We start from the raw sequence: 55,755 nt of genomic DNA, 5'->3' as shown, positions 1-55,755 counted from the left end.
GGCGTCGGCCGCGTGGTCGCCCCACAGTCCGTCGGGCAGCAGCCGCTCGCGTGCCAGGGCGAGCCGCTCGGGGCAGAGATGCTCGACGCCGGTGACCGAGGCGCCGCGCGTGGCCGCCATCAGGAGAGCGAGCCCGGAGCCGCAGCCGAGACCCAGCAGCCGGGTACCGGCGCCTACTTCGAGTCGTTCGTGGACCGCGTCGTAGAGCGGTACGAGCATCCGCTCCTGAATCTCCGCCCAGTCACGCGCGCGTAGCTGGGCATCCGTCGCCCGGGGGGTGCTGGTACCCGGGTGGGTCAGGTGCCGTTGCGCGAGCGTAGGTGTCATGAAGAGCGCCCCAATCGCCGAGAGAGCCGAGAGTGTCGACGGTGACTTGGTGTGCCGGTGTGCCGATGTGTTGGTGTTGTTCCGGACTGCCCGCCCCCGTGCGGTGCGCCCGCACTCCCCCCGTATGCCAGACAACCCCCCATCCGCGCCCGCGTCCAGAGGGCGAATGCAAAGCTTGAGTGCGCCCCGCCGAGCCCCGGGCCGGGGAAATGAACTCCCTTTCGGCGCAGCCCCGGACGTACCATGCGCGCCATGGCAAAGGCACCCGTTCTCACGCCCCAGGCGGACGACTTTCCGCGCTGGTACCAGGACCTGATCACCAAGGCCGAGCTGGCCGACAACGGCCCGGTGCGCGGCACCATGGTCATCCGACCGTACGGCTACGGCCTGTGGGAGCGGATGCAGCAGGAGATGGACGCCCGCATCAAGGCGGCCGGCGCGCAGAACGCCTACTTCCCGCTCTTCATCCCACAGTCGTATCTGACCAAGGAAGCCCAGCACGTCGAGGGCTTCGCGCCCGAGCTCGCGGTCGTCACGCACGGCGGGGGCAAGGAGCTCGAAGAGCCGGTGGTGGTCCGCCCCACCTCCGAGACGATCATCAATGCCTCCTTCGCGAAGTGGGTGCAGAGCTACCGGGACCTGCCCCTGCTCATCAACCAGTGGGCGAACGTGGTGCGCTGGGAGATGCGGCCGCGGGTCTTCCTGCGCACGACGGAGTTCCTGTGGCAGGAGGGTCACACCGCGCACGCCACGTACGAGGAGGCGCGTGACTATGCCGCGCACATCCACGAGAAGGTGTACGCCGACTTCATGGTGAACGTCCTCGGGATCGACGTGGTCCTCGGCCGCAAGACCCCGAAGGAGCGCTTCGCCGGAGCCGTCAACACCCTGACCCTGGAAGGGATGATGGGCGACGGCAAGGCGCTCCAGATGGGCACGAGCCACGAGCTCGGCACCAACTTCGCCAAGGCCTTCGGGACCCAGTACCTCTCCAAGGACGGCAAGCAGGAGCTCGTCTGGCAGACGTCCTGGGGTTCCTCGACGCGCATGGTCGGTGGCCTGATCATGTCGCACGGCGACGACAGCGGTCTGCGCGTCCCGCCCCGGCTGGCGCCGGTTCAAGCCGTTGTCCTCGCGATCAAGGGCGATGACGCGGTTCTGGCCAAGGTCCATGAGCTCGGCGACCGCCTGAAGGCCGCGGGAATCCGCGTCCAGGTCGACGACCGTACGGACACCCCCTTCGGGCGGCGCGCGGTCGACTGGGAACTCAAGGGCGTTCCGGTACGGATCGAGGTCGGCCCCCGCGACCTGGAGAACGGCACGGCGATGCTGGTACGCCGCATCCCGGGCGGAAAGGAGCCGGTCGCGCTCGACGCGCTGGCCGCTCTGCTGCCCGGGCTCCTGGAGGAAGACCAGGCCCAGCTCCTGCGGGAGTCGCGGGAGCGCCGTGAGTCCCGTACCTCGGAGGTCGCGACGATCACGGAGGCGGCCGAGGTCGCCGCGGCCGGCGGCTGGGCCCGCATCCCGTGGGCGACGCTCGGCGAGGCGGGCGAGGCGAAGCTCGCGGAGAACGCGGTGACCGTACGGTGTCTGGTCGCCGAGGACGGCTCGGTCCCGCAGTCCGACGACGAACCGGGCGCGGTCGCGCTCGTGGCGCGTGCCTACTGATGCGGAACCTCCGCATCTAAAGAGGCGGAAAAGCCTCTTGCGTACCGCGTGACAACTGCCGCCCCGGCGTGTGTGCTTGCTCTACGCGCCGGGGCGTACACGCCGCTACGTACCCACTTAGTACGAGGTATGCGGCTAATCCGCAGATCAGCGCACCCGCCCTCGTCCCGCCGTATGAGCGGCAACTGACTGGTACGGGCAAATTATTTGGGATGCCCCGGAATAGGAACACCGAGGCACCTTGGCTCGTTATCACGACGTGAGCACGACACCACCTGTTCTCGCCGCAGAGCTGGCGCAGGCGTGGGCCGAGATTCAACGGTTCCACCCCGAGCTGCCCGATCTTGCCGCGCCCGAATCCCTGATCGGGGAGTCCTCGTCCGCCTGTGGCGCCGAGCTCTCCTTCGAGCGTCTGCTGCACGAGGCCGTGCACGGTATCGCCGCGGCCCGTGGCATCCGTGACACCTCCCGCGCGGGGCGCTACCACAATCGCCGCTTCCTCTCGATCGCCGAGGAGATGGGGCTCGACCACCCGGCCGAGCCGCATGCGAGCAGCGGTTTCTCACTGGTCACGCTGAATCCGGAGGCCAGAAAGCGCTACCGGCCGACGATCGAGCGGCTGCAGCGCGCCCTCAAGGCGCACACGGCGGCGACCTCGGCGGACACGGCCCGCTCCTTCCGCGGTCCGGCCGCACGGCACGGCTCGTCGGGCGGTGGTGTCCGGGTCAAGGCGGTCTGCGACTGCGGCCGCAATGTCCGCGTCGTGCCCTCGGTCCTGGCCCAGGCCCCGATCGTCTGCGGCGGCTGCGGCAAGCCGTTCCGTATCCCGGAGGCGGTGGTGGTGGCGGGCTGAGCCCCGCCCGCCGTGGTCGAGGGCCCGCCCGGGACGGGGCCCCGGCCACGTATGGCACAATGGCTAGCTGTACTCGACAGCCGCACAGGAACCCTCTCGCCTCCGGCTGACGCGTCCATCGGGCACCCGAGTACCGCAACCCCACGTGGCATCTCATGTGCCCAACCACGTCATAGACCAGGAGACACCACTCCCGTGGCAGTCAAGATCAAGCTGAAGCGTCTCGGCAAGATTCGCCAGCCCCACTACCGCATCGTCGTCGCCGACTCCCGTACCCGCCGTGACGGCCGGGCCATCGAGGAGATCGGGCTGTACCACCCGACGTACAACCCCTCGCGCATCGAGGTCGACTCGGAGCGTGCCCAGTACTGGCTGTCCGTCGGCGCCCAGCCGACCGAGCCGGTCATGGCCATCCTGAAGCTCACCGGTGACTGGCAGAAGCACAAGGGCCTGCCGGCCCCGGCGCCGCTGCTGCAGCCGGAGACGAAGGAAGACAAGCGCGCCTCCTTCGACGCGTTCGCGAAGAGCATCGAGGGTGACGACGCCAAGGGCGAGGCCATCACGCCGAAGGCGAAGAAGGCCGACAAGAAGGCGGACGAGGCCGAGGCCTCCTCCACCGAGTCGACCGAGGCCTGAGCATGCTCGAGGAGGCTCTCGAGCACCTCGTGAAGGGCATCGTCGACAACCCCGACGACGTGCAGGTCGCTTCCAAGAACCTGCGCCGCGGTCGCGTGCTCGAGGTCCGGGTCCACCCCGACGACCTCGGCAAGGTGATCGGTCGTAACGGCCGCACCGCGCGCGCCCTGCGGACCGTCGTGGGTGCCATCGGCGGCCGCGGTGTCCGCGTCGACCTCGTCGACGTCGACCAGGTTCGCTGAACCACAGCAGTACCGGCACGGGCCGGGGAGGGCTTCGGCCCGCCCCGGCCCGTCGTCGTACGTCAGGACGCGTGCGTACGTCGTGAAGGAAGATGTACGTACGTCGTGAAGCAACAGGAGACACAGTGCAGCTCGTAGTCGGACGGATCGGCCGCGCCCACGGCATCAAGGGCGAGGTCACCGTAGAGGTGCGCACGGACGAGCCGGAGCTCAGGCTCGGCCCCGGCGCCGTACTGACCACCGACCCGGCCTCCACGGGACCGCTGACCATCGCGGCCGGCCGTGTGCACAGCGGGCGTCTCATGCTGCGGTTCGAGGGCGTGAGCGACCGCACCGGCGCCGAGGCGCTGCGCAACACCCTGCTCATCGCGGACGTCGACCCCGAGGAACTGCCCGAGGGCGAGGACGAGTACTACGACCACCAGCTCATGGACCTGGACGTGGTGCTCGCCGACGGCACCGAGATCGGCCGGATCACCGAGATCTCGCACCTCGCCTCGCAGGACCTGTTCATCGTGGAGCGCGAGGACGGCACGGAGGTCATGATCCCGTTCGTCGGGGAGATCGTGACCGAGATCGACCTCGAGAAGCAGCGGGCCGTGATCGATCCGCCGCCCGGACTGATCGACGACCGCGCCGAGGTCGCCTCCTCCCGCGAAGACGCCGAGGTCGCCTCCTCCCGCGAAGACGAGGACGGCGACGCCTGATGCGGCTCGACGTCGTCACGATCTTCCCGGAGTACCTGGAACCCCTGAACGTCTCGCTCGTCGGCAAGGCCCGCGCCCGCGGACAGCTCGATGTGCACGTTCATGACCTGCGGCAATGGACATACGACCGGCACAACACGGTCGACGACACCCCCTACGGCGGCGGCCCCGGCATGGTCATGAAGACCGAGCCCTGGGGCGACTGCCTCGACGAGCTGCTCGCCGACGGCTACGAGGCGGGCGTCGGCGCCCCCGCGCTGGTCGTGCCCACGCCCAGCGGCCGGCCCTTCACCCAGGAGCTCGCCGTCGAGCTCTCCGAGCGGCCCTGGCTGGTCTTCACGCCGGCCCGCTACGAGGGCATCGACCGGCGCGTGATGGACGAGTACGCGACGCGTATGCCCGTATACGAGGTGTCGATCGGCGATTACGTCCTGGCGGGCGGAGAAGCCGCCGTCCTGGTGATCACCGAGGCCGTGGCCCGGCTTCTGCCCGGCGTCCTCGGCAACGCCGAATCCCACCGTGACGACTCCTTCGCGCCCGGCGCCATGGCCAATCTGCTCGAAGGCCCCGTGTACACCAAGCCGCCCGAGTGGCGTGGACACGGGATCCCGGATGTACTGCTCAGCGGCCACCACGGCAAGATCGCCCGCTGGCGCAGGGACGAGGCGCTGCGGCGTACGACCGCCAACAGGCCCGATCTGATTGAGCGTTGCGACGCCGCCGTATTCGACAAGAAGGACCGGGAGATGCTCTCGATCCTCGGCTGGGAGCCGGAGCCCGGCGGCCGGTTTTGGCGTAAACGCGAGGCCGTGGAAGAATAGGTCGCTGCTGTACGTCCAGCGTGCGCCCCTGCCACAGGGGGACATGACGCCCGTCCGGCGAACCAGCTCCGAAACTCATCTCTACCTTGCCCGTCGATGACCTGTGGCATCGGCGAAGAAAGCAGACATCATGTCGAACCTGCTCGACTCCGTGAACGCCGCTTCCCTGCGCAGCGACGTCCCGGACTTCCGCCCCGGCGACACCGTCAACGTCCACGTGCGCGTGATCGAGGGCAACCGCTCCCGTATCCAGCAGTTCAAGGGCATCGTCATCCGCCGCCAGGGCTCGGGCATCAGCGAGACCTTCACGGTCCGCAAGGTCTCCTTCTCCGTCGGCGTCGAGCGCACCTTCCCGGTGCACTCGCCGATCTTCGAGAAGATCGAGCTCGTCACCCGCGGTGACGTCCGTCGCGCCAAGCTCTACTACCTGCGTGAGCTGCGCGGCAAGGCTGCCAAGATCAAGGAGAAGCGCGACAACTGATCGCGCGCGGGCCTTTCGGGCTCGTACGGTACGGGCCCCCGGGCTCGTACGGATCCTCGGATCCAGCGTCCAAAGGCGGCCGGATAGGCTCTGGCCCCGATGGACACCGAAGCACGAAGCACGGAGCGCGACCGCTCTTCCATACCCACAGGGGCACAGGAAGAGGGGTCGCGCTCCGCGCGTTTGCGGCCCGGCGAACTGCTGAGCACCGGGCTGCGCCGGTTCGTTGCCGGGCTGGTGGTGATCGTGGTGGTGCTGCTCCTGGTCAGCCACTTCGTGATGCAGCCGTTCCTGATCCCCAGCGGCTCCATGGAGCCCACGCTGCGCGACGGTGACCGCGTCCTGGTCAACAAACTCGCGTACCGTTTCGGGTCCGAGCCGCGCCGCGGGGACGTCGTCGTGTTCGACGGCAGCGGCTACTTCGGGAACTCCGACTACATCAAACGCGTAGGAGGAGTGGGCGGTGACCACATCGTCTGCTGTGACGAGAAGGGGAGGATCGAGGTGAACGGCGAGCCGGTCGACGAGAGCTATCTCCAGCCGGGTGACGCCCCCTCGAGCGTTCCCTTCGACGTGGTGGTGCCCGAGGGCACGCTTTTCCTGCTCGGCGACCACCGCAGCGACTCCAGCGACTCCCGTGACCACCTCGGCTCGCCGGGCGGCGGTTTCCTGCCGGTCGAGCAGGTCATCGGGCGTGCGGAGTGGGTCGGCTGGCCGGTCGGGCGGTGGGCCGACATCGGCGGGGCCGATGCGCTCGCCAGGGTTCCCGAGGGTGCGGGGAATGCGCTGGCCAGGGTTCCCGAGGGTCCGGGGAGCGCTTTGGGGGCCGGCGCAGCGAAGGCTCCCCATGGGTAGCCGCGGCCGCCCGCGCGCCCATCACCGGGCCGACACCCGGCTGCCCACCGGCACCCGGCCGACCAGCGGACCGGTGCTGCCGGGGCGGGCCGACCGGCGCAAACTCGCGCGGAAGGTCAAGCGCCGGCGCAGGCGCTCCGCGGTCAAGGAGATACCCCTCCTCATAGGTGTGGCCGTCCTGATCGCGCTCGTGCTCAAGACCTTCCTGGTGCAGGCCTTCGTCATCCCCTCCGGCTCCATGGAGCAGACCATCAAGGTCGGGGACCGGGTGCTCGTCGACAAGCTCACCCCGTGGTTCGGCTCGAAGCCCGAGCGCGGCGATGTCGTGGTGTTCAAGGACCCCGGCGGCTGGCTGACCAAGGAGCAGATCGAGCCCAAGGACGACCCCGTGGTCGTCAAGCAGGTCAAACAGGGTCTGACCTTCATCGGGCTGCTGCCTTCCGACAACGAGCAGGACCTGATCAAACGGGTCGTCGGCGTCGGCGGGGACCGCGTCAGATGCTGCGGCAAGGACGGCCGCGTCACGGTCAACGGAGTGGCCGTCGACGAGCCGTATCTCAATCCCGGCGACAAGCCCTCGAACCAGACCTTCGACGTACGGGTCCCCGAAGGACGGCTGTTCGTCCTCGGCGACCACCGGTCCGACTCGGCGGACTCGCGCTCCCATATCGACGAGGGCAAGGGCGGCACGATCTCCCAGGACGAGGTCGTGGGCCGGGCCGTGGTGATCGCCTGGCCGGTGGGCAACTGGCGGGGCCTCGAGGAGCGCGGCGCGTACGCTTCCGTGCCCGATGCGGACAGCACGCGTGGCGGGTCGACCGCGGCCACAGGGCTGTCGCATAGGGTGGCCCGGGACGATTTCAGCGCGGCGACTTTGCCGCCGACCCCTGCGGAACTCCCGCTCGTTATGGGAGTGGTAGGCCTTCGCCGTCTGTGGCGCGGGCAGCGGTACGGAACGAGGAGTGGATGTGGGGGATTTGGCCGTCGGCGCACGATCCGGACACGACGAACCCGAGGATGAACGCGAAGTGATCAGCGGCAGTGGTCCGGCCGGTGCAGATGACGCCCATGACCCCGAGTCCCCCGTGCAGGATGCGGATCGGTCCGGTGAAGCCGAAGACGGCGAGTCCGGTGCCTCCGGTGCCAAGAAGCAGCGCTCCTTCTGGAAGGAGCTGCCGCTGCTCATCGGTATCGCCCTGCTGCTCGCGCTGCTGATCAAGACCTTCCTGGTGCAGGCGTTCTCGATCCCCTCGGACTCGATGCAGAACACGCTGCAGCAGGGCGACCGCGTCCTGGTCGACAAGCTCACGCCGTGGTTCGGCTCCGAGCCCGAGCGCGGCGAGGTCGTCGTCTTCCACGACCCGGGCAACTGGCTCGCGGGCGAGCCCACCCCCACGCCCAATGCCCTCCAGAAAGCCCTCAGCTTCATCGGACTGATGCCGTCCGCCGAGGAGAAGGACCTGATCAAGCGGGTCGTCGGCGTCGGCGGGGACACCGTGGAGTGCAAAGGCACGGGCCCGCTCCTGGTCAACGGCCAGGCGCTCAACGAGCCGTATGTCTTCCCGGGCAACACCGCGTGCTCCGACGACCCCGACGGCGGCCAGTTCAAGGTCAAGGTGCCCGAGGGCAAGCTCTGGGTGATGGGCGACCACCGGCAGAACTCGATGGACTCCCGCTACCACCAGGACGACCCGGGCGGCGGCTTCGTGCCGGTCGACAATGTCGTGGGCCGCGCTTTCGTGATCGCCTGGCCGCCCACCCGCTGGTCCACGCTGCCGGTGCCGGACACCTTCGACCAGCCGGGTCTGGCCGCCGCGATGTCCGCCGCACCAGGTGCGCTGGGTCTTGCGGGTGCGGTGCCGTTCGTGGTGTGGAGTCGGCGGAAGGCCCTGCGCGCGCAGGCCTGATTCCGAGTGGACGCAGGCCCGCGCCCGTGGCGGTGCGGGCCTGATCCTGTGGAGGCTTCCGGGCGGTACCGGGCGAGGGTTTCTGGCGGCGGTACCGCCGGGTAGGGTGCCGTCCCAGATCACCGATCTTTCCGGCGTACGTGCAGGAGTGAGTGCGTTCGGGATCGGATTCTCCGAGGTGGGGACGGGCCGGGATGAACAGAGCACGCAGTATGGACCAGGGCGGGAGCCGACTGGGCAGCACCCTTTCGGGCATTGCCGTGGCACTCGGCTGTGTGCTGTTCCTCGGCGGGTTCGCCTGGGGTGCGCTCGTCTACCAGCCGTACACCGTGCCGACCAATTCCATGGCGCCGACCATCCAGGGCGGGCAGCGCGTGCTGGCCCAGCGGATCGACGGTGACGAGGTCAAGCGGGGCGACGTCGTGGTCTTCAAGGAGAAGGACTGGGGCGATCTGCCCATGGTCAAGCGGGTCGTGGCGGTCGGCGGGGACAAGATCGCCTGCTGTGACGCCAAGGGCCGGATGACCGTCAACGGCGAGCCGATCGAAGAACCGTATCTGCCGACCAGCGCGCGGGACGCGGGCACCAACTTCCCGCCGACGACCGTGCCGAAGGGCCGTATCTTCCTGCTCGGCGACGACCGCAGCATTTCCCTCGACTCCAGCGCCCATCTCGAGGACGCGGGCAACGGGGCGGTGCCGCTCTCCGGGGTCGACGCCCGGGTCGAGGCGATCGCCTGGCCGATGGAGGGCATGCTGCCCGAGCCCACCGGCTTCAAGGACCTGCCCGGCGGGATCTCCGAGCCCGGTCCGCTGCGGCTGCTGATCTCCGCCGTGATCGGTGGCGCGGTGCTCGTCCTGGGCGGTGCGGCCTACGGGCCGATCGCCAAGCGGACCGGCCGGCGCGGGAAGCGGCCGGCGGCGCGGAGGGAGCCGGCGGGTGTCCGGTGACCGCGCTCCCGGGCCTGACGGCTCGGTGGGACTGAGGCGGGTCGCACGCGTCGTACTCCTGGATCCGCGGGACCGGATTCTGCTGCTGCACGGGCATGAGCCGGATCATCCCGAGGACGACTGGTGGTTCACGCCGGGCGGTGGGCTCGAGGGCGAGGAGACCCGCGAGGAGGCCGCGCTGCGGGAGCTGGCGGAGGAGACCGGGATCACGGACGTCGCACTCGGTCCTGTGCTGTGGAAGCGGGTCTGCTCCTCCCCGTTCGCCGGACAGCGCTGGGACCAGGACGAGTGGTACTTCCTGGCCCGTACGACGCACGAAGCCGCCGCCGACGTCGTGGCCGCGACCGCTCTGCCCGGTCTGACCGAGCTTGAGCGACGAAGCGTTGCGGGATTGCGGTGGTGGACGTGCGGGGAACTCCTCGCCGCGCATGAGACGGTGTACCCGACCAAGCTCGCCGGGCTGCTGAGCGCACTGCTCGACGAGGGTCCCCCCGGCGCTCCCGTGGTCCTCGATACGGAAATCGTCTAGAGGCGGGCGGGGCTGGCGCACAATAGGGGGACGCACGGCTGAAGGGGAACATGCCATGAGCGCCGAGGACCTCGAGAAGTACGAGACCGAGATGGAGCTGAAGCTCTACCGGGAGTACCGCGATGTCGTCGGTCTGTTCAAATATGTGATTGAGACCGAGCGGCGCTTCTATCTCACCAACGACTACGAGATGCAGGTGCACTCGGTACAGGGTGAGGTCTTCTTCGAGGTGTCCATGGCGGATGCCTGGGTGTGGGACATGTACCGGCCGGCTCGCTTCGTGAAGCAGGTGCGGGTGCTCACATTCAAGGACGTGAACATCGAGGAGCTCAACAAGAGCGATCTCGAGCTGCCGGGCGGCTGAGTTCCCTCGCGCGGGTGAGTGAGTTTTCCACAACCCGCCGGTTATCCACCAAGATCAACAACTCTCGCGGGACTGCGTCACCTTCGACTTCGGAGATTCGACTTCGGAGGTGACGCCCCATGAGCGCACGCAGCGCACTGGGCAAGTACGGAGAGAACCTGGCGGCACGTCGGCTGACCGACGCCGGGCTGAACATTCTGGCGCGCAACTGGCGGGCGGGCCGCGGCGGCGAGATCGACATCGTCGCGATGGACCGTGACGCGCTGGTCATCTGCGAGGTCAAGACCCGAAGAGCCGGGCCACCGGGTGCGCACGGGCCCTTTCAGCACCCCATGGACGCGATCACGCCCGCGAAGGCGCAGCGGCTGCGCACCCTCGCCGAGAACTGGGTGCGCCGCCATGGCGGACCTCCGCCGGGCGGGGTGCGGATCGATCTGGTGGGCGTGATGCTGCCGCCGCGCGGCGCTCCGGTGGTCGAGCATGTGCGGGGGGTGGCCTGATGGCCTTTGCCCGTACGTGTGCGGTGACCCTGGTCGGCGTCGAGGGCGTCGTCGTGGAGGTGCAGGCCGATCTGGAGCCGGGGGTGGCGGCGTTCACGCTGGTGGGGCTGCCCGACAAGAGCCTCACCGAGAGCCGCGACCGGGTGCGCTCGGCGGTGGTCAACTCCGGGGGCGACTGGCCGCAGAAGAAGCTCACGGTGGGGCTCAGCCCTGCCGCGGTGCCCAAGTCGGGCAGCGGGTTCGATCTCGCGGTGGCGTGTGCGGTGCTCGGGGCGGCCGAGCGGATCGATCCCCGTGAGCTCACCGATGTGGTGATGATCGGGGAGCTGGGGCTCGACGGCCGGGTCAGACCCGTGCCCGGTGTGCTGCCCGCCGTGCTCGCGGCCGCCGAGGCGGGCTTCAAGAAGGTGATCGTGCCCGAAGTGACGGCGGCGGAGGCCAAGCTGGTGCCCGGGATCTCGGTGCTCGGCGTACGGACGCTGCGGCAGGTCGTCGCCGTACTCAACGACGAGTCAGTGCCCCATGAGGAGCAGGACGACGAAGGACGCCCGGACGCCTCGCTCGCCGGGCTGCATGTGCCGGGAGCGGGGATCGGCACCGGGCTGTCGGGGGTCGGCGAGCATGAGCGGCCGCTGGATCTGGCCGATGTGGTCGGTCAGTTGTCGGCGCGTACGGCGATCGAGGTGGCGGCGGCGGGCGGGCACCATCTGTTCCTGTCCGGACCTCCCGGTGCGGGCAAGACCATGCTGGCCGAACGGCTGCCCGCGATCATGCCGCCGCTGACCCGCGCGGATGCCCTGGAGGTGACGGCGGTCCACTCGGTGGCCGGGATGCTGCCGCCGGGGCGGCCGCTGGTCGACATGCCGCCGTACTGCGCGCCGCACCACTCGGCGACCATGCAGTCCTTGATCGGAGGCGGGAACGGGCTGCCCAGACCGGGAGCCGTGTCCCTGGCGCATCGAGGTGTTCTGTTCATGGACGAGGCACCCGAGTTCAGCCCGAAAGCGCTGGATTCGCTGCGCCAGCCGCTCGAGTCCGGGCATGTGATCGTGGCCCGGGCGGCGGGGGTGGTGCGGCTGCCGGCGCGGTTCCAGATGGTCCTTGCCGCGAACCCTTGTCCATGCGGGCAGTTCACCGTGATGGGGGATCTGTGCGAGTGCCTGCCCACGATGGTGCGGCGCTATCAGGCCCGGCTGTCCGGGCCGTTGCTCGACCGGGTCGACATCAAGGTCGAGGTGGACCGTGTCACCCGCAGGGAGCTCGCCGGACAGTTCGCCGGCGGGGAGCCTACGTCGACGGTCGCGGACCGGGTGCGGGCGGCGCGTGAGCGCACGCTGGCCAGGCTCGACGGGACGCCGTGGCGGACCAACGCCGAGGTGCCGGGGCATGAGTTGCGTACGCGGTGGCGAGCCGCGCCGGGAGCGATGGTGGGCGCCGAGCGGGATCTCGAACATGGACTGCTGACGGCCCGTGGACTCGACCGGGTGCTGCGGGTGGCCTGGACGATCGCCGACCTGGCGGGGCACGCGCGCCCCGACGCGGCGGATGTCGACCTCGCGCTGCAGTTGCGGACCGGGATCTCGCGTGGGGTGCCGATGGTGATCGAGGCGGGCGCATGACGGAGGAGGGGGTGCCGCCTGCCTTTGGGGGACCGGGCGTTGAGGGGGAGTGGGTTGGTGGGGAGCGTGGGGTCCGTGAAGGGGCGCGGGCTGGTTGGGACGCCGGAGTGACTGAGGGGGAGTCGGAGGCTTGGGAGGGCGTGATGCGTGAGGGGGAGTCGGGTGGTCGGGAGGGCGTGATGTGCGAGGGGGAGCCGGGTGGTCGGGAAGTCGGGGTGCGTGAGGGGGAACGGTTGGCTCGTGTTGCCCTGGCGCGGACGTTCGAACCAGGGGACGAGAGCGGTGGGCGGTGGCTGCGTGCCTACGGCGCCAGGGGGACCGTCGAGCGGATCGCGGCCGGAGACGAGACGCTCGGTGGGGTGAAACCGGCACGGCTCGCGGGGCTCAGGGAACGGCTGCTCGCCGCGCGGCCCGAGCGGGATCTGGAAGCGGCGACGGCCTGCGGGGCGCGGTTCGTGGTGCCCGGGGATGCCGAATGGCCGCTGCAGCTGGACGACTTGGGGGACTCGCGGCCGATCGGACTCTGGGTCAAGGGGCAGTCCTCGCTGCGGATATGGGCGCTGCGGTCGGTCGCCGTCGTCGGGTCACGGGCCTGTACGCCCTACGGTGCGCACATGGCCCAGACACTGGGGGCGGGACTTGCCGAGCGCGGGTGGGTCGTGGTGTCGGGGGGTGCGTTCGGGATCGACGGAGCCGCGCATCGCGGTGCGCTGTGCGAGGGCGGTGCCACGGTCGCCGTGCTCGCCTGCGGCGTGGACCAGGTGTATCCGGCAGGCCACAAGCAGCTCTTCGCCCGGATTGCCGAACAAGGCCTCCTGCTCAGCGAGTTGTCGCCCGGCTCGCACCCGACGCGCTACCGGTTCATCCAGCGCAACCGCGTCATCGCCGCGCTGACCAGGGGCACCGTCGTCGTCGAGGCCGCGCTGCGCAGCGGGGCTCTGGTGACCGTTCGGCGTGCCCAGCGGCTGGGCCGGCACATCATGGGCGTGCCGGGACCGGTGACCAGCGGGCTCTCCGCCGGGGTGCACCAACTGCTGCGCGGCGAGGGCGTGCTGGTCGCGGACGCCGCCGACATCGTCGAACTGGTCGGAGAGATGGGCGAGCTGGCTCCCGAACGCCGCGGTCCGGTCGTGGCGCGCGATCTGCTCGCACCGCTCGCGGCCAGGGTTCTCGAGGCCTTGCCCGCGCGCGGTACCGCCACGGCCAAGGACATCGCGCGCAGCGCACAGACCGGTGTGGACGCGGCGGTCGGCAGGCTGTACGAGCTGCAGTCCCTGGGGTTCGTCGAACGACACGGCGAGGGCTGGCAGTTGACACGCCAGGCCGTCAACCCGGTCTGTGCCGGGCGAAAGGAGGACTGACACGGGAGGTTGAGCCGTCCGGTGGATCGGCCGTGACCTAGGCGGATCCTGGGATTCGGGCCTTTCGGGCGATCGCGGACGGCGCCGTGAACGTCAGCGGGCGACGCGTATTCGAGCCCATACGAGCAGGGGTGATCCCCTGCCCTTCGCACACTGCGACACTCCAGTCACGCTACGCTCACAAGACTTCCGACTTCGACAAGGCCAACTCAGCTTCACTTCACGGCTCCACAGAACGGCAACAAGGCGACGAATGCCCCAGCACACCTCCGGGTCTGACCGCGCGGCAGTTCCCCCAGCCGCCCGCGGCAGCGTGCGGCCACCCGCACCCGCGTCGCTCGACGAGCTGTGGCGGTCGTACAAGACAACGGGCGACGGAAGGCTGCGCGAGCAGTTGATCCTGCACTACTCACCCCTGGTGAAGTATGTGGCGGGCCGGGTGAGCGTCGGGCTGCCGCCCAATGTGGAGCAGGCGGACTTCGTGTCCTCCGGGGTGTTCGGTCTGATCGACGCGATCGAGAAGTTCGACATCGAGCGCGAGATCAAGTTCGAGACGTATGCGATCACGCGGATCCGGGGCGCGATGATCGATGAACTCCGGGCGCTGGACTGGATTCCGCGCTCGGTGCGGCAGAAGGCGCGCAATGTCGAGCGCGCCTACACCACGTTGGAGGCGCAGCTGCGGCGTACGCCGTCGGAGACCGAGGTGGCGGCCGAGATGGGCATCGCCGTCGAGGAACTGCACGCGGTCTTCAGCCAGTTGTCGCTGGCGAACGTGGTGGCGCTCGAGGAACTGCTGCACGTGGGCGGCGAAGGCGACCGCCTCAGCCTGATGGACACGCTCGAGGACACCGCGGCCGACAATCCGGTCGAGGTCGCCGAGGACCGCGAGCTGCGGCGGCTGCTCGCGCGGTCGATCAACACGCTGCCCGAGCGGGAGAAGACCGTCGTCACGCTCTACTACTACGAGGGTCTGACGCTCGCGGAGATCGGCAATGTGCTGGGTGTCACGGAGAGCAGGGTCAGCCAGATCCATACGAAGTCGGTGCTGCAGTTGCGCGCGAAGCTGGCGAGTTTCGGTCGCTGAATCGGTACTGCCGGGCCGAGCCCTGCTGTGTGGTGTGGTGCGGACCGTGTCGGGCCGGGGGTGCGGACCGTGTCGGGCCGGTGGTGCGGACCCGGGCCTGGCCGGTCCGTCCGAACCGATTCGTCCGAACAGGTCCGTCCGAACAGGTCCGTGCCGGTGCTCGCGGGTGCGGTGGGGGCGTGCAGGGGACGTGTGTGCTCCCCAGGGAGTGGCGTGGCTCCGTAGAGTGGCAACCGTGCCAAGGATTCGAGCGGCCTCTGTGGCCGAGCACCGGTCGATGCAGCGTGGCGCTCTTCTCGACGCCGCGCGCTCATTGCTGTCCGAGGGCGGTACGGAGGCGCTGACCTTCCCCGCGCTCGCCGAGCGGACTGGCCTGGCCAGGTCGTCGGTCTACGAGTACTTCCGTTCGCGCGCCGCGGTCGTCGAGGAGCTGTGCGAGGTCGACTTCCCGGTGTGGGCCGCCGAGGTCGAGTCGGCGATGGAGGCGGCCTCGACGCCCGAGGGCAAGGTCGAGGCGTATGTGCGCTCTCAGCTCGCGCTGGTGGGGGATCAGCGGCACCGCGCCGTGGTCGCCATCTCGTCGAGCGAGCTCGACGCCGGGGCGCGGGAGAAGATCCGGGCTGCGCACGGTGGGCTTGTGGCGATGATCGTCGAGGCGCTTGCGGCGTTGGGGCAGGAGGAGCCTCGGATGGCGGCGATGCTGCTGCAGGGTGTGGTGGACGCGGCGGTGCGGCGGATCGAGGGCGGGGCGGTGGGGGATCAGTCCGCGATCACGGATGCGGCTGTGGGGATGGCGTTGCGGGGCGTTTGCGGCTGAGGGCTCTGCAATGGGGCGTTTGCGGTTGAGGGCTCTTGGCGGGGCCGGGTTGAGGCGGCGGTGTGCCAGACCAGCAGCCAGCGCAAGCACCGCGGCCTGCACCGTGTCCGTCGGGCCCGCCATCGTTGCCGCCCCGACCGGCATCGGCTCTGATCCAGCCCCCGGTTCCGGTACGTCGAAGACAGGGAGCAGGCGGGACGGCCCCCGGCGCAGCATCCACGGGGGCAGCAGGCCGAGCGGGTCGAGGTAGGTCTCACCGCGGAGCAGGCCCCAGTGCAGGCAGGCACCAGGGCAGTGGAACGGGCCGTCCTCCAGGACGGCGACCACCTCGCCCGCGCTCACCTCGTCGCCCTCGTCCACGACCGCGCGTACCGGCTCATACGTCGTACGCAGCGGAGGGTCGCCCGAGCCGGTCAGCTCGATGGACAGCACGCCCCGTCCCGCGACCCGGCCCGAGAAGGACACCGTGCCGCCAGCCGCCGCCCGCACAGCAGTGCCAGGGGCGCCCGCGAGGCCGACGCCCGGGTGGCCGGCCCCGTACGCCGCCGCGGGCGGATCCCAGCCACGTACGACCGGGGGCCGGTCGCCGACGGGCCAGGCGCGGTCGCCGTCCGGCGCCGGAGCGGGAGCCGGGAGGTCCACGGCAGCCCAAGCCGTAGTCCCAGGTCCCAGCAGGACCCCCGCGACAGCTGCGAACAGCACGGTCACGGCTGCGAGCAGCACGGTCACGACGCTCGCCCGCGGCCTCCGCAATCGTCCGGCCGCCCTCCGGATCAGGTTCTCGTTCATGCCCGGCACGGTCCCAGAACCCCCGGAATCAAGCGGATCTTGGCCGTGAACTGTGGATAACCGGCCGCTTGTGGACAGCGGCGTCACCCGGTGCCTTCCGGGTCCCGTACACTTCATGTGGCGATCCGGGTCACCGGGTCGACTTCGCACGCCCCGACTCCGCCGCTTTCGCAGCCGTCGGAGTCAGCGCCCCATCGGTCCCGTACCTCATCGGTATGCGGCAGGGGTGCGCGAGGGCGTCAGGCACATAACCGAGAAAACACAAGGAGTACGGCCATGGCCGTCGTCACGATGCGGGAGCTGCTGGAAAGCGGCGTCCACTTCGGTCACCAGACCCGTCGTTGGAACCCGAAGATGAAGCGCTTCATCTTCACGGAGCGCAACGGCATCTACATCATCGACCTTCTCCAGTCGCTGTCGTACATCGACCGCGCCTACGAGTTCGTCAAGGAGACCGTCGCCCACGGCGGTACGGTCATGTTCGTCGGCACGAAGAAGCAGGCGCAGGAGGCCATCGCCGAGCAGGCCACCCGCGTCGGCATGCCCTACGTCAACCAGCGCTGGCTGGGCGGCATGCTCACCAACTTCTCGACCGTCTACAAGCGTCTGCAGCGCCTCAAGGAGCTCGAGCAGATCGACTTCGACGACGTCGCCGCGTCGGGTCTCACCAAGAAGGAGCTTCTCGTGCTCTCGCGCGAGAAGGCCAAGCTGGAGAAGACCCTCGGTGGTATCCGCGAGATGTCCAAGGTGCCCAGCGCCGTCTGGATCGTGGACACCAAGAAGGAGCACATCGCTGTCGGCGAGGCCCGGAAGCTCAACATCCCGGTCGTCGCGATCCTCGACACGAACTGTGACCCCGACGAGGTCGACTACAAGATCCCGGGCAACGACGACGCGATCCGCTCCGTCACCTTGCTCACCCGCGTGATCGCCGACGCCGTCGCCGAGGGCCTCATCGCCCGCTCCGGTGCCGGCAAGGGCGCCGAGGGTGACAAGGCCGCGGGCGAGCCGCTCGCCGCGTGGGAGCGCGACCTCCTCGAGGGCGAGAAGAAGGCCGACGAGGCTCCGGCCGCTGCTGAGGCCGAGGCCGAGAAGCCGGCCGAGGCTGCTGCTGAGGCCCCCGCCGCCGAGGCTCCGGCCGCTGAGGCCCCCGCCGCCGAGGCCCCGGCCGCCGAGGCCGAGCAGGCCTGACGCCGCACGGTTCCAGGTTCGGTAAGTGACGGCGGGGGCCCCAGGGCCCCCGCCGTTCACCCGTAGACCTTCGTCCAAAGACTTCGAGAAAGATTCACTGAATCATGGCGAACTACACCGCCGCCGACGTCAAGAAGCTCCGTGAGCTCACCGGTGTCGGCATGATGGACTGCAAGAAGGCGCTCGACGAGGCCGACGGCGACGTCGACAAGGCCGTCGAGGCGCTCCGTATCAAGGGCCAGAAGGGCGTCGCCAAGCGCGAGGGCCGCTCTGCCGAGAACGGCGCGGTCGTCTCCGTCATCGCCGACGACAACACCTCCGGTGTCATCGTCGAGCTGAAGTGCGAGACGGACTTCGTCGCCAAGGGCGACAAGTTCCAGGCCGTCGCCAACACGATCGCCGAGCACGTCGCCAAGACCTCCCCGGCCGACATCGAGGCGCTGCTCGCGTCCGAGATCGAGGCCGGCAAGACCGTGCAGGCGTACGTCGACGAGGCCAACGCCCAGCTCGGCGAGAAGATCGTCCTGGACCGCTTCGCGCAGTACAACGACGGCTTCGTCTACGCCTACATGCACCGCACGATGCCCGACCTGCCGCCGCAGATCGGTGTTCTCGTCGAGCTCGACAAGGCCGACGCCGCGACCGCCAAGGGCATTGCGCAGCACATCGCCGCCTTCGCGCCGAAGTACCTCACCCGTGAGGACGTTCCGGCCGAGGTCGTCGAGTCCGAGCGCCGCGTCGCCGAGGAGACCACCCGCGCCGAGGGCAAGCCGGAGGCCGCGCTCCCGAAGATCGTCGAGGGTCGCGTCAACGGCTTCTTCAAGGACGCCACCCTTCTTGGACAGCCGTACGCGCTCGACAACAAGAAGTCCGTCGAGAAGGTCCTGGCCGAGGCCGGTGTCTCCCTGAAGCGCTTCTCGCGCATCAAGGTCGGCATCTGAGTCCGTACCGCGACCGACGGTAGACCCCGATAGGGTCGACGCCAGTCGCCCGCCCACGCCTCGTGCGGGCGTGCGGACGACTGTAGATCTGACGAGGAGGCCATTGCCGCGCAGGGATTCAACACCCCCCGGCAATGGCCTTCTTGTATGTGCACCATGGAATGTGCACCACGGCACCACTAGGGAGAAATTCCATGTCCCATGCCGATGACGGCAAGAAGTCCGGCCGCTTTCTGCTGAAGCTCTCCGGCGAGGCGTTCGCCGGCGGGGGCGGCCTCGGCGTCGACCCCGACGTGGTGCACGCCATCGCCCGCGAGATCGCCGCGGTCGTCCGCGACGGCTTCGAGATCGCGGTCGTCATCGGCGGCGGCAACTTCTTCCGCGGCGCCGAACTGCAGCAGCGCGGTATGGACCGGGCCCGCTCCGACTACATGGGCATGCTCGGCACCGTCATGAACTGCCTTGCCCTGCAGGACTTCCTGGAGAAGGAAGGCATCGACTCCCGCGTCCAGACCGCCATCACCATGGGCCAGGTCGCGGAGCCGTACATCCCGCTGCGCGCCGTGCGTCACCTGGAGAAGGGCCGTGTGGTCATCTTCGGTGCCGGTATGGGCATGCCGTACTTCTCCACCGACACCACCGCCGCACAGCGCGCCCTCGAGATCGACGCCGAGGCCATGCTGATGGGCAAGAACGGTGTCGACGGGGTCTATGACTCCGACCCCAACAAGAACCCCGACGCGGTCAAGTTCGACGCTCTCGAATACGGCGAGGTCATCACGCGTGACCTCAAGGTCGCCGACATGACCGCGATCACCCTGTGCCGGGACAACAAGCTGCCGATTCTTGTCTTCGAGCTCATTACGGCGGGCAATATCGCTCGCGCGGTCAAGGGTGAGAAGATCGGCACGCTCGTGAGCGACCAGGGCACTCGGAGCTGACCTCCTTGGTTCCGGGCCGGTCCCCGCGTACGTAGCGGGGATGGACAAAGCCCTGCCGGTCGGACACCGTGCAGGAAAGAGACGGACTTAGCCGGCCGCCCCGTGCATGCCGGGCCACTCAAGACACGCAGGAGCAAGTGGTGATCGAAGAGACCCTCCTCGAGGCCGAGGAGAAGATGGAGAAGGCCGTCCTGGTCGCCAAGGACGACTTCGCCGCGATCCGCACCGGGCGTGCGCACCCGGCGATGTTCAACAAGATCGTGGCCGACTACTACGGCGCCCTCACGCCCATCAACCAGCTGGCGTCGTTCTCGGTGCCGGAGCCGCGGATGGCCGTGGTGACCCCGTTCGACAAGAGCGCACTGCGCAACATCGAGCAGGCGATCCGCGACTCGGACCTCGGCGTCAACCCGAGCAACGACGGCAATATCATCCGGGTGGTGTTCCCCGAGCTCACCGAGGAGCGCCGCCGCGAGTTCATCAAGGTCGCCAAGAGCAAGGCCGAGGACTCGAAGGTCTCGATCCGCGCCGTGCGCCGCAAGGCCATGGACACCATCCACAAGGCCGTCAAGGACGGCGAGGTCGGCGAGGACGAGGGCCGTCGCGCCGAGAAGGAGCTCGACGACACCACCTCCAAGTACGTCGCACAGGTGGACGAGCTGCTCAAGCACAAGGAAGCCGAGCTGCTCGAGGTCTGATGAACGACTCTTCCTGGGGGGCTCCGCCGCAGGCCGGCTATTGGGGACCGCCCGAGATGGGCCCTGTCCAGGGGCGCCCGGAGGCGGGTCCTGCCTACGATGAGCCGGAAGTCCAGCAGACCCGGCCCATGCCTGTCGTACCGGATGTCACTGATGTGCAGACGGCTGCCGGCGCGGACCAGGACCAGTACGGAACGGGGGCCACTCGGCTGAGCGGCCCCCTGTTCCGCGACGAGATGCCACAGGAGCCCATGCCCAGCGCCGCCCCCTCGCCCTCGGGTGAGCCTTCCGAGCCGCCGCGGCACGCGGCGCCGCAGGCCGGGGACCAGGGCGCGCAGCGGGCCTGGGACCAGGGCGGGCCGCAAGCCGGGGTTCCTTCGGCACCGGTCGCGCCCGCTGCCGCGCCCAAGCAGAAGAAGCGGGCCGGCCGGGATCTGCGGGCGGCCATAGGGGTCGGTGTCGGGCTCGGCGCGGTGATCATCGCGTCGCTCTTCATCGTCAAAGCGGTCTTCATCGGCGTGATAGCGATCGCCGTCGTGGTCGGTCTGTGGGAGCTCACGGCACGGCTGCAGGAGCGCAAGCAGATCAAGGCCCCGCTGGTGCCGCTCGCGGTCGGCGGTGCGGCCATGGTCGTCGCCGGCTATGTCCGCGGGGCCGAAGGCGCCTGGGTCGCGATGGCCCTGACCGCGCTCGCGGTCCTGGTCTGGCGGATGACCGAGCCGCCCGAGGGCTATCTCAAGGACGTCACGGCCGGGGTGTTCGCGGCGTTCTACGTGCCGTTCCTCGCGACCTTCGTCGCCCTGATGCTCACGGCGGACGACGGTCCGCAGCGCGTGCTGACCTTCCTGCTCCTCACCGTGGTCAGCGATACCGGTGCGTACGCGGTCGGCTGGCGCTTCGGCAAGCACAAGCTCGCGCCGCGCATCAGCCCCGGCAAGACCCGTGAGGGGCTGCTCGGTGCGGTCTCGTTCGCGATGGTCGCGGGTGCGCTGTGCATGCAGTTCCTGATCGACGACGGGACCTGGTGGCAGGGTCTGCTGCTCGGTCTCGCGGTCGCGGCGAGCGCGACGCTCGGTGACCTCGGCGAGTCGATGATCAAGCGCGATCTCGGCATCAAGGACATGGGCACGCTGCTTCCGGGCCACGGCGGGATCATGGACCGGCTGGACTCGCTGCTGCCGACCGCTCCGGTGGTCTGGCTGCTGTTCGTCGTCTTTGTCGGCACCGGCTGACCTGAGTTTTCTTACGAAGAGGGGCTTGTCCACAGGGTGGCGAGCCCCTTTTCGTATGCCTGGGTGCATGGGGACACCGTGCCCAAGCCCGGAGGGAGTACCGGCTCCGTCACTGCCTGGTGACGGATGCAGGATGGGACGGGGGGTCGGTCGGTATGCGGTGGGTGTTCCGGTGGATCGTCAGGGGCTCGGGCGAGACGAGGTCGCTCGACGTGTACGACGTCGCGTTCTTGGCGGGTGGGACCCAGTACGTGGTGGACAGCGCGGTCATCGCGCTGAACCGGCGTGGGCTGCTCGTGGTGCGATCTGCCCAGGTGCGTTCCGTGGCCGGGGAGCAACCTCTGCATCCGGTCGAGCGCGCTCTCGTCGCCTTCTGCCGGCGCCCGACGAATATCGACATCGTGCGAGCCGTCCTGCAACGCTCGCCGGAGGCCGAGAAGATCGGCCGTGAGCTGGCCACGTGGGGTCTGGTGGAAGGCGCGGAGCGCCAGGTGACCCGTGCTGGCCCCGAAGGCACACGGGCGGCAATCGGCGCTACGACGACCCCGGCTCCGGCCCGGATACGCATGCCGGTGGCGGTCACAGCGGCGGGGGCGGGGGCGGTGAGTGAGGTCCCACTGAGTGAACGGCCCCGTGTGCCACGGTGGGCTGCGGCCCTACAATCGAACACATGTCCGATACTGTGGTCTTCTCGCCTTGCGCTGCTGCGCCCCCGATAGTCGTGCACCCGCCGCTGGGTACGGGAGGTCGGCGTGTGACCGTGCGCGGACAGATTCTCGGCCTCGCGTACTCCGACGCGGATGTGATCGAGTTCCTGCGCCGCGCCGGGCTCCCTGAAGCCGAACAGCTCCTCGATGATGAGGCGTGGGTGACATGGCTCGGCGGGAGGGCGCATCACTACGGCGCGGCGTGAAAGCTCGGCGGACGTCCAAGGGTGACCTGCAACGAGCGAGGGGTGACCGGTGCCGAAACGCTCGGCGGCAGGTGGTGGCGATCCATCTGCGACACTTGGAGCACCATGCCCAAGCCCGGAGAACTCACTTTCGTCGCCCCCCGCGGAGCCAAGAAGCCGCCGCGGCACCTTGCCGATCTCTCGCCCGCCGAGCGCAAGGAGGCCGTGGCCGCGGTCGGCGAGAAGCCGTTTCGCGCCAAGCAGCTCTCGCAGCACTACTTCGCGCGGTACGCCCATGACCCCGAGCAGTGGACGGACATTCCGGCCGCCGCGCGCGGGAAGCTCCAGGAGGCGCTGCTGCCGGACCTGATGTCCGTCGTGCGGCATATCTCCTGCGATGACGACACCACCCGCAAGACCCTGTGGAAGCTGCACGACGGGACGCTCGTCGAGTCCGTCCTGATGCGCTATCCCGACCGGGTCACCATGTGCATCTCGTCCCAGGCCGGGTGCGGGATGAACTGCCCGTTCTGCGCGACCGGGCAGGCCGGTCTCGACCGGAACCTGTCGACCGCCGAGATCGTGCACCAGATCGTCGACGGCATGCGCGCACTGCGCGACGGTGAGGTGCCGGGCGGTCCCGCGCGGCTGTCCAACATCGTCTTCATGGGCATGGGCGAGCCGCTCGCCAACTACAACCGCGTGGTCGGCGCCATCCGTCGCCTCACGGACCCGGAGCCCGACGGGCTCGGCCTCAGCCAGCGCGGCATCACCGTCTCCACGGTGGGCCTCGTCCCGGCGATGCTGCGCCTCGCCGACGAGGGCTTCAAGTGCCGTCTCGCCGTCTCGCTGCACGCACCGGACGACGAGCTGCGCGACACCCTCGTACCGGTCAATACGCGGTGGAAGGTGCGGGAGGTGCTCGATGCCGCGTGGGAGTACGCGGAGAAGTCCGGGCGGCGGATCTCGATCGAGTACGCGCTGATCCGGGACATCAACGACCAGGCCTGGCGCGGTGACCGGCTCGGCCGGCTGCTGAAGGGCAAGCGGGTGCATGTCAATCTCATTCCGCTGAACCCGACGCCGGGCTCCAAGTGGACCGCCTCGCGGCCCGAGGACGAGAAGGCCTTCGTCGAGGCGATCGCCGCGCATGGTGTACCGGTCACCGTCCGGGACACCCGGGGGCAGGAGATCGACGGCGCCTGTGGTCAGCTGGCGGCGTCCGAGCGCTGACGCCCGTCCGAGCGCTGACGCCCGTACGGGCGCTGAGGCGCCCACTACGCGCCGACGCTCGTACAGACGTCCGGCCGCCACCAGGTAGCCTGGCCGAAAACATCTGCATATTCCGACAGGGGAGCGCCACAGCGCTGAGAGTGCGGACGCCTGCATCATGCGAGACAGGCCGCCGCAGACCCTCTGAACCTTGCCCGGGTCATTCCGGGTAGGAAGTTCGGTCACCACTCGAGCTGTTGCGCCCTGCCCGGAAACCCATGAGCGGTTTCCGGACAGGGCCGCGTCTCTTCCTGGTCACTTCCAGGAGGAATCAGTGAGCAACACCCGCACCATCACGATCACCGCCGTGGCCACCGGCCTCGGCATGGTCGCCCTCGCCGCCTGCGGCTCCGGCTCCGGCGGGTCCGGGAGCGGCACGGACGGCGGCTCCAAGACCGTCACGCTCGTCAGCCACGACTCCTTCAACGCGTCCAAGGACGTGCTCGCCGCGTTCGAGAAGGAGTCCGGCTACAAGGTCCAGGTCCTCAAGAGCGGCGACGCCGGTTCGGCCGTCAACAAGGCCGTGCTCTCCAAGGGCAACCCGCAGGGCGATGTCTTCTTCGGCGTGGACAACACGCTGCTCTCGCGCGCTCTCGACAACGGCATCTTCCAGTCGTACGAGGCCAAGGGCCTGGCCGGTGTCCCTGCCGCGCTGCAGCTCGACAAGGGGGAGCACCGGGTGACGCCGGTCGACACCGGTGACATCTGCGTCAACTACGACAAGGCCTACTTCGAGCAGAAGAAGCTGGCCCCGCCGCAGTCCTTCGACGATCTGATCAAGCCCGAGTACAAGGATCTTCTCGTCACCGAGAACGCCGCCACTTCCTCGCCCGGTCTCGGCTTCCTGCTCGGCACGGCCGCCCAGTACGGCGACGACGGCTGGGAGGGCTACTGGTCGAAGCTGAAGGACAACGGCGTCAAGGTCGTCGACAGCTGGGAGCAGGCGTACAACGAGGAGTTCTCGGGTTCGGCCGGCGGCAAGAAGGCCAAGGCCGACCGGCCGCTCGTCGTCTCGTACGCATCGAGCCCGCCGGTCGAGGTCCTGTACGCCGAGCCGCAGCCGAAGGAAGCGCCGACCGGGGTCTCCACCGGGACCTGCTTCCAGCAGACCGAGTTCGCGGGGCTCCTGGACGGTGCGAAGAACGAGAAGGGCGGCAAGGCGCTCATCGACTTCCTGATCTCGAAGAAGTTCCAGGAGGACATGCCGCTGCAGATGTTCGTCAACCCGGTGATCGAGGACGCCAAGCTGCCCGAGCTGTTCACGGAGCACGGCGCGAAGGTCGACGACCCGAAGACCATGGACCCCAAGAAGATCGCGGACAACCGTGAGGACTGGGTCAAGTCGTGGCAGTCGCTGGTCGTCAAGTAGGCCCCCGCGTACGGGATGTGAAGGGCGGCGCGGTCCGGTTCGGTCTGATGGCCGTGCCGGTCGCGTTCTTCGCGCTGTTCTTCGCCTACCCGGTCGCGGCGATCGTCGGGCGTGGTCTGAAGGCCGACGGGGCCTGGCAGTTCGGCCGGTTCGGTGAGGTGCTCGGCGATCCGGGGATCCAGCACGTCCTGTGGTTCACGACCTGGCAGGCGCTCGCCTCGACCGCGCTCACGCTGCTGATCGCGCTGCCGGGCGCGTATGTCTTCGCGCGCTTCGACTTCCCGGGCAAGCAGGTCCTGCGGGCGGTCGTCACCGTGCCGTTCGTGCTGCCCACGGTCGTCGCCGGGTCGGCCTTCCTCGCCCTGCTCGGGCGCGGCGGGCTGCTCGACGAGGCCTGGGGCGTACGGCTCGACACCACGGTGTGGGCGATCCTGCTCGCGCATGTCTTCTTCAATTACGCCGTCGTCGTACGGACGGTCGGCGGCCTGTGGTCGCAGCTGGATCCGCGCCAGGAGGAGGCTGCCCGCATGCTGGGCGCCTCACGGTTCGCCGCCTGGCGGACCGTGACGCTGCCGGCGCTCGGGCCCGCGGTGGCGGCGGCCGCGCTGATGGTGTTCCTGTTCACCTTCAGCTCGTTCGGGGTGGTGCTGATCCTGGGCGGGCCCGCCTTCTCGACGCTCGAGGTCGAGATCTACCGGCAGACCGCCCAGCTGCTTGCCCTCGACACCGCCGCGGTCCTGACGATGGTCCAGTTCGTCGCGGTCTGCGGGATCCTCGCCGTGCACGCGTGGACGGTGCGGCGCCGCGAGGCCACGCTCAAGCTGGTCGATCCGGCGCGCACCGCCCGCAGGCCGCGGGGAGCGGGCCAGTGGGCCCTGCTCGCCGGGGTGCTCGCGACCGTGGCGCTGCTGATCGTGCTGCCGCTCGGCGTGCTCGTGCAGCGCTCCTTCGCCACCGCCGAAGGCTTCGGGTTCGGCTACTTCCGGGCGCTGACCTCGGCGGACGGCGGGGCCTTCCTCGTACCGCCGATCGACGCCGTGTGGAATTCCCTCGAGTACGCGGTCGTCGCCACCGCGATCGCCGTCCTGGTCGGCGGGCTCGCGGCCGTGGCGCTGACGCGGCGCGCGGGTCGTTTCGTACGGGGCTTCGACGCGCTGCTCATGCTGCCGCTTGGCGTCTCGGCGGTGACCGTCGGGTTCGGGTTCCTGATCACGCTGGACAAGCCGCCGCTCGACCTGCGGGCCTCCTGGATCCTCGTACCGCTGGCGCAGGCGCTGGTCGGAGTGCCCTTCGTCGTACGCACGATGCTGCCCGTCCTCCGGGCGGTGGACGGGCGGCTGCGCGAGGCCGCGGCGGTGCTCGGGGCCTCACCGTGGCGGGTGTGGCGCGAGGTCGATCTGCCCATGGTGCGCCGGGCTCTGCTGATCGCGGCCGGGTTCGCCTTCGCCGTATCGCTCGGTGAGTTCGGGGCGACGGTCTTCATCGCGCGGCCCGACAACCCGACCCTCCCGGTCGCCGTGGCCACGCTGCTCGGCCGGGCCGGTGAGCTCAACTACGGGCAGGCGATGGCCCTTTCGACGCTGCTGATGCTGGTGTGCGCCGTGTCGCTGCTGCTGCTCGAACGGATTCGTACGGACAGGACCGGGGAGTTCTGATGGCCCTACATGACGGAACCCTGCTCGCCCTCGAAGGCGCCGGTGTCCGCTTCGGCGGGCACGCGGCTCTCGACGCCGTGGACCTGGAGGTCGCCGAGCACGAGATCGTCTGTGTGCTCGGGCCCAGCGGCAGCGGCAAGTCGACGCTGCTCAGGGTGGTCGCCGGGCTGCAGGACCTCGACTCCGGGCGGGTGCTGCTCGGCGGACGCGACCAGCGCGGGGTGCCCGCGCACCAGCGGGGCGTGGGCCTGATGTTCCAGGACCACCAGCTGTTCCCGCAGCGGGACGTCGGCGGGAACGTGGCCTTCGGGCCCCGGATGCACGGCGCGTCCCAGGCCGAACGGGCCGCCCGCGTGGCCGAGTTGCTCGACCTCGTCGGACTGCCGGGCGCGGCCCGGCGCGCGGTCGGCTCGCTCTCCGGCGGCGAGCAGCAGCGCGTGGCGCTCGCCCGTGCGCTCGCGCCCCGGCCCCGGCTCCTGATGCTGGACGAACCGCTCGGCCAGCTGGACCGCTCCCTCAGGGAGCGCCTTGTCGTCGAACTCCGAGAGCTGTTCGGCGAGTTGGGTACCACCGTGCTCGCCGTCACCCACGACCAGGGCGAGGCCTTCGCGCTCGCGGACCGGGTCGTGGTGATGCGCGACGGGCGGATCGCCCAGTCCGGAGCGCCGCTCGATGTGTGGCAGCGGCCCGCGGACGCCTTCGTGGCGCGCTTCCTCGGCTTCGACAACGTGGTCGAAGCGACTGTCACGGGCGAGGCGGCCGACACCGTATGGGGCAAGGTCCCGGTGCCCGCGGACACTCCGCCCGGTCCGTGCGAGCTGCTGATCAGGCCCGCGGGCGTACGCCTGGTGCCCGCCGCCGAGGCGCAGTTGACGTGCGCGGTCGCCGCCCGCACCTTCCGTGGCACGCACGTGGCCCTGCACCTCAAGCCGTCGGACGCGCCCCGCCTCGAAGCGGCCTGCGCGCTGCGGGACGCGCCGGAGCCGGGGAGCGAGGTCGGGGTGGCCTTCGACGCCGGGGAGATCGTGGTGCTCGGCGGCTGACTTCCCGCGCGCTTCGTACGCGGGGGCAACCTTCCCCGCCCCTGCGGCAACCACAGGGCGGACCGTGCCGCCCGGCACGGGCACCCCCACCTCACGGAGTGCAAGCGCGTATGAGAGAGCCCCGCAGCAGGGCCCGGCCCCGCGGGCGCAGACCCGTCGTGGGGGCGGGCGCCCCGCTCGCGGTGGCCGCCGCGGGCGCCCTCGCGTACGGCGGCGGCCTGTTCGGCATCGACGGCGCCGGCAAGGCGTCCGCCGCGGCCGCCGCCCCGGCCTGGGCCGACGACACCGCCGACGGCTTCGCGTCCGTCAACTCCCAGGGGCAGAACGGCACATACGGTGGCCGTGACGGCAAGACCGTCACCGTGAAGACGCTCGCCGACCTGGAGAAGTACGCCACGGCCTCCGAGCCGTATGTCATCGTCGTCGCCTCGGCGATCAAGATGGACCCCGTCGGCAAGGAGATCAAGGTCGCCTCCGACAAGACGATCGTGGGCGCCGGCACCTCCGGCGAGATCGTCGGCGGCGGCTTCTTCCTCGGCCAGGGCGTGCACAACGTCATCATCAGGAACCTGACGATCCGCGACTCCTACCAGGGCGTCTGGAACGACAAGGAGCACGACTTCGACGCCGTCCAGATGGACGGTGCGCACCATGTCTGGATCGACCACAACGATCTGCGGCACATGGCGGACGGCCTGATCGACGTCCGCAAGGACTCCACGAACATCACCGTCTCCTGGAACAAACTCGCCGACAACAACAAGACCTTCGGCATCGGCTGGACCGAGAACGTCGTCACCGACATCACGATCCACCACAACTGGATCCGCGAGACCGAGCAGCGCAACCCCTCGACGGACAACGCCGCCCACGCGCACCTGTACAACAACTGGCTGCAGGACGAGCCCGGCACCGGCATCACGTCCTCGTACGGGAACTACTCGCGCGGCAGGACCAAGATGGTCCTGGAGAACAGCTACTTCCAGGGCGTCAACAACCCCGTCACCAAGGACGCCACGGCCGCGGTCGTGCAGCGCGGCAGCGTCTTCTCGGGGACGAGCGGGCGCAATGAGAGCGGCGGCACGGCCTTCGACCCGAAGAAGTTCTACGCGTACACCCTGGACGAGGCCGCGCGGGTGCCGGCCCTGCTCAAGTCGGGCGCGGGGCCGAGGAGTTCGATCGGTACTGCGGCGGACGCGCCGGTGGTGAAGGCTGCCACCACCCTGACCGTCGCCAAGAGCGGCGCCCAGTACAAGACCGTCCAGGCCGCCGTGAACGCCGTCCCGGCGAACAACCCCGCGCGCGTGGTCATCAAGGTCGCCCCCGGCACATATCGCGAGACCGTTACCGTCCCCGCGGACAAGCCGCACGTGACGATCGTCGGCACCGGACCGAGCCGCAAGGACACGGTCATCGTCGAGGGGCACGCCGCCGGGATGACCAAGCCGGACGGCTCGACGTACGGGACGCCCGGCAGCGCCACGGTCAGCGTCAAGGCCGACGACACCCAGCTGCGCAACCTCAGTGTCACCAACGACTTCGACGAGGGCGCCAACCAGCACATCTCCGGGCACCAGGCGGTCGCCCTGCTGACCATGGCCGACAAGGTCTTCCTCGACTCCCTGATCGTGAGCGGCGACCAGGACACCCTGGAGATGGAGACCGCCGCCAAGGGCAGGCTCGGCCGGGTCTACGTCAAGAACTCCTACGTCGTCGGCAACGTGGACTTCGTCTTCGGACGCGCCACCGCCGTACTCGACAAGTCCGTGATCCAGCTCAAGAAGCGCTGGAACGGCCAGTCCGCGGGCTATGTCACCGCGCCGAGCACGGAGTCGAACCGCAAGGGCATCCTCATCGTCAGCTCGAACATCACCGGCGATGTGTCCGACCGGACCTTCCACCTCGGCCGCAACTGGCACCCGGGCGGCGACACCACCGTCGACCCGCAGGCCACCGTTCGCAACTCCACACTCAGTGCCGCGATACGGACCGCGCCGTGGACGGACATGGGCGGATTCCCGTGGAAGCAGGACCGGTTCGCCGAGTACCGGAACAGCGGCCCCGGCGCCGGCGCGGCGAGCGCGGACCGGCCGCAGCTGACCGACGCCCAGGCCACGGGCCAGGAGATCGGTGACTGGCTGGGCGACTGGACGCCGACTGCGCAGTAGACGCGCGAGCGGTCGTACGGGGAGCTCAAGGCCCGTCGTACGACCGCTCGGTGGGCCTCGTCAGCCGGTCATGCCCTGGGCGGTGAGCTGCTGCAGGGCCTCTGCCGCTTCCTCGACCGAGTCGACGAGAGCGATCCGCGACGCCATCGAGCGCTCCCGCGCGAGGGCCTGGAGCAGGGGCCAGGCGGGCAGTTTCTCGGTCCAGTGGGAGCGGCCGACCAGGACCATTGGGGTCGGTTCGCCGCGGGACTCGTAGTAGTTGGGCGTCGCGTTGTCGAAGATCTCCTGGACCGTGCCGGCCGCGCCGGGCAGGTAGATCACGCCCGCGTTGGAGCGCGCGAGCAGTCCGTCCTCGCGGGTGGCGTTGGCGAAGTACTTCGCGAGATGGGCGGCGAAGGCGTTCGGCGGCTCGTGTCCGTAGAACCAGGTGGGGATGCCGACCGAGGCGCCACCCGCGGGCCAGCGCTCGCGCACGGCGAAGGCGGCCTGGGCCCAGTCGGTGATCGACGGGGTGAACGAGGGGGCCTTGGCGAGGAGTTCGAGCGCCTCGTCGAGCATCGCGTCGTCCTGCGCGCAGGCGTACGCACCGAGGTTCGCCGCCTCCATCGCGCCGGGGCCGCCGCCGGTGGCGACCGTGAATCCGGCCCGCGCGAGTGTCCGGCCCAGTCGGGAGGCGCCCGCGTACTCCTCGGTGCCGCGGGCCATCGCGTGGCCGCCCATCACACCCACCACCCGGGCGCCGACGAGGAGTTCGTCCAAGGCGTCCGAGATGGAGTCGTCGTGGACCGCGCGCAGCATCGACGCGAACACGTCGCCGTCGGCCTTGGTCTCCTGGAACCACTGGTACGCGCGGGCGTCGGGCGTCGCCTCGTACGAGGAGGCCAGACCCGCGAACAGCTCCTGCGGCGTGTAGAGATGCCCGCGGTACGGGTCGAACGGGAGGCCCGGAACCGGCGGGAACACCAGGGCGCCGGTCGCCCGCACCTTGGCGGCCGCGTCCGGTTCCATCGGGCAGCCGAGGAAGACGGCGCCCTCGGTGTCCGCGGTGAGCAGCGCGAAGGTGCGTTCCGTCAGATCCACGGCCTGGATGCGGTGGTGGGCGAGCGAGCCCCGGGCCAGGACCGCGTCGAACTCCTCGAGGGTCTCGATCTCGCGGTCGGTCGTGGGCGGTGGGGGTGTGTGGTGGTCGGGCACGTTCGCCAGCTTACGGGCGGCCCGTCCCGGCGTCGGGTTCTTGCCCGGGCGCCCTCCTCTTTCGCCTGTGGCTCAGGTCACAGGTGCTTCCCTGTCAGGAATCGGGGCGCTGTCCCGCTCTATCCGCGAAGACCGACCGAACCGACGGGAGCACCCCATGAAGCACCGCATCGTCGTCCTCGGCGCCGGCTACGCCGGGGCCTACGTGGCCGGGAACCTGGCCCGCAGGCTGTCCCCGGCGGACACCGAGATCACCGTGGTCAACGCCGTGCCGGACTTCGTCCAGCGGCTGCGGCTGAACCAACTGGCGGCCGGTCACGACGTCCAGGCCCCGCCGCTCACCGACGTCTTCGCGGGTACGGGGATCCGGCTGCGTGTGGGCAGGGTGACCGCCGTCCACCCCGAGCGCCGGGTCGTCACCGTGGCCGACGCGGACGGCGGCGGCGACCTCGGCTACGACACGCTGGTGTACGCGCTCGGCAGCCAGGTCGCCGGCCACGGTGTCCCCGGTGTGGCCGAGCACGCCTTCGACGTCGCGGGCCGTCCTTCGGCGCTGCGTCTGCGCGAGCGCCTGGACGGTCTGGGCGAAGGCGGCAGGGTGCTGGTCGTGGGCGACGGGTTGACCGGGATCGAGACCGCCACCGAGATCGCGGAGACCCGGCCCGGCCTGTCCGTGGCGCTTGTCGCCCGCGGAGAGCTGGGCGCCCGGCTTTCTCCGGGAGCCCGGGGCCACCTGCGCCAGGCCTGCGAGCGGCTGGGTGTCACCGTTGTGGAGCACACCGCCGTCGAGGCCGTCGAAGCGAACCGGGCGCTGTGCGCCGACGGCACCGCCCTGATGTCCGACGCGACCGTGTGGACGGCCGGGTTCGCGGTCAGCTCCCTGGCGGCCGCGGCCGGTCTCGAGGTCACCGAGAACGGCCGGATCCTCGTCGACCGCACCATGCGGTCCGTCTCGCACCCGGAGATCTACGCCGTCGGCGACAGTGTGCATGCCCTCGGCGACAACGGCCTGCCCCTGCCGATGTCCTGCGGGTCGGCCGGCTACACCGGCCGGCAGGCCATCGAGGCGATCGTGGGACGTCTGACCGGCGGGAAGATCGCGAAGGTCAAGCTGGTCTACCTGTACAACGCCATCAGCCTGGGGCGGCGGGACGGGATCTGGCAGTCGGTCGACGGGGAAGCGCGGGCCAAGCCGAAGTACACGGGCGGCCGGAGGGCCGCGCGGATCAAGTCGCTCATCGAAAAGGGATCGCTCTGGGGCACCTCGCACCCGACGTTCGGCCTGCCCAGGCGCAAGCGCCGCCTGGCCGCGGCGCACGCTGGGTCGGCCGAGGCTTCCGCGGCGCAGGCCGGGTCGGCCGAGGCTTCCGCCGTGCGGGCGGGGTCCGCCGAGGCTTCCCCCGTGCAGGCCGGGCTCGCCGTGAAGTCCGCCGAGTTTTCGACCGACGCCACCGACCAGCAGTCCGCCGCCTAGGGTGATCTCCGTGGACAGCACGACCACCGACCACTTCGACACCGACAGGTTCGAGGCCAGCCGCGGCCGGCTGGCCTCGCTGGTCTACCGGATGCTCGGCTCGGCCACCGATGCCGAGGACGTCGTACAAGACGCGTTCCTGCACTGGCAGGCCGCCGACCGCCAGCGGATCAGGGTGCCCGAGGCCTGGCTCACCAAGGTGGTCACCAACCTGTGCCTCGACCGGCTCCGCTCGGCGCAGGCCCGCCGCGAACGCACCGCCGGCGCCTGGCTGCCCGAGCCCCTCCTCGACGGTGACCCGATGCTCGGCCCGGCCGACACCTTCGAGCAGCGCGAATCGGTCTCGCTCGCCGTGCTGACCCTGATGGAGCGCCTGTCACCCCCGGAACGGGCCGTCTATCTCCTGCGCGAGGCGTTCTCGCACAGCCATGCCGAGATCGCCGAGATCCTCGACATCACCGAGTCCGCGAGCCAGCAGCACCTCCACCGCGCCCGTGGCCGTGTCACCGCAGCGCGCCGCCGCGGCCGTGCGGAGGTCGACCCCACGTCGGCCCGCAGGGTCGTCGAGGAGTTCATCCTCGCCGCGACCTCCGGCCGGACCGAGCGCCTGGTGGCCCTGCTCACCGACGACGCCACCGCGGTCTCCGACGGCGCGGGGCTGACCGAGAAGCTGCTGCGGTACGACACCCCGGAGCGGATCGCCGCCGTCGCACGGGCAGGCTTCAAGTCCACGCCCGCGAAGCGGCGCCTCGCCGGCGGTGCGTCCGATGTCCACTACGCGCTCGTCAACGGCGCCCCCGCCCTCCTCTTCGTGCCCGACGGCAAGATCGTCGGTGCCGTCACCTTCGACCTCGTGGACGGCCGCATCACCACCGTCCGCGGCATCGCGGCCCCCGCCCGCCTGGTCCGCCTGACGGAATCCTGGCGGCGGTTCGGGACGGGTGAGCCGCTGATCACCGAGTGGTGACCGCGGCCGGGCCGCGCTGTCAGTGCCGTCGATTAGATTCGGTCTCTTCGGCCCGATCAGCGGGTCACCGGCGACCGGGAGACGGAGTTCATGGCGAAGGCCCAGGTGAAGCCGGCGCTGGGCCGTGAGTTCCGGTGGCTGTGGGCCGCGTACGGCGTCAGCATTCTCGGGACCTGGCTGGCCTTCGACGCCTTCGCGCTGATCGCGGTCCTCGCGCTGGACACCGGTCCGGCCGGGGTGTCCGTGCTGGCCGCGGCCGGACCCGCGGTGGCCGCTGTGGTCGCGGTGCCGCTCGGGCCGTGGATGGAGTTCCGGTACAAGCGGCCCGTGATGATCGGGATGGATCTGGTCCGCTGTGCGGCGCTGCTCACCGTCCCCGTCGCGTATGCCCTCGGCGCTCTCTCGCTCGCCCAGCTGCTGCTCGTGTCCGTGGTGGTCGGTGCGGCGGACATCGCGTTCACGGCGGCCAGTGGTGCCACGCTCAAGGCGCTCGTACGGCCCGAGGATCTGCTCGCCGCCAACGGTCGCTTCGAGTCGACGATGTGGACCGCGACCCTCGTCGGGCCCCCGCTGGGCGGCGCCGCCGTGGGTCTGTTCGGTCCGGTGCTCACCGTGGCCGCGAATGCGGTGAGCTTTCTGCTCTCCGCGCTGGGGATCCGGGCCATCGGAGGTTCGGAGGCGGCGCCGGCCCGTAGGCAGGACCATCCGCCGGCCCGCATCGGCGACGGTTTCCGCTTCCTGCTCGGCCACCGTGAGCTGCGGCCGCTGTTCCTCAACACGGTGCTGGTCAACGCGCTGATCATGACCAGTGCCCCGCTGCTCGCCGTGCTCATGCTGGGGCCGCTCGGCTTCGCGCCCTGGCAGTACGGGCTTGCCTTCGCCGTTCCGTGTCTCGGCGGGCTTCTCGGTTCGCGGCTCGCCCGTCGTCTCGTGCCTCGTTTCGGCGAGCGGCGCGTCCTGTTGGGCGCCGGAGTTCTGCGGGTCTGCTGGCCCGTCGGCCTGGCCTTTGTTCACTCCGGTACGAGTGGGCTCGTGCTCGTCATGGTGGTTGAGTTCGGGTTGATCACCTGTGCGGCGGTCTACAGTCCGGTGCTCGCCACTCGGCGGCTCGCTGCTCTGCCCACTGATCACGTCAGCCGTGTCCTGGCCGCCTGGTCGGTGGCTGCCAAGGGAACGACCGCGTTGCTCACCGCGGCATGGGGTCTGCTCGCCGCGGTGATCGGTCCGCGCGAGGCCCTCGCCGTATCGGGGGTGCTGTTGCTTTTGACGCCGTTGTTGCTGGGGTGGGGGCGCCTGCGGCGGGTTTTTCTCCCCGACCCGCCCCTTCCCGAAACCGGAGGCTCTGCCCCCGGACCCCCTGCATCCGAACTTCGTTCGGATCTGCTCAAGCGCCGCAGGGGCTGAAAGGTCTGCTCAATCGCCGCAGGGGCTGAAAGATCTGCTAAATGATGTGCTCAGGCCGTACCGGCACCCGCCGCAGGGGTTTGCCCGTTGCCTGGCGGATGGCCGAGACGATGGCCGGGGTCGAGGAGAGTGTGGGGGCCTCGCCCGCGCCGCGCAGGCCGTACGGGGCGTGGGCGTCGGCGAGTTCGAGGAGATCGACCGGGATGGGTGGGGTGTCGAGGATGGTCGGGATCAGGTAGTCGGTGAAGGACGGGTTGCGGACCAGGGACGTCGCCGGGTCCACGACGATCTCCTCCATCACCGCGAGCCCGAGCCCCTGTGTCGAGCCGCCCTGGATCTGGCCGAGGACGGAAAGGGGATTGAGCGCTTTGCCGACGTCCTGCGCGCAGGCCAGCTCGACCACTTTCACCAGGCCGAGCTCGACGTCCACCTCCACCACCGCGCGATGCGCCGCGAACGAGTACTGCACATGCCCGTTGCCCTGCCCGGTCACCGGATCGAAGGGCTCGGTGGGCCGGTGGCGCCACTCCAGCTCCAGGTCGACGGCCTCGTCCTCCAGTACGTCGACGAGATCGGCCAGCGCCTCACCGCCGGCCCCGACCACCTTGCCGCCCGCGAGCCGCAGCCCGTCGGCGGAAGGCCAGCCGAACTTCCGCCGCCCCAGGGCCAGTACGGCCTCCCGCACCGCCTCGCAGGTGTGCTTGATCGCGCCCCCGGTCACATACGTCTGCCGTGACGCCGAGGTCGAGCCCGCGTTGCCCGCCGAGGTGTCGGCCGGCCGCAGCGTCACCTGCGAGACGCCCAGTTCCGTACGGACGATCTGCGCGTGCACCGTCACCCCGCCCTGGCCCACCTCGGCCATCGCGGTGTGCAGGGTCACCACCGGCTCCCCGGCGACCGCCTCGAGCCGCACCCGCGCGGTCGAGTAGTCGTCGAAGCCTTCCGAGAACCCGACGTTCTTGATGCCGACCGCGAAACCCACACCCCGTACGACACCCTCCCCGTGCGTGGTGTTGGAGAGCCCGCCCGGCAGATCCCGCAGGTCGGCGGCGGAGCCGGCCGCTGTCCACTGGGCCTGGGGAGGCAGCGGCAGCTCGCGCACCCTGCGCAGCAGCTCGGCCACCGGCGCCGGGGCGTCCACGCTCTGCCCCGTGGGCATCACGGACCCCTGGGACATGGCGTTGCGCTGCCGGAACTCGACCGGATCCAGACCGAGTTCGGCCGAGACCCGGTCCATCTGGGACTCGTACGCGAAACAGGCCTGCACCGCCCCGAAGCCGCGCATCGCGCCGCAGGGCGGGTTGTTGGTGTAGAGCCCGAGCGCCTCGACGGCGACGGTCTCGCAGTCGTACGGACCGAGGGCCAGCGAGGCGGCGTTGCCGACGACCGCCGGGGTCGACGACGCGTAGGCGCCCCCGTCGAGCACGATCCGCGCCGCCACATGCGTCAACTTGCCGTCGCGGGTGGCCCCGTGCTCGTAGTGCAGCCTGGCCGGATGGCGGTGGACATGGCCGAAGAAGGACTCGTACCGGTTGTAGACCATCTTCACCGGCCGGCCCGTGTGCAGCGCGAGCAGGGCGGCGTGCGCCTGCATCGAGAGGTCCTCGCGCCCGCCGAACGCGCCGCCCACCCCGGAGAGCGTCAGACGCACCTTGGCCTCGGGCAGTCCGAGCACGGGCGCGATCTGCTTACGGTCGACATGCAGCCACTGCGTGGAGACATAGAGATCGATCCCGCCGTCCTCGGCCGGCACCGCGAGCCCGGACTCGGGACCGAGGAACGCCTGGTCCTGCATGCCGACTTCATAGTCCTCGGCCACGATCACATCGGCCCGCCGCCGGGCCCCCCGCCAGATCGCCGCGCACGACCCGCTGGCGGTGGACGATGTTGGGATGCGGTACGTGCCGGGCGTGCGCGTCGTCGCGGTCCGGATGCAGTACGGGTGCGTCCGGCGCGGTCGCCGTGGCCTCGTCGGTGACGGCGGGCAGCACCTCGTAGTCGACGGCGATCCGTTCGGCGGCCCTGCGCGCGGTCTCCGGATGATCGGCGGCGACCAGCGCCACGGGCTCACCGTGGAAACGGACCCGGCCGTCGCACAGCACCGGCTGATCGGTGATCTCCAGGCCGTATGTCTTCGCGTGCGCGAGGTCCCCGTACGTCAAAACCGCCTGGACACCGGGCACTTGAAGGGCCGGGCCGATGTCCAGGCGGGTGATGCGTGCGTGGGCGTGCGGGGCGCGCAGGGTGTGGCCCCACAGCATGTCCTCATGCCAGAGGTCCGAGGCGAAGGCGAACTCGCCGGTGGTCTTGAGCGTCCCGTCGGGCCTGAGTGTCGACTCGCCGATGCCGCCCGGGGTGCGGGTGCCCTGGGTGAGGCCGGTCGGGGTGCCTGCGACTCCGGTCATGGTCTCAGGATCAGCCCTGGACCATCGCCGGGTCCATCCACATGACCTCGAAGTGGTGGCCGTCGGGGTCCTGGAAGGAGCGGCCGTACATCTGGCCGTAGTCCTGGGGGTCCTTGGCGTGCGTGCCGCCGGCCGCGAGCGCGCGGTCGCAGAGCTCGTCCACCGCCGCACGGCTCTCGGCGCTCAGACAGATCAGCGCCTCGTTGGCCACGGCGGAGTCCGAGATCGGCTTCGAGGCGAACTCGGCGAACTTCTGCTCCGCGAGCAGCATGATCACGATGCTGTCGCTGATCACCACGGAGGCGGTGTTCTCATCGCTGAACTGCGCGTTGATGGTGTAGCCGAGCTCCGTGTAGAACTTCTTCGCCGCGTCGATGTCCTTGGTGGCGAGGTTGATGAAGACCATCTGCTGGTACGCGTTGTCCGCCATGTCGTCCGCTCCTGTTATCGATGTGATCGTTGATGTTCGTTACGCAGGGATAGACGGCGGGCCGTCCGAGAACTCATCGGCCGCTCGGGAGAATCTTTTCAGCTTGCCATCGGGGCCGCAGCGAGCAGCGCGATCGCGCAGGTCAGCGGCCCGAGGACGGTGAGCAGCGCCACGATCCTGAGCGCCACCGCGGTCCGGAGCAGCGACACGGGAGCGCCGAGCCGAAGCAGCGCCGCCGTCGTGTGCGCCCGGGCCTGCCGGGCCTCGACGGCCGCCGTCAGGAGCGCGAGCACCGTGCAGCCCGCCACCAGGGAGCCGCCCAGAGCGGTGAGCGGTCCGAAGGACGTCGCGGGGCCCCCGTACAGGGAAAGCGCCGCGATCAGGCCGGACACCACCGCGCACACCACGCCGAGCGGCCGCCCGATGCGCGCCGCCTCCTCCTGCAGCACCCGGCCCGCGAGCAGCCGCGCGGCACCCGGCCGCCAGGCCTGGAGCAGACGCCCGCTCAGATACGTCAGGCCGGGGCCCGCGAACGCGAGGCCAAGCGCCGTGACCGCCCAGCCGGCGAGCACACCGGCCGGCGTCGACACCAGGCGCCCGGGCAGCGGCAGTCCGCTGCTTTCGGCACCGGCCGCGTACAGCTCGACGGACAGGCCGACCGCCATCAGGGCCACGCCCCAGGGCAGTCCGTTCGGGGCGGGTGCGGGCGGTTCCGGGTGGGCGGGGTCGCGTTCGTCGCCGGGGCGCAGCCGGCGCGGGCGCAGCACGACGGCCGCCGCGACGGAGGCCGCGAGCGGCACGAGGGCGAGCAGGGTGAGGACCGCGGCGAGCGGCAACGACTGGCCCGCGCCCAGGAGTTCGGCCGCGTCGCCGTCCATCGGGAGGCCGGTGAGGTCTCCCCGCAGATGCAGGAAGAACAGCAGCGCGAGCATCGAGCCGAGCGTGCAGGACACCAGGGTGTTCACCGCCGCGAGGATCATCAGCCGGTTGGGGCCGAGGCCCACCGCGGACAGGCCCTGGTGCGGGCGGGTGCCGGGATCGGTGCGCGCGACGGCCACCGCGAGCTGCACCGTCGCGGCGAGCGGCGGCAGACACCACAGCAGGCGCAGCACCGAGGCGCGGCCCGCGTCGGGGTGGCCGAGGGCATAGCCCATCGTGCACAGGAGCAGAAAGCCCGTGCCGCCGGCGGCGGCCGCGACCGCGAGCCGACGGAGCAGGACGACAGGGTGGGCGCCGCGGGCTAGACGGAGAGCGAGCACGCCGTCCCTTCCGCGGAGGGGTCGGCCGGGGTCGCGACAGCGGCCGGGGCCGCGAGGAGGCCGGCCGAAGGCCCGGGCATCCGCAGTGAGTTGACCCTGCGCCCGTCGAGCAGCTGCACCGTACGGTCGGCGAGCGTGGCCACCTCGGCGTCGTGCGTGGCGAGCACCACCGTGATGCCGTGCGAGCGCGCCGCCGTCGTGAGCGTACGCAGGACCTGGGCGCGGTCGGCGCGGTGCAGCGGAGCGGTGGGCTCGTCGGCGAAGAGCACGGTCGGCTCGGTGACCAGGGCGCGGGCGATCGCCACGCGCTGCCGTTCGGCCTGGAGCAGGGCGTGCGGGCGCTTGCGTGCGCAGGCGCCGATGTCGAGGCGCTCCAGCCACTCCGAAGCGGCCTTGCGCGCGGGCCGGTTGGGCTCCTTGCGCAGCATCAGCGGCAGCGCGACGTTCTCCCACGCGGTCAGCTCGGGCACGAGCGCCGGCTCGGGGTCGATCCAGCCGAAGCGGTCGCGCCGCAGCCGCTCCCGTACGAGAGGGCCCATGGTGTGCACCGGCGTCGAGTTGAACCAGACCTCGCCCTGCTGCGGAACCAGCTGTCCTGACAGGCACTGGAGCAGGGTGGTCTTGCCGCAGCCGCGCGGACCGCCGACGGCGAGGATCTCGCCCTCGCGCACCTCCACGGAGACGCCGGTGAGGGCGGGTGAGCCGTTGTGCGAGACGTGCAGGGCGCGGGCCCAGAGCACGTTGTTGTCCGGCGGGGCCACCATGGCGTACACCTCGGTTCTGTCGTCTGCGGCCGGGGTGAAGGGCCGCGAAGTCCCGTACCCCATAAGGGCGAACGAGAGCTGCGGCCGATCGGTCACACGAACCGTAGGGACGAACCAGGACATAGCAGATAACGCGCGGCCCGGGCACCCCTGTTCTCACTCGAACGGGGCACCCGGGCCGAAGAGCGGGTCCTACAGCTTGGTCCACGCCTCCGTGAGCACCGTGCGCAGGATCTGCTCGATCTCGTCGAAGGTCGACTGGTCGGCGATCAGCGGCGGCGCGAGCTGGACGACCGGGTCGCCACGGTCGTCGGCGCGGCAGTAAAGACCGTTCTCGTACAGGGCCTTGGAGAGGAACCCGTACAGGACGCGCTCGGTCTCCTCCTCCGTGAAGGACTCCTTGGTGACCTTGTCCTTGACGAGCTCGATGCCGTAGAAGAACCCGTTGCCGCGGACGTCGCCGACGATCGGCAGGTCGTGCAGCTTCTCCAGGGTGGCCTTGAACGCGCCCTCGTTGTCGAGGACGTGCTGGTTCAGCTTCTCCTTCTCGAAGATGTCGAGATTGGCGAGGCCGACGGCCGCGGAGACCGGGTGGCCGCCGAAGGTGTAGCCGTGCAGGAAGGTGTTGTCGCCCTTGTAGAACGGCTCGGCGATCTTGTCCGAGATGATGCAGGCGCCGATCGGGGAGTAGCCCGAGGTCATGCCCTTGGCGCAGGTGATCATGTCCGGTACGTAGCCGAACTTGTCGCAGGCGAACATCGTGCCGAGCCGGCCGAAGGCGCAGATGACCTCGTCCGAGACCAGCAACACGTCGTACTGGTCGCAGATTTCGCGTACGCGCTGGAAGTAGCCGGGCGGCGGCGGGAAGCAGCCGCCGGCGTTCTGCACCGGCTCCAGGAAGACGGCCGCGACGGTCTCGGGGCCCTCGAAGAGGATCTCCTGCTCGATCTGGTCGGCGGCCCAGCGGCCGAAGGCCTCGGGGTCGTCGCCGTGGATCGGGGCGCGGTAGATATTCGTGTTCGGCACCTTGTGCGCGCCGGGGACCAGCGGCTCGAACGGGGCCTTCAGGGCCGGGAGTCCGGTGATCGACAGGGCGCCCTGCGGGGTGCCGTGGTAGGCGACCGCGCGCGAGATCACCTTGTACTTGGTGTGCTTGCCCTGCAGCTTGAAGTACTGCTTGGCGAGCTTCCAGGCAGTCTCGACCGCCTCACCGCCGCCCGTGGTGAAGAAGACCTTGTTGAGGTCGCCGGGGGCGTGGTGGGCAAGGCGCTCCGCCAGCTCGACGGCCTTGGGGTGGGCGTACGACCAGACCGGGAAGAAGGCGAGTTCCTGCGCCTGCTTGAACGCCGTCTCGGCCAGCTCCACGCGCCCGTGGCCCGCGTTGACCACGAACAGGCCCGCGAGCCCGTCGAGGTAGCGCTTGCCCTTGTCGTCGTAGATATAGGTGCCTTCGCCGCGCACGATGGTCGGCACGGGGGCGTTTTCGTACGACGACATCCTGGTGAAGTGCATCCACAGGTGGTCGTAGGCGGTCTTGGAGAGGTCCTTGGTGCCTTGGCCCATGGTTATCGGGATCCCCATTGGTAGGTCTGCTTCTTGAGCTTGAGGTAGACGAAGCTCTCGGTGGAGCGCACACCGGGAAGGGTGCGGATCCGCTTGCTGATGACTTCGAGGAGATGGTCGTCGTCCTCGCAGACGACTTCCGCGAGCAGGTCGAAGGACCCCGCGGTGAGCACCACGTACTCGACTTCGTCCATGGCCGTCAGTGCTTCGGCGACCGGGTCGAGGTCTCCCTCGACGTTGATGCCGAGCATCGCCTGCCGCCGGAAGCCCACGGTGAGCGGGTCGGTGACGGCGACGATCTGCATCACGCCTTGGTCGAGCAGTTTCTGCACCCGCTGCCGCACGGCTGCCTCGGACAGGCCCACGGCCTTGCCGATGGCGGCGTACGGCCGGCGTCCGTCCTCCTGGAGCTGCTCGATGATCGCCAGGGAGACGGCGTCGACGCCGTTCGGCGTCGGTGCCGATCTGTTTTCTGCGCTGCGACTGGCCACGGCCCCACTGTGCAGGACAGGTCGTCGGTATTGCAAGGGCCGAGCGATGAAATTCGTTGTCTGCGGGTGCCAATCGCGCGGATTCCGTAGTTGTGACCTAGCGGGTATGTCGAAAGCGTCGGTCATCGGACTAGGGTGGTGGTCTCACGTATTGGACAGGCAAGCGGTACCACCATGGGAGGCCCGGCAGTGAGCAGCGAACTGCGTCGTCTGCGGAACTACATCAACGGCGAATTCCGGGACGCGGCCGACGGCCGCACCACCGAGGTCGTGAATCCGGCCACGGGCGAGGCGTACGCGACGGCGCCGCTGTCGGGCCAGGCCGACGTCGACGCCGCGATGGAGGCGGCCGCGGCCGCGTTCCCCGCGTGGCGCGACCTCGTACCGGCCGAGCGCCAGAAGTACCTCCTCAAGATCGCCGACGCCTTCGAGGAGCGGGCCGAGGAACTGATCGCGGCCGAGGTCGAGAACACCGGAAAGCCGATCGGGCTCACCCGTGACGAAGAGATCCCGCCGATGGTGGACCAGATCCGCTTCTTCGCGGGCGCGGCCCGGATGCTCGAAGGCCGTGCGGCCGGCGAGTACATGGAGGGTCTGACCTCCATCGTGCGCCGTGAGCCGATCGGTGTCTGCGCGCAGGTCGCGCCGTGGAACTACCCGATGATGATGGCCGTGTGGAAGTTCGCCCCGGCGCTCGCCGCGGGCAACACCGTGGTCCTCAAGCCCTCGGACACCACGCCCGCGTCGACCGTCCTGATCGCCGAGATCATCGGCTCGATCGTGCCGAAGGGCGTCTTCAACGTCGTCACCGGCGACCGCGAGACCGGCCGTGCGATGGTCGAGCACCCGACCCCGGCGATGGCCTCCATCACCGGTTCCGTGCGCGCCGGCATGCAGGTGGCGGAGTCCGCGTCCAAGGACCTCAAGCGGGTCCACCTGGAACTCGGCGGCAAGGCGCCCGTCGTGGTCTTCGAGGACACCGACCTCGCCAAGGCAGTCGAGGACATCTCGGTCGCGGGCTTCTTCAACGCGGGCCAGGACTGCACCGCCGCGACCCGTGTGCTCGTGCACGAGTCCATCCACGACGAGTTCGTGCAGGCCCTCGCCAAGGCGGCGGCCGACACCAAGACCGGTATGCCGGACGACGAGGACGTGCTCTACGGTCCGCTGAACAATCCCAACCAGCTCGCGCAGGTCACCGGCTTCATCGACCGTCTCCCGGCGCACGCGCGGGTCGAGGCGGGCGGCCACCGGGTCGGCGAGAAGGGCTACTTCTACGCGCCGACCGTGGTCTCGGGCCTCAAGCAGGACGACGAGATCATCCAGAACGAGGTGTTCGGACCGGTCATCACCGTCCAGTCCTTCTCCTCCGAGGAGCAGGCCGTCGAGTACGCGAACGGCGTCGAGTTCGCCCTCGCCTCCTCGGTGTGGACCAAGGACCACGCGCGCGCGATGCGTATGTCCAAGGTCCTCGACTTCGGCTGCGTGTGGATCAACACCCACATCCCGCTGGTCGCCGAGATGCCGCACGGCGGCTTCAAGAAGTCCGGCTACGGCAAGGACCTTTCGGCGTACGGGTTCGACGACTACACCCGGATCAAGCACGTGATGACGTCGCTGGGCTGAAGCCCGGGCACTGACGTGAAGGGCGGTCCCGCCGGGTGCGGGGCCGCCCTTCGGCGTCAGGCACTCTCCTCGGTGCCGGGCCTTCCGTCGTCGTGCGGCTGCTCATGCAGCATGGGGCCCTTGTGCATGTCGTGCTTGCCCGGTCCGCCCGGCTTGCGCGGAGGTGCGGGCTCGTCCGGCAGGGGTGCGCCCGCCTTCTCCATGATCGGTGCGCAGGCCGCGTGCGCCTTCTTGTGCGCCTTCGAGTGCGGGTCGAACTGCTTTCCGGTGCCGTCCAGTTCGAGCCGTACGCCGCCGTCCTCGGCAGCCGAGACCGTGAACTCGGGGAAGTCCTTCACGCCGTTCTCGCGCATGCACTCCGAGAAGTCCGCGGCGCCCTGCTTCACCTTGTCGACGTCGCCGCTCTTGAGCACCATCACCATCTTGAAACCGGACCCGTGCTCCTCGTCCTTCGCGGGCGGGTTCGGGCGTTCGTATCCCGGCGGGGTGTCGGAGCCGTCGGACGCCATGGCCTGCACGGAGAAGACGGTGCCGAGCGCCAGCGCCGACAGCAGCGCGCCGGCCGCGACCAACCGCCGTGTCCTGGAGCGTGCCGGAACCTCGGGCGGATTCGGCGGGTGCTGCGGCATGGGCGGTGCGGGCGGCGTATCCATGGGGTCCTCCTGGAGGAGCGGGTGGGCTTCGGGTGGTGACGCACCCAGCAGACCCCGCGGCCGGTTACGGCACGGAAACAGTGCCAACGCCCCGGCGCTGACCAGCAGTTCCTTACGCGCTCCTCACTTACGCCCCCGTAACCGCCCCACCGCGACACTGCGGACATGCGCGTGCTGGTGGTCGACGACCATATGGAGCTGGCCGAGACGGTCGCCGGGGGACTGCGCCGCGAAGGCATCGCGGTCGACCTCGCCTTCGACGGGCTCACCGCCCTTGAGCGGGCCGAGGTCAACGGGTACGACGTGGTCGTCCTCGACCGTGACCTGCCCGCACTGCACGGCGACGAGGTGTGTGCCGCGCTGGTCCGGGGCGGCAGCCGGGCCCGCGTCCTGATGCTCACCGCGTCCGGGCGGATCGCCGACCGGGTGGAGGGGCTCGCGCTCGGGGCCGACGACTATCTGGCCAAGCCCTTCGCGTTCGCCGAACTCGTCGCCCGGATCCGCGCCTTGGCCCGCCGCGCCCAGCCCGCGCTCCCGCCGGTCCTCATCCGCGGCGAGCTGCGGCTCGATCCGGCCCGGCGCACCGCGAGCCGACAGGGCAGGGAACTGGCGCTCAGCCCCAAGGAGTTCGCCGTACTGGAGCTCTTGATGGGTGCGCAGGGAGCCGTCGTCTCCGCCGAGGAGCTCCTCGAACGGGCCTGGGACGAGGCGGCGGACCCGTTCAGCCAGACCGTGAAGGTCACGGTCAGCCGGCTGCGCCGCAAGCTCGGCGAACCGCAGGTGATCGAGACGGTCGAGCGGGCGGGGTACCGGCTGTGAGATCTGTACGGGGCGCGTTCCCGCGCACCATCCGCTGGCGGCTGACCCTGCTCTACAGCGGCCTGTTCATCGTCGCGGGCACGCTGCTGCTCGCCATCACGTATGTCCTGGTCTCGCAGGCCTCGGCCGCCGACGCGATGCACACCTCGGTCCAGATGCCGAAGATGCTCGAAGGTCTCCCGGCCGACGAGAAGGGGCTGCACAAGGTCGTCGAGAAAGAGGTGGCGGGCGCCCGCGACGACCAGCTCGACGATCTGCTCGTCCAGTCGGCCTTCGCCCTCGCCGTCATGGCCGCGGCGTCCCTGCTGCTCGGCTGGCTGGTGGCCGGACGGGTGCTCTCGCCCCTGCGCACCATGACCGCGGGCGCCCGCCGTATCTCCGCGGACAACCTGCACGAGCGGCTCGCGGTGCGCGGTCCGGACGACGAACTCAAGGCCCTCGCCGACACCTTCGACGATCTGCTCGCCCGCCTCGAGGACTCCTTCGCGGCCCAGCGCCAGTTCGTCGCCAACGCCTCGCACGAGCTGCGCACCCCGCTCACCCTGCAGCAGGCCGTCATCGACATCACGCTCTCGGACCCCGGCGCGGACCAGGAAACCCTGCGCGACGCGCTCGGCCGGGTCCGCTCGACCGGGCAGCAGCAGGAGCGCCTCATCGACGCCCTGCTCACCCTGGCGCGCAGCCAGCGCGGGCTGCAGCGTGAGGAGTACGTGGATCTGGCCCTGTTGACGCAGGGGCTGCTGCCCACGGGCGACGGCCTGCGGGTGGAGTCCCGGCTCGACGCGGCACCGGTCCTGGGCGACGCCCAGCTCCTGGAGCGCCTCGTCACCAACCTCCGGGACAACGCCGTACGCCATAACACTCCTGGTCCGGACGGCAGTTGGGTCAGCCTGAGCACCGGCCTGCGGGACGGCCGCCCCACCCTGCGGATCTCCAACAGCGGTCCGGTGATCCGGGCCGATCAGGTCGCCGGCCTGTTCCAGCCGTTCCGCCGCCTCGGTCCCGACGGGGTGCGCGGCACCGACAGCGGCCAGGGCCCCGGCCTGCCCATCGTCCCCGCGGTGCCCTCGGCACAGGGGGGAGAGGCCCCCGCGTGGCCGCGCGCCGATGGCGGTCTGGACGTCGAGGTGAACCTTCCCGCGGTCTCGTCATGAGGCCGCCGCTGGACAGGGTGTCGGGTAAGAAGCCCACCGCTCGACGCCCCGTCCATTGCCCGGGCTCACCGGCCGGGAGAAGCTGCGGGGGTGCGTACGAACCGAAGCGTCAGCCCGCTGTCCCGCCGTAACCTGCTGCGAGCCCTCGGCGGTGGCGGGGCCCTGGGGGCGCTGGCCGGATGCGGAGTGCAGGCCGCGTACATCGGCCCCGAGGACCGGGCCGCGTCCGACCGCTCGGCGCGCGAGAGGAGACTGACCTTCGCCAACTGGCCGCTGTACATCGACACCGATGACGAGGACGAGTCGCTCCGCCCGACGCTGGCGGCCTTCGAGGAGCGCACCGGGATCTCCGTGCGCTACACCGAGGAGATCAACGACAACGACGAGTTCTTCGGCAAGATCAGCCCGTCCCTGATCAACGGGCAGGAGACCGGCCGCGATCTGATCGTGATCAGCGACTGGATGTGCGCCCGTTTCGTACGGCTCGGCTGGGTCCAGGAGATGGACCGCTCGCGCCAGCCCAACGTCACCAAGTACCTCGACCCGCTGCTGCGCGACCCGCATTTCGACCGGGGCCGCAAGTCGACCGTTCCCTGGCAGTCGGGCATCACCGGCATCGCGTACAACCGCAAGGCCCTCGGCCGCGAGCTGCGCTCGGTCTCCGACCTGTGGGCGGACGACCTGAAGGGCAAGGTCACTCTTCTGTCCGGCCTGGACGAGGCGTTCGCGCTGCTCATGCAGGGCGAAGGCGTGGACATCACGCGCTGGAGGGCCGACGACTTCCACAACGTCTGCGACCGCGTCGAGAAGCTCGTCGACTCGCGCCACATCCGGCGCTTCACCGGCAACGACTACCTCAAGGACCTGGAGAGCGGCGACGTCCTCGCCTGCCAGGCCTACTCGGGCGATGTGATCCAGCTCCAGGCGGACAAGCCGGAGATCGAGTTCCTCATCCCCGAGGAGGGCGCCGAACTCTGGTCGGAATCCCTGATGATCCCCAACCTGGCCCGGCACAAGGCCAACGCGGAACTCCTCGTCGACCACTACTACGACCCGGAGGTCGCGGCCGAACTCGCCGCGTGGGTCAACTACGTCTGCCCGGTCCCGGCGGCCCGCGACGTCCTCGCGAACTCCAAGGACGAAGAGACGGCGGCCCTCGCCGAGGACCCGCTCATCTTCCCCGACGACGCGATGCGTTCCCGCCTTGCGATCGCCCGTGACATCACGCCCGAGGAGCGGCCGGAGCTGGCGAAGAGGTGGAACGGGATCGTGGGGCTCTGAGGACGGAGTCCTCAGGGGCGTCGGGGGACGGACCCCTGAGGGTCGGCGAGGGGCGGACTCCTCAGTGGGCGGCGAGCAGTTTCACGCCGACCACGGCGAGGCCGAGAGCGGCGTTCAGGCCGGCGATGACCAGGCCGCCGAGCAGTCCCGCGCCGATGCGCCGTGCGCCCGCGAACCCCCACGCCGCGAGGGTCGCGAGCTCACTGCCCACCGAGATCCACAGCGCCGTGGTCACGCCCATCAGTCCCACCGCGGACAGTCCGGTCATCAGGAGCGGGCCGACGGCGGTGGTGAGGAGCGGGCTGCTGGTGAACAACATGTGCCGGATCTCGGCGAGTTCGGGGAGCCTGCCGTGGGCCACCGGGAGGGACTGCAGATCCGCGATCAGCGTGGCCAGCCACAGGCTCACGGCGGTGACGCCGACGGACGCCACCACCGCCCAGTGCGTGGCATGGCCGCCCTGTGCGAGGGCGACCAGTACGGCGAGCAGGGAAATCGAAGCGTAGATACGTTCCTTGAGCCGTTCACGCAGCGCATCGGCATGCTCATACGTCTCCGCTCGCGGTGTGCTGCCTTCGGCCATGGGCGCACCCTAAGCGCGGGCGTCGCGCCCGGTGCGGTTCGACAGGCTCGCCCTTTTACAACTGAGTCCACCCGCGGGCCGAGAAGTCGGGACCCCATTTTTGAACGTGTTCAACGAGGGCGTACGCTCCTGCCATGAGCGAGCGAGCCGCCCTCCTGAAGGGCATCCGTGCGTGGCTGGTCTTCTTCGTCGTGTGTCTGGTGCTGAGCGGGGCCACGGCCTTCCCGCTGGTGCATGAACTGCGCTGGGCCGAGGACCTGTTGAGGTGGCTGTCCGTCGGCGACCACCTGCCCGCCCTCATGGAGTGGACAGAGCGGGTCAGGCAGGGCCTGGACACGGCCGACGCGGACTACCCCTTCCTGCTCTACGGCACCGACTGGCTGGCCTTCGCCCACCTCGTCATCGCCGTGGCGTTCTACGGGCCGTACCGCGATCCCGTGCGCAACATCTGGGTGATCGAGTTCGGGATGATCGCCTGCGCCGGGATCATTCCGCTGGCGCTGATCTGCGGGCCGATCCGGGGGATTCCCTTCTGGTGGTCGGTGATCGATATGGCCTTCGGGGTGTTCGGGGTGATTCCGTTGTACGTGGTGTGGCGGCGGATCAAGCGGCTCGAGACGCTGACCGGGGCCTACCGCCCCGCGGCGGCTGTGGCGGGCTGAGCGAGAGGAGCGGGGCGTGGTCCAGACGGTTGCTGTCCGGCTCGACGAGCCGCCCGAGCCGGTGGCGATCGGGGTCGGAGTGCACGGTACGGACGGGCAGGTGGACGATTTCCTGCTGCCCGATCTGTGGCAGTTCCATCTCTACGACTACACCGCCGACTTGACCGTGGGCGGCACCGGGCACGTCCTGCGCCCCGGCTCCGTCAGCCTCGTGCCGCCCGGCACGCCGGTCCGCTACCGCTACCGCGGCCGCTCCGAACACCTCTACGTCCATCTGCGTCTCGGCGCGGGCGGTGACCCGCGGGACGTGCTGGCCGTGCAGCATGCGGGCGCCCAGGCCGCCGTGCTCGACGGGCAGGTGCGGCAGGCGCTGGCCGGGTGGCCGCAGACGCGGGGTGGGGCGGTGGCCGAGGGGTGGGCCGCGCTGTGGCGGGTGGCCGGGCTCGCCCCGCCGCAGGGCCGCGGGGCCCGGGTCCCGCATCCCGCGGTGGCCGCCGCGGTGGCGCTGATCGAGCAGCGGCTCGCGCAGCCGCTGGCCGTGTCCGAGATCGCGAAGGAGGCCGGCGTCTCCCACAACCATCTGACTCGCCTGTTCCGTACGGCCACCGGGCAGACGGTGGTCGCCTATGTCCGGGCCCGGCGGATGGAGCGGGCCCGGCATCTGCTGCGGGCCAGCACCCTGTCCATCCCCGCGATCGCCGCCACGGTCGGCATCCCGGACCTCCAGGCGTTCAACAAGGCCTGCCGCCGCGAGCTCGGGGCTTCGCCGCGGACCATCAGGGGCGCGTAGCGCGAGGGTGAGAATCGACCACCGGATGGTGAACGCGACCCACCCACTCCCCGTACGACCGCTCCTAGCGTGTGGGTCATGACGGAAACCGAGGTGACGAAGAAACCGCGCGGGACACTGCTCGGTTCGGTGCAGATGGCGCGGTTCGTGGCGCGCGGGTCGCTGCGGCTCGACGCGGTGGTACCGGAGGAGATGAACGCCGAGGCGCTGCGTGTGCTCGCGCGGGGCATGGCGCCCGTGCCGTACGGAACGCCGGTCTCCCAGGCGTACGCACCAGGGTCGTTCGCTCGGCGGCTGCTCGGACTGCCGCAGGTCGCAGGGGCGTTGCACAGCCTGGTGGGCGGGGAGCCGGTCATCGACCACCACGCCGTGCACATCCGCGAGGCGCACGGAGGCGAGGCCCAGCCGCTGCACGCGGACGCCGTCATCGACGTGCGGCCGGACGCCTTCGACGTCCAGCTCATGTACTACCCGCAGGAAGTGACCCTGGAGATGGGCGGCACCCTCAGCGTGCCGGGCAGCCATCTGCGGCGGACCAACGAGACCGACACCGGCCGCTATCAGAACCTGCGCGGCCAGGACCGCCTCGTCTGCCCGGCGGGCACGGTGGTGTTCCTGCACCACGGGCTGTGGCACGGGGGCCGGCGCAACGACAGCGACACCGTCCGCTACATGTTCAAGATCCGCTTCGCTCCCCGGGTACGGCAGCGGCTCCTGTGGGACACCGCGGACCTGCACGACCCGCAGGTGCGGACCGAACTCGACGCCCACTTCCCCTGGTACGAGCAGGCGGCGGGCCGCCTGGAGCGGTACAACCGGGTGCTGCTGTGGCGCGAGTTGACCGGGGACGCCGCCTTCGACCTCGTCGACCCTTGGGTCACGCGTGTGACCAACCGGCCCGCTGCGGGGAGGCCTGCTGCGGAGAACCCGGCCGCTGCCCCGGCCCCGGCCCCCGCCCCCGCCCGCTCCGAGGAGGACGCCGCATGACCCTCGATACGACGCCCCCCGTTCCCGTGCTGCGGCAGCGGGTGCTGGTCCTCTACCTCTCCAACTCGGCCCTCGACTCCCCGGTCGTGGGCTGGTCACGGTACGACGGGACCGGCCGCACCTCCCCGACCACGGGCGACAGCGACGAACCGCCGTACGAAACGGGGGTGGCGGCGCTCCTCGACGGCTGGCGCCTGATCCAGGCCGCCCAGCTGATCCCGCCGTATCCGGGCGGTGAATACGATGTCTCGTTCCTGAAGCACGAGTTCGTGTTCGAGCAGCTGGCCGACATGAGCGCGGCCGGGAACGGCTCCGTCACCGGTTGAACGCCGGGAAGGCGAAGCGCATCGCCAGGGGGCCGCCGTCCTGGTGGGCGTCGGTGGCGTTGACCGAGTAGACGACCGTGCGGGAGAGGTCCGGGGTCGCGGCGATGACCGTGTGGAAGCCAGGGCGCGCGCCGGTCTTGCCCCAGACCACCTTGCCGTTGATCTTGTACCGCTCCAGCCCGGCCGCCATGGTCGCCGGTTCGCCCGTCTCGATGTCGTTCACCGTCGGCCGCGTGAACATCTCCGTCAGCTGCGGCTCCGGCACGACCCGGCCGCGGAACAGGGCCACCATGAACCGCTCCAGGTCCCTGGCCGAGGAGATCATGTCGCCGGCGGCGAAGCGGTCGGTGACGTTCCACTCGGTGACGTCGACGAGTTCGCCGTTCAGCTCCTGGTATCCGCGGTGGTGCGGGCCGCGGATCCTGGGGTCGGAGCCCGGGAAGTACGAGTCGCGCATGCCGAGCGGGCGGAAGATCCGCTGGGCCGCCTGCTGGGCGAACGTGTCGCCGGTGACCTTCTCGATGATCAGGCCGAGCACCGTGTAGTGGATGTTGGAGTACCGCTGGTACGCACCCGGCTTGTGCAGCGGGCCCGCCGCCACGGAAGCCGCGACGACCTCCTGGGGCGTCAGCGTCTCGAAGCGGTTCGCGTACAGCTCCTCGTCCGTCTCGCCGAGGGCGGCGCCCGGCTTCAGACCGCTGGTGTAGTTGAGCAACTGCCGTACGGTGATGGGCTCGAAGGTGTCCGCGGGCAGCAGGCCCGGCAGGTATTCCTGCACCGTGCCGTCCAGGTCGAGGCTGCCGTCGGCGACCAGCCGCAGGGTCAGCGCCGCGGTCACGATCTTCGTGGTCGAGCCGGCGCGGAAGCGGACGTTGTCTCTGGCCGGTGCGCCGGTCTTCAGATTGCTCACGCCCGCGACGCCGTGCCAGGTGCCGTTGCCGCCGACCCGTATCAGCGCCGCCGTGGCCTGCTGGTCGGGCAGGCCCCGCAGCGCGGTCTCCAGCGCCTCGACATCCGGACCGCTGGACTGCGTGGCGGTGGGGGTGGCGGCGGCGGTGTCGGCCGCGGGCCGGCCGTCGGCGAAGGCCGGAGAGGCGAGGGCGCCACCGGCGGCGAGGCCGAGGACGAGGGCGGCGGCGACGGTCGTACGCAGGGAAGCACGCATGCTGGTAGCTCCAAGAGGCCGTTGGCGCACCCGAGTCGGTGCACCACTTGGTGACGGCTCTCATCCTGCTGATCATGCGACCGCGGCGGATCATCGCTGCGGAGGGTGCGGTCCCTGGGGGGACCCTGAGGTGGGAGGTGGCGGGCGTACCGGAGTTCTCAGGGGTGAGCCCTAGGGGTGCGCGGCACGTTCCGCCCAGTACTCGGTGGTGGGCAGTTCGATCCACTCGTCGGAGTCCTCCGCCCGGTACTCCATCCGTCCGAGCGGGGGGTCCGGAAGCATCGAGAACTCCACATGCATCGGCGGATACGGCACGCCGGTCCGGTTCTCGACCGTGAAGCGGAGCTCGCCCCAGGCGCCGGACTTCATACGGAACGGCTTCGACGGCGTCACGCTCAGCGTCGGCTCGATCCGCTCGATGGCCTTGCCGTCGAAGGCGAGCGTGGTTGCCGCCGAGGGAGTCTCTCCGGCCGGCCTCAGTGCCGCCGCCACCCCGAAGTGTGAGTCGTTGCTGCCGCTCCTGCGGCTCTGCATCCGAAACCGGAGCTGTACGTCTGCCCCCTTGGGCAGCGAAAAGTCGGCTGAGGCAGGAGGGTTCCCGGGCATTGCCTCCCACCGTCCGGAGCGGAACTGTTCGAACTCCACTGCCGAGGTGCCCTCGTGCCTGGCCCCGTAGGCCTGGCCTATTGCGCTGTCTTCGAAGTCGAGCCGGACTCGCCGTTCCGCCTCCGCGTTGCTGACCTCGACCTGGAATTCGATCCAGCCGGCTCCTGGTGTGATGGACGCCGGCGCGGTCACCTCGACGCTCTGCCCGGTCCGGTACTCGAGCGCGATGGTCGAATCCCCCGCCTGCCCGGCACCGGACTTCGCGGCCAGCGTGGCGCCGATGCCCAGGGCACGGACATCTTCCGGCGGTTCGTTCAGGGTGATACGGAAGTCGTAGGCCCTGGTCTCGCCCGGCGCGAACGTGATCGGGATCTTGGAGCTCCTCGCGCGGTCGGACTCGCCCGGGTCCTCGAGGTGCACCGGCAGAGACTCCCAGTCGGAACCCTTCCCGACGCGGAACTCCACCTTCGCGGTATCAGGAGTGACGCCGTACACGAAGGAGAGGAAGAGCTCTGCCGCACCGTCCTCCGGGCAGTCGCTCCCACGCATCGTCAGCTGGAACCGGCCCGTTCGGCCGGTCCAGCCGAGATGGCCGTCTCCGGTGAGCTCCGGCTGGTCGGCGCAGCCGGGTGACTTCGACACGGGTTTCGACACGGTGGGGCCGGGCTGCGCTTCCGGTGCGGAGCCGCAAGCGGCGAGCAACGCCAGTCCGGTCAGGACGAGCAGGCAGAACAGTCGATGGCCGATTCCCCGTCCCCGCATGGGGAGAGCCTCTCTCAACCACCCGCCCCTGCACCAGAGTTCGGCGGATCAGGGGGCGAGCCACCGCTCCGTGTAGGTGTCGATCTCCGTGGCGATGCGGTGCTTGCCCTCCGGGTCGAGGAACGAGGCCTCCACCGCGTTCTTGGCCAGCTCCGCGATGCCCCGTTCGTCGAGGCCGAGCAGCCGGGCCGCCACCGCGTACTCGGAGTTGAGGTCCGTGCCGAACATCGGCGGGTCGTCGGAGTTGATGGTGACCAGCACGCCCGCCTCGGCCATCTCCTTGATGGGGTGCTCGTCGAGCGTGGTCACCGCACGCGTGGCGATGTTGGACGTCGGGCAGACCTCGAGCGGGATGCGGTGCTCGGCCAGGTGCTTGAGGAGGTCCTGGTCCTGGGTGGAGCTGGTGCCGTGGCCGATGCGTTCGGCGCCGAGCTCGTTGAGGGCGTCCCAGATGGTGCCCGGGCCCGTGGTCTCGCCCGCGTGCGGGACCGAGTGCAGACCGGCGGCGAGCGCACGGTCGAAGTACGGCTTGAACTGCGGGCGCGGTACGCCGATTTCGGGACCCCCGAGACCGAACGAGACCAGGCCCTCGGGGCGCAGCGCATCGTCCGTCGCGAGGCGGGCGGTCACTTCGGCGGACTCCAGACCGGCCTCGCCCGGGATGTCGAAGCACCAGCGCAGGATCGTGCCGAACTCGGACTCTGCCGCCTTGCGCGCGTCCTCGATCGCCTCCATGAAGGCGCGCTCGTCGATGCCCCGGCGTACCGAGCTGTACGGGGTGACCGTGAGCTCCGCGTAGCGGATGTTCTGGCGGGCCATGTCACGGGCCACCTCGAAGGTGAGCAGCCGTACGTCCTCGGGGGTGCGCACCAGGTCCACGACGGCGAGGTAGACCTCGATGAAGTGGGCGAAGTCCGTGAACGTGAAGAAGTCCGCGAGTGCCTCGGGGTCGGTGGGCACCTTCGAGTCCGGGTGGCGGGCGGCAAGGTCCGCGACGATGCGGGGCGAGGCCGAGCCGACATGGTGCACATGCAGTTCGGCCTTGGGCAGCCCGGCGATGAAGGGGGTCAGATCCGTCACGGTCACGGCGTCCTCCGGATGCGGTGCGATGCGATGGGGTTGCGGTGTTGTGGCGACGCGGTCCGCAGGGTTCTGGGGAATTCTCGTCGGGATCATCGTAGGTGTGGGCGTACGGGCAAGGTCCGTGCACCCGGAATCGGGCGGGCGGAAACCGCCAGGAGTGGGCGCCGTAGCATGGCGTGACGTGCGGATGTGAAGGGAACGGCGATGTCCGAGCAAGCAGACCAGACGCCCGGCGAGCGGGAGCGGCAGGACCCGTGGGCGCCCCCTGCGGAGCGGACGGTTCCGGACACGGGTGACTCCGACTCCGACTCCGGTGCCAGGCAGCCGGAGCCGGGGGCTCGGACGCTGTCGGGGTCCGAGGTGGAGACGTCCTCCGAGGCGGAGACCGTCGGTGTCTCCGGCAGTGGAGCGGAGGCTGCCGCGGCCGCCGGGGCTGTCGCCTCCACCGCCCCCGAGACCGAGACCATCGGCGCCACCCCGCCCGGCCCGCAGGACGGCGGGACGCTCCTGGACGCGAGCGCCGAACTCCCCGCCCCGGCGCGCCCCGAGGTCTCCCTGAGCAAGCCCGCGCCCCACACCGCACCGCCCGCCGCTCACACCGAGCCGCCTGCTCCGCACACCGCACCGCCCGCATCGGCCGCTCCCCGGGACGCCCTCCCCGAGCGCGACATCTGGGCACCCCCGGCCGAGGACGGCCCGGGCAGCACGACCCCGTACGGCCTCGACCGCCCGGCGGCCGGTCCGGGCGTGCCCGGACCCGGCGCACCTCAGGCCCCGGCCTACGGCGCCCCCGCCAACCCCTGGCAGAACCCGGGCGGACCGACCCCCGGCTCCCCGTACACAGCGGGCGGCCCGGAAGGCGCCGTCCCGCCCCCGCCCATCGGGCCCGAGGGCCCCGGCCCGGGCTACGGCTACCCCGGTTACGGACCCCAGCAGGGCGCGCCGTACTACGGGCCGGGCCCCTATGGAGGCCAACCCGGCTACGGCTGGCCCCATATGCCGCTGCCCGCGAGTAATGGCATGGGCACCGCGTCCCTGGTACTCGGGATCATCGCCACCGTCCTCTTCTGTCTGTGGCCCGTCGCGATCATCGTCGGCATCCTCGCGATCATCTTCGGCGCGATCGGCCGCGGAAAGGCCCGCAAGGGCGAGGCGAACAACGGCGGTCAGGCGCTGGCCGGGCTCATCTGCGGCTGCGTGGGTACGGCGGTCGCGGTGCTCTTCCTGATCATCTTCGTCGTCAACAACAACGACCCGTACGACGACGACCCGTACGACTTCGGCTCCCGCATTCACGCCGAGGAGTTCCTCGCGGAGAGGGTGCTGTAGCCGTGCCGGCTGAGCTGCTCCGCCGCTCCGCGGCGGTGGGGTGTTCCGGGGGCTGACGCCCCC

The 55,755-nt window shown here is 70.2% G+C and carries 55 protein-coding genes, 2 pseudogenes and 1 riboswitch (1 of these 58 only partly in view); of the genes and pseudogenes, 42 read left to right on the top strand and 15 right to left on the bottom strand.

Going from position 1 to position 55,755, the window contains the following annotated elements:
• Positions 1-327: the beginning of an SAM-dependent methyltransferase gene (locus JAO81_RS10130; RefSeq protein WP_199547453.1), read on the bottom strand. The gene continues 537 nt to the left of window position 1, outside the view; 327 of the gene's 864 nt are visible here — the first part of the coding sequence; it begins with the start codon at positions 325-327; its stop codon lies beyond the left edge, outside the window.
• Positions 328-579: 252 nt separating this feature from the next.
• Here JAO81_RS10130 and proS point away from each other — a divergent pair, with 252 nt between their 5' ends.
• The 18 genes from proS (at position 580) to JAO81_RS10040 (ending at position 15,724) form a co-directional block, all read left to right on the top strand.
• Entirely contained in the window at positions 580-1,995 is a 1,416-nt protein-coding gene (proS, locus tag JAO81_RS10125) for a proline--tRNA ligase (RefSeq protein ID WP_199547452.1), read from the top strand.
• A gap of 259 nt (positions 1,996-2,254) precedes the next feature.
• Complete coding sequence (locus tag JAO81_RS10120) at positions 2,255-2,848, top strand: hypothetical protein (RefSeq protein WP_199547451.1); 594 nt, start codon at positions 2,255-2,257, stop codon at positions 2,846-2,848.
• A 195-nt stretch (positions 2,849-3,043) separates the two neighbouring features.
• On the top strand, positions 3,044-3,484 hold the full coding sequence (gene rpsP / locus JAO81_RS10115) for a 30S ribosomal protein S16 (RefSeq protein WP_199547450.1): 441 nt from the start codon (positions 3,044-3,046) through the stop codon (positions 3,482-3,484).
• A 2-nt stretch (positions 3,485-3,486) separates the two neighbouring features.
• Positions 3,487-3,726: an RNA-binding protein gene (locus JAO81_RS10110; RefSeq protein ID WP_165332918.1), complete on the top strand. Its 240-nt coding sequence runs from the start codon at positions 3,487-3,489 to the stop codon at positions 3,724-3,726.
• A 125-nt stretch (positions 3,727-3,851) separates the two neighbouring features.
• Entirely contained in the window at positions 3,852-4,433 is a 582-nt protein-coding gene (rimM, locus tag JAO81_RS10105) for a ribosome maturation factor RimM (RefSeq protein ID WP_199547449.1), read from the top strand.
• Complete coding sequence (trmD, locus tag JAO81_RS10100) at positions 4,433-5,254, top strand: tRNA (guanosine(37)-N1)-methyltransferase TrmD (RefSeq protein WP_165332920.1); 822 nt, start codon at positions 4,433-4,435, stop codon at positions 5,252-5,254. Before rimM ends, trmD begins: the two co-directional genes overlap by 1 nt.
• 130 nt (positions 5,255-5,384) lie before the next feature.
• The gene (gene rplS, locus JAO81_RS10095; protein ID WP_165332921.1) at positions 5,385-5,735 is read left to right on the top strand and encodes a 50S ribosomal protein L19; all 351 of its coding nucleotides are present in this window, start codon (positions 5,385-5,387) and stop codon (positions 5,733-5,735) included.
• Positions 5,736-5,834: 99 nt separating this feature from the next.
• Positions 5,835-6,590 (top strand): signal peptidase I, encoded by a 756-nt coding sequence (gene lepB / locus JAO81_RS10090; protein WP_199547448.1) that lies wholly within the window; start codon positions 5,835-5,837, stop codon positions 6,588-6,590.
• Positions 6,583-7,611, top strand: coding sequence for a signal peptidase I (lepB, locus tag JAO81_RS10085; RefSeq protein WP_199547447.1), 1,029 nt, complete (start codon positions 6,583-6,585; stop codon positions 7,609-7,611). Before lepB (JAO81_RS10090) ends, lepB (JAO81_RS10085) begins: the two co-directional genes overlap by 8 nt.
• A gap of 64 nt (positions 7,612-7,675) precedes the next feature.
• Positions 7,676-8,497: a signal peptidase I gene (gene lepB / locus JAO81_RS10080; RefSeq protein WP_374194281.1), complete on the top strand. Its 822-nt coding sequence runs from the start codon at positions 7,676-7,678 to the stop codon at positions 8,495-8,497.
• Between the two features lie 194 nt (positions 8,498-8,691).
• A complete protein-coding gene (lepB, locus tag JAO81_RS10075; protein ID WP_199547445.1) occupies positions 8,692-9,447 on the top strand; it encodes a signal peptidase I in 756 nt (251 codons plus the stop codon).
• Positions 9,437-9,976, top strand: coding sequence for an NUDIX hydrolase (locus JAO81_RS10070; RefSeq protein WP_307813265.1), 540 nt, complete (start codon positions 9,437-9,439; stop codon positions 9,974-9,976). Before lepB (JAO81_RS10075) ends, JAO81_RS10070 begins: the two co-directional genes overlap by 11 nt.
• A gap of 55 nt (positions 9,977-10,031) precedes the next feature.
• Positions 10,032-10,340 (top strand): DUF2469 domain-containing protein, encoded by a 309-nt coding sequence (locus JAO81_RS10065; RefSeq protein WP_003965949.1) that lies wholly within the window; start codon positions 10,032-10,034, stop codon positions 10,338-10,340.
• Between the two features lie 119 nt (positions 10,341-10,459).
• The gene (locus JAO81_RS10060) at positions 10,460-10,840 is read left to right on the top strand and encodes a YraN family protein (RefSeq protein WP_165332927.1); all 381 of its coding nucleotides are present in this window, start codon (positions 10,460-10,462) and stop codon (positions 10,838-10,840) included.
• Positions 10,840-12,459 (top strand): YifB family Mg chelatase-like AAA ATPase, encoded by a 1,620-nt coding sequence (locus JAO81_RS10055; RefSeq protein ID WP_199547444.1) that lies wholly within the window; start codon positions 10,840-10,842, stop codon positions 12,457-12,459. Before JAO81_RS10060 ends, JAO81_RS10055 begins: the two co-directional genes overlap by 1 nt.
• Before the next feature lie 179 nt (positions 12,460-12,638).
• Positions 12,639-13,820, top strand: coding sequence for a DNA-processing protein DprA (dprA, locus tag JAO81_RS10050; RefSeq protein WP_199547499.1), 1,182 nt, complete (start codon positions 12,639-12,641; stop codon positions 13,818-13,820).
• Between the two features lie 253 nt (positions 13,821-14,073).
• The gene (gene whiG / locus JAO81_RS10045; RefSeq protein ID WP_165337161.1) at positions 14,074-14,907 is read left to right on the top strand and encodes an RNA polymerase sigma factor WhiG; all 834 of its coding nucleotides are present in this window, start codon (positions 14,074-14,076) and stop codon (positions 14,905-14,907) included.
• Positions 14,908-15,166: 259 nt separating this feature from the next.
• Entirely contained in the window at positions 15,167-15,724 is a 558-nt protein-coding gene (locus tag JAO81_RS10040) for a TetR/AcrR family transcriptional regulator (protein ID WP_199547498.1), read from the top strand.
• A 297-nt stretch (positions 15,725-16,021) separates the two neighbouring features.
• On the opposite strand, the pseudogene JAO81_RS10035 reads toward JAO81_RS10040, so the two are convergent.
• Positions 16,022-16,513 (bottom strand): annotated as a pseudogene (locus JAO81_RS10035) (peptidoglycan DD-metalloendopeptidase family protein); the annotation flags it as partial.
• 276 nt (positions 16,514-16,789) lie between these two features.
• Between JAO81_RS10035 and rpsB the strand changes: the two are divergent.
• The 5 genes from rpsB (at position 16,790) to JAO81_RS10010 (ending at position 21,516) form a co-directional block, all read left to right on the top strand.
• The gene (gene rpsB, locus JAO81_RS10030; RefSeq protein ID WP_199547443.1) at positions 16,790-17,704 is read left to right on the top strand and encodes a 30S ribosomal protein S2; all 915 of its coding nucleotides are present in this window, start codon (positions 16,790-16,792) and stop codon (positions 17,702-17,704) included.
• 104 nt (positions 17,705-17,808) lie between these two features.
• Positions 17,809-18,645 carry a translation elongation factor Ts gene (gene tsf, locus JAO81_RS10025; RefSeq protein ID WP_199547442.1) on the top strand — a complete coding sequence of 279 codons (837 nt, stop codon included), beginning with the start codon at positions 17,809-17,811 and terminating at the stop codon, positions 18,643-18,645.
• A 194-nt stretch (positions 18,646-18,839) separates the two neighbouring features.
• Positions 18,840-19,586, top strand: a complete 747-nt coding sequence (pyrH, locus tag JAO81_RS10020) for a UMP kinase (RefSeq protein ID WP_199547441.1) — start codon at positions 18,840-18,842, stop codon at positions 19,584-19,586.
• Between the two features lie 140 nt (positions 19,587-19,726).
• The gene (gene frr, locus JAO81_RS10015; RefSeq protein ID WP_199547440.1) at positions 19,727-20,284 is read left to right on the top strand and encodes a ribosome recycling factor; all 558 of its coding nucleotides are present in this window, start codon (positions 19,727-19,729) and stop codon (positions 20,282-20,284) included.
• Positions 20,284-21,516: a phosphatidate cytidylyltransferase gene (locus tag JAO81_RS10010; protein ID WP_199547439.1), complete on the top strand. Its 1,233-nt coding sequence runs from the start codon at positions 20,284-20,286 to the stop codon at positions 21,514-21,516. Before frr ends, JAO81_RS10010 begins: the two co-directional genes overlap by 1 nt.
• 109 nt (positions 21,517-21,625) lie before the next feature.
• Here the strand turns inward: JAO81_RS10010 and JAO81_RS42365 are convergent, their stop codons facing one another.
• Complete coding sequence (locus tag JAO81_RS42365) at positions 21,626-21,787, bottom strand: hypothetical protein (RefSeq protein ID WP_233415143.1); 162 nt, start codon at positions 21,785-21,787, stop codon at positions 21,626-21,628.
• Between JAO81_RS42365 and JAO81_RS43935 the strand changes: the two genes are divergently transcribed.
• From JAO81_RS43935 to JAO81_RS09975, 7 genes are all read left to right on the top strand, one after another.
• A complete protein-coding gene (locus JAO81_RS43935; RefSeq protein WP_374194278.1) occupies positions 21,729-22,235 on the top strand; it encodes a TIGR04222 domain-containing membrane protein in 507 nt (168 codons plus the stop codon). The two genes, JAO81_RS42365 and JAO81_RS43935, sit on opposite strands and share 59 nt — an antisense overlap.
• Positions 22,187-22,429 (top strand): hypothetical protein, encoded by a 243-nt coding sequence (locus JAO81_RS10000; RefSeq protein WP_199547437.1) that lies wholly within the window; start codon positions 22,187-22,189, stop codon positions 22,427-22,429. Before JAO81_RS43935 ends, JAO81_RS10000 begins: the two co-directional genes overlap by 49 nt.
• Positions 22,430-22,534: 105 nt before the next feature.
• Positions 22,535-23,641 (top strand): 23S rRNA (adenine(2503)-C(2))-methyltransferase RlmN, encoded by a 1,107-nt coding sequence (rlmN, locus tag JAO81_RS09995; RefSeq protein WP_199547436.1) that lies wholly within the window; start codon positions 22,535-22,537, stop codon positions 23,639-23,641.
• A 107-nt stretch (positions 23,642-23,748) separates the two neighbouring features.
• A riboswitch (TPP riboswitch) is annotated at positions 23,749-23,874 on the top strand.
• Positions 23,875-23,954: 80 nt separating this feature from the next.
• Positions 23,955-25,049, top strand: coding sequence for a thiamine ABC transporter substrate binding subunit (locus JAO81_RS09990; RefSeq protein WP_199547435.1), 1,095 nt, complete (start codon positions 23,955-23,957; stop codon positions 25,047-25,049).
• Positions 25,050-25,096: 47 nt separating this feature from the next.
• On the top strand, positions 25,097-26,704 hold the full coding sequence (locus tag JAO81_RS09985; protein WP_199547497.1) for an iron ABC transporter permease: 1,608 nt from the start codon (positions 25,097-25,099) through the stop codon (positions 26,702-26,704).
• On the top strand, positions 26,704-27,747 hold the full coding sequence (locus tag JAO81_RS09980) for an ABC transporter ATP-binding protein (RefSeq protein ID WP_199547434.1): 1,044 nt from the start codon (positions 26,704-26,706) through the stop codon (positions 27,745-27,747). Before JAO81_RS09985 ends, JAO81_RS09980 begins: the two co-directional genes overlap by 1 nt.
• A gap of 110 nt (positions 27,748-27,857) precedes the next feature.
• Positions 27,858-29,915, top strand: a complete 2,058-nt coding sequence (locus JAO81_RS09975; RefSeq protein WP_199547433.1) for a pectinesterase family protein — start codon at positions 27,858-27,860, stop codon at positions 29,913-29,915.
• A gap of 60 nt (positions 29,916-29,975) precedes the next feature.
• On the opposite strand, the gene JAO81_RS09970 is transcribed toward JAO81_RS09975, so the two are convergent.
• Positions 29,976-31,109 (bottom strand): LOG family protein, encoded by a 1,134-nt coding sequence (locus JAO81_RS09970; protein ID WP_199547432.1) that lies wholly within the window; start codon positions 31,107-31,109, stop codon positions 29,976-29,978.
• Positions 31,110-31,266: 157 nt separating this feature from the next.
• On the opposite strand from JAO81_RS09970, the gene JAO81_RS09965 reads away from it, so the two are divergent.
• The 3 genes from JAO81_RS09965 (at position 31,267) to JAO81_RS09955 (ending at position 34,954) form a co-directional block, all read left to right on the top strand.
• Positions 31,267-32,583 carry an NAD(P)/FAD-dependent oxidoreductase gene (locus tag JAO81_RS09965; protein WP_199547431.1) on the top strand — a complete coding sequence of 439 codons (1,317 nt, stop codon included), beginning with the start codon at positions 31,267-31,269 and terminating at the stop codon, positions 32,581-32,583.
• Between the two features lie 10 nt (positions 32,584-32,593).
• The gene (locus JAO81_RS09960) at positions 32,594-33,550 is read left to right on the top strand and encodes a sigma-70 family RNA polymerase sigma factor (RefSeq protein WP_199547430.1); all 957 of its coding nucleotides are present in this window, start codon (positions 32,594-32,596) and stop codon (positions 33,548-33,550) included.
• A 90-nt stretch (positions 33,551-33,640) separates the two neighbouring features.
• Positions 33,641-34,954, top strand: a complete 1,314-nt coding sequence (locus JAO81_RS09955) for an MFS transporter (protein ID WP_199547429.1) — start codon at positions 33,641-33,643, stop codon at positions 34,952-34,954.
• A gap of 37 nt (positions 34,955-34,991) precedes the next feature.
• Here the strand turns inward: JAO81_RS09955 and pucD are convergent.
• The 6 genes and pseudogenes from pucD to JAO81_RS09925 form a co-directional block, all read right to left on the bottom strand.
• Positions 34,992-37,359: pseudogene (gene pucD, locus JAO81_RS09950) on the bottom strand (xanthine dehydrogenase subunit D).
• A gap of 10 nt (positions 37,360-37,369) precedes the next feature.
• Entirely contained in the window at positions 37,370-37,789 is a 420-nt protein-coding gene (locus JAO81_RS09945) for a VOC family protein (RefSeq protein WP_199547428.1), read from the bottom strand.
• Positions 37,790-37,887: 98 nt separating this feature from the next.
• On the bottom strand, positions 37,888-39,048 hold the full coding sequence (locus JAO81_RS09940) for a hypothetical protein (protein WP_199547427.1): 1,161 nt from the start codon (positions 39,046-39,048) through the stop codon (positions 37,888-37,890).
• Positions 39,030-39,812: an ABC transporter ATP-binding protein gene (locus JAO81_RS09935; protein ID WP_199547426.1), complete on the bottom strand. Its 783-nt coding sequence runs from the start codon at positions 39,810-39,812 to the stop codon at positions 39,030-39,032. The genes JAO81_RS09940 and JAO81_RS09935 overlap by 19 nt, the downstream gene beginning before the upstream one ends.
• 192 nt (positions 39,813-40,004) lie before the next feature.
• Entirely contained in the window at positions 40,005-41,375 is a 1,371-nt protein-coding gene (locus JAO81_RS09930) for an aspartate aminotransferase family protein (RefSeq protein WP_374194280.1), read from the bottom strand.
• 2 nt (positions 41,376-41,377) lie between these two features.
• Positions 41,378-41,866 carry an Lrp/AsnC family transcriptional regulator gene (locus JAO81_RS09925; protein WP_199547424.1) on the bottom strand — a complete coding sequence of 163 codons (489 nt, stop codon included), beginning with the start codon at positions 41,864-41,866 and terminating at the stop codon, positions 41,378-41,380.
• Positions 41,867-42,055: 189 nt separating this feature from the next.
• Here JAO81_RS09925 and JAO81_RS09920 point away from each other — a divergent pair, with 189 nt between their 5' ends.
• A complete protein-coding gene (locus JAO81_RS09920) occupies positions 42,056-43,492 on the top strand; it encodes a gamma-aminobutyraldehyde dehydrogenase (protein ID WP_199547423.1) in 1,437 nt (478 codons plus the stop codon).
• Between the two features lie 56 nt (positions 43,493-43,548).
• On the opposite strand, the gene JAO81_RS09915 is transcribed toward JAO81_RS09920, so the two are convergent.
• Positions 43,549-44,145, bottom strand: a complete 597-nt coding sequence (locus JAO81_RS09915) for a hypothetical protein (protein WP_199547422.1) — start codon at positions 44,143-44,145, stop codon at positions 43,549-43,551.
• A 165-nt stretch (positions 44,146-44,310) separates the two neighbouring features.
• Here JAO81_RS09915 and JAO81_RS09910 point away from each other — a divergent pair, with 165 nt between their 5' ends.
• From JAO81_RS09910 to JAO81_RS09900, 3 genes are all read left to right on the top strand, one after another.
• The gene (locus JAO81_RS09910; RefSeq protein ID WP_199547421.1) at positions 44,311-44,964 is read left to right on the top strand and encodes a response regulator transcription factor; all 654 of its coding nucleotides are present in this window, start codon (positions 44,311-44,313) and stop codon (positions 44,962-44,964) included.
• The gene (locus JAO81_RS09905; RefSeq protein ID WP_199547420.1) at positions 44,961-46,118 is read left to right on the top strand and encodes a histidine kinase dimerization/phospho-acceptor domain-containing protein; all 1,158 of its coding nucleotides are present in this window, start codon (positions 44,961-44,963) and stop codon (positions 46,116-46,118) included. Before JAO81_RS09910 ends, JAO81_RS09905 begins: the two co-directional genes overlap by 4 nt.
• A 90-nt stretch (positions 46,119-46,208) precedes the next feature.
• Positions 46,209-47,399, top strand: coding sequence for a spermidine/putrescine ABC transporter substrate-binding protein (locus JAO81_RS09900; RefSeq protein WP_307813264.1), 1,191 nt, complete (start codon positions 46,209-46,211; stop codon positions 47,397-47,399).
• A gap of 61 nt (positions 47,400-47,460) precedes the next feature.
• Here the strand turns inward: JAO81_RS09900 and JAO81_RS09895 are convergent, their stop codons facing one another.
• Positions 47,461-47,982, bottom strand: a complete 522-nt coding sequence (locus tag JAO81_RS09895; protein WP_199547419.1) for a hypothetical protein — start codon at positions 47,980-47,982, stop codon at positions 47,461-47,463.
• 134 nt (positions 47,983-48,116) lie between these two features.
• Between JAO81_RS09895 and JAO81_RS09890 the strand changes: the two genes are divergently transcribed.
• From JAO81_RS09890 to JAO81_RS09875, 4 genes are all read left to right on the top strand, one after another.
• Positions 48,117-48,644, top strand: coding sequence for a hypothetical protein (locus JAO81_RS09890; protein ID WP_199547418.1), 528 nt, complete (start codon positions 48,117-48,119; stop codon positions 48,642-48,644).
• A gap of 16 nt (positions 48,645-48,660) precedes the next feature.
• Positions 48,661-49,434, top strand: coding sequence for a helix-turn-helix transcriptional regulator (locus JAO81_RS09885; RefSeq protein ID WP_199547417.1), 774 nt, complete (start codon positions 48,661-48,663; stop codon positions 49,432-49,434).
• A gap of 78 nt (positions 49,435-49,512) precedes the next feature.
• Positions 49,513-50,421, top strand: coding sequence for a phytanoyl-CoA dioxygenase family protein (locus JAO81_RS09880; protein ID WP_233415141.1), 909 nt, complete (start codon positions 49,513-49,515; stop codon positions 50,419-50,421).
• On the top strand, positions 50,418-50,747 hold the full coding sequence (locus JAO81_RS09875) for a hypothetical protein (RefSeq protein ID WP_199547416.1): 330 nt from the start codon (positions 50,418-50,420) through the stop codon (positions 50,745-50,747). The genes JAO81_RS09880 and JAO81_RS09875 overlap by 4 nt, the downstream gene beginning before the upstream one ends.
• On the opposite strand, the gene JAO81_RS09870 is transcribed toward JAO81_RS09875, so the two are convergent.
• The 3 genes from JAO81_RS09870 to JAO81_RS09860 all read right to left on the bottom strand — a co-directional run bounded on the left by JAO81_RS09870 (position 50,737) and on the right by JAO81_RS09860 (position 54,360).
• Positions 50,737-51,912: a serine hydrolase gene (locus JAO81_RS09870; RefSeq protein ID WP_199547415.1), complete on the bottom strand. Its 1,176-nt coding sequence runs from the start codon at positions 51,910-51,912 to the stop codon at positions 50,737-50,739. The two genes, JAO81_RS09875 and JAO81_RS09870, sit on opposite strands and share 11 nt — an antisense overlap.
• 171 nt (positions 51,913-52,083) lie before the next feature.
• Positions 52,084-53,280 (bottom strand): hypothetical protein, encoded by a 1,197-nt coding sequence (locus JAO81_RS09865; RefSeq protein WP_199547414.1) that lies wholly within the window; start codon positions 53,278-53,280, stop codon positions 52,084-52,086.
• 48 nt (positions 53,281-53,328) lie between these two features.
• Positions 53,329-54,360 (bottom strand): adenosine deaminase, encoded by a 1,032-nt coding sequence (locus JAO81_RS09860; RefSeq protein WP_307813261.1) that lies wholly within the window; start codon positions 54,358-54,360, stop codon positions 53,329-53,331.
• Positions 54,361-54,567: 207 nt separating this feature from the next.
• Between JAO81_RS09860 and JAO81_RS09855 the strand changes: the two genes are divergently transcribed.
• The gene (locus JAO81_RS09855; RefSeq protein ID WP_199547412.1) at positions 54,568-55,692 is read left to right on the top strand and encodes a DUF4190 domain-containing protein; all 1,125 of its coding nucleotides are present in this window, start codon (positions 54,568-54,570) and stop codon (positions 55,690-55,692) included.
• Positions 55,693-55,755 lie beyond the last annotated feature (63 nt).

The sequence above is a fragment of the Streptomyces sp. N35 genome (genome assembly GCF_016464295.1).
Lineage (GTDB): Bacteria > Actinomycetota > Actinomycetes > Streptomycetales > Streptomycetaceae > Streptomyces.
Note: the sequence above shows the minus strand (reverse complement) of the source record. Positions and strands in the feature narration are given on the sequence as shown.

Excerpts from the sequence above, each read along its gene's own strand:
- proS (WP_199547452.1), top strand. The coding sequence starts at position 580 with ATGGCAAAGGCACCCGTTCTCACGCCCCAGGCGGACGACTTTCCGCGC.
- JAO81_RS10110 (WP_165332918.1), top strand. The coding sequence starts at position 3,487 with ATGCTCGAGGAGGCTCTCGAGCACCTCGTGAAGGGCATCGTCGACAAC.
- trmD (WP_165332920.1), top strand. The coding sequence starts at position 4,433 with ATGCGGCTCGACGTCGTCACGATCTTCCCGGAGTACCTGGAACCCCTG.
- rplS (WP_165332921.1), top strand. The coding sequence starts at position 5,385 with ATGTCGAACCTGCTCGACTCCGTGAACGCCGCTTCCCTGCGCAGCGAC.
- lepB (WP_199547448.1), top strand. The coding sequence starts at position 5,835 with ATGGACACCGAAGCACGAAGCACGGAGCGCGACCGCTCTTCCATACCC.
- lepB (WP_199547447.1), top strand. The coding sequence starts at position 6,583 with ATGGGTAGCCGCGGCCGCCCGCGCGCCCATCACCGGGCCGACACCCGG.
- lepB (WP_199547445.1), top strand. The coding sequence starts at position 8,692 with ATGAACAGAGCACGCAGTATGGACCAGGGCGGGAGCCGACTGGGCAGC.
- JAO81_RS10065 (WP_003965949.1), top strand. The coding sequence starts at position 10,032 with ATGAGCGCCGAGGACCTCGAGAAGTACGAGACCGAGATGGAGCTGAAG.
- JAO81_RS10060 (WP_165332927.1), top strand. The coding sequence starts at position 10,460 with ATGAGCGCACGCAGCGCACTGGGCAAGTACGGAGAGAACCTGGCGGCA.
- JAO81_RS10055 (WP_199547444.1), top strand. The coding sequence starts at position 10,840 with ATGGCCTTTGCCCGTACGTGTGCGGTGACCCTGGTCGGCGTCGAGGGC.
- dprA (WP_199547499.1), top strand. The coding sequence starts at position 12,639 with ATGTGCGAGGGGGAGCCGGGTGGTCGGGAAGTCGGGGTGCGTGAGGGG.
- whiG (WP_165337161.1), top strand. The coding sequence starts at position 14,074 with ATGCCCCAGCACACCTCCGGGTCTGACCGCGCGGCAGTTCCCCCAGCC.
- rpsB (WP_199547443.1), top strand. The coding sequence starts at position 16,790 with ATGGCCGTCGTCACGATGCGGGAGCTGCTGGAAAGCGGCGTCCACTTC.
- tsf (WP_199547442.1), top strand. The coding sequence starts at position 17,809 with ATGGCGAACTACACCGCCGCCGACGTCAAGAAGCTCCGTGAGCTCACC.
- pyrH (WP_199547441.1), top strand. The coding sequence starts at position 18,840 with ATGTCCCATGCCGATGACGGCAAGAAGTCCGGCCGCTTTCTGCTGAAG.
- JAO81_RS10010 (WP_199547439.1), top strand. The coding sequence starts at position 20,284 with ATGAACGACTCTTCCTGGGGGGCTCCGCCGCAGGCCGGCTATTGGGGA.
- JAO81_RS42365 (WP_233415143.1), bottom strand. The coding sequence starts at position 21,787 with ATGACCGCGCTGTCCACCACGTACTGGGTCCCACCCGCCAAGAACGCG.
- JAO81_RS10000 (WP_199547437.1), top strand. The coding sequence starts at position 22,187 with ATGTCCGATACTGTGGTCTTCTCGCCTTGCGCTGCTGCGCCCCCGATA.
- rlmN (WP_199547436.1), top strand. The coding sequence starts at position 22,535 with ATGCCCAAGCCCGGAGAACTCACTTTCGTCGCCCCCCGCGGAGCCAAG.
- JAO81_RS09985 (WP_199547497.1), top strand. The coding sequence starts at position 25,097 with ATGGCCGTGCCGGTCGCGTTCTTCGCGCTGTTCTTCGCCTACCCGGTC.
- JAO81_RS09980 (WP_199547434.1), top strand. The coding sequence starts at position 26,704 with ATGGCCCTACATGACGGAACCCTGCTCGCCCTCGAAGGCGCCGGTGTC.
- JAO81_RS09975 (WP_199547433.1), top strand. The coding sequence starts at position 27,858 with ATGAGAGAGCCCCGCAGCAGGGCCCGGCCCCGCGGGCGCAGACCCGTC.
- JAO81_RS09965 (WP_199547431.1), top strand. The coding sequence starts at position 31,267 with ATGAAGCACCGCATCGTCGTCCTCGGCGCCGGCTACGCCGGGGCCTAC.
- JAO81_RS09955 (WP_199547429.1), top strand. The coding sequence starts at position 33,641 with ATGGCGAAGGCCCAGGTGAAGCCGGCGCTGGGCCGTGAGTTCCGGTGG.
- JAO81_RS09945 (WP_199547428.1), bottom strand. The coding sequence starts at position 37,789 with ATGGCGGACAACGCGTACCAGCAGATGGTCTTCATCAACCTCGCCACC.
- JAO81_RS09935 (WP_199547426.1), bottom strand. The coding sequence starts at position 39,812 with ATGGTGGCCCCGCCGGACAACAACGTGCTCTGGGCCCGCGCCCTGCAC.
- JAO81_RS09930 (WP_374194280.1), bottom strand. The coding sequence starts at position 41,375 with ATGGGCCAAGGCACCAAGGACCTCTCCAAGACCGCCTACGACCACCTG.
- JAO81_RS09915 (WP_199547422.1), bottom strand. The coding sequence starts at position 44,145 with ATGGATACGCCGCCCGCACCGCCCATGCCGCAGCACCCGCCGAATCCG.
- JAO81_RS09910 (WP_199547421.1), top strand. The coding sequence starts at position 44,311 with ATGCGCGTGCTGGTGGTCGACGACCATATGGAGCTGGCCGAGACGGTC.
- JAO81_RS09895 (WP_199547419.1), bottom strand. The coding sequence starts at position 47,982 with ATGGCCGAAGGCAGCACACCGCGAGCGGAGACGTATGAGCATGCCGAT.
- JAO81_RS09890 (WP_199547418.1), top strand. The coding sequence starts at position 48,117 with ATGAGCGAGCGAGCCGCCCTCCTGAAGGGCATCCGTGCGTGGCTGGTC.
- JAO81_RS09880 (WP_233415141.1), top strand. The coding sequence starts at position 49,513 with ATGACGGAAACCGAGGTGACGAAGAAACCGCGCGGGACACTGCTCGGT.
- JAO81_RS09875 (WP_199547416.1), top strand. The coding sequence starts at position 50,418 with ATGACCCTCGATACGACGCCCCCCGTTCCCGTGCTGCGGCAGCGGGTG.
- JAO81_RS09870 (WP_199547415.1), bottom strand. The coding sequence starts at position 51,912 with ATGCGTGCTTCCCTGCGTACGACCGTCGCCGCCGCCCTCGTCCTCGGC.
- JAO81_RS09865 (WP_199547414.1), bottom strand. The coding sequence starts at position 53,280 with ATGCGGGGACGGGGAATCGGCCATCGACTGTTCTGCCTGCTCGTCCTG.
- JAO81_RS09855 (WP_199547412.1), top strand. The coding sequence starts at position 54,568 with ATGTCCGAGCAAGCAGACCAGACGCCCGGCGAGCGGGAGCGGCAGGAC.